This window comes from Mobilicoccus massiliensis, assembly GCF_000826525.2.
In the GTDB taxonomy this organism is placed as follows: domain Bacteria; phylum Actinomycetota; class Actinomycetes; order Actinomycetales; family Dermatophilaceae; genus Mobilicoccus; species Mobilicoccus massiliensis.
Genome location: NZ_LN651331.1, coordinates 57,672 through 115,342 on the forward strand (window position 1 = coordinate 57,672; position 57,671 = coordinate 115,342).

Consider the following 57,671-nt stretch of genomic DNA (forward strand, 5'->3'; position numbering starts at 1 on the left):
ATGGTGTGAGGTGCGTCACACTGCGGGGCTGCCCTTCCAGATCAGGGCTCTCTTTGGTATGGGAGAAAGCGTTACGCCCTGGGCGGGGATGCCCCGCCCGACCTGGGCGATTCTCCCAGACAGAAGCGTTACACGCTGCGCATAACAAGGGTCGATTGTTCCAGTCACGGAACGTCGGCCCTCTTTCTTTTGAAGCACACGATTCAGTAGTGAAGATGAGAGGGGTGAAGAGCCAATGAACGAAGACGACCTGCCTCAGCTTATGAGCACCAAAGAAGCGGCACGCTTTCTCGATGTGGAGGAAGTAACTATGCGCGCATGGCGTGCGCGAAGACGTGGGCCGACGTTCCACCGCATCGGTGGACGGTACGTGTACATGGCTAGCGATGTGCTGGCATGGGCACGAGCCAATGACCGCTAACAGCAGCTAGCAGCAACAGATGCCTATGCGGGCATCACCTAACTTAGGAAGGGATATTGATTATGTGGATTGACGAAAGCAAGAAGACTCACGGCACCTCGTCTGAGGGCGACATTCCAGAGGCGATGCAGTGGCCGCGTGACAAACATGGCCGCTACGTGAGCGTGAGCGAGCGTCCTCGAAAGAGTGCACCGGAGCCGTATCAGGCACCCGTGCTGCGTGAAGCTGACGCACCTCCGGCGCTCGTGAACCGCGTCACGGCTCGCATGCCCGACGTGCTCTCGAAACCGCTGAGCTAGGCGCGGGCGCACGAGGGGCGGACATGCCCCTTCTCGCTAGCGCTAGTCGCGGTTTGCAGCGTCTCGGGAGCGTCCTGGTGTTCTAGTGCCCCAAGGCGCCTAGGGCGCAGAGACGGCGACTAGCGGTTGCTCTGAGGGAACGCCAGAGGGCCGGTCGTCGTGCGCGATCGATTGTCGGCGGGGGTCTTACCGTGGATTACAGACGACGCGATGGTACCGGCAAGGGGAAGTGATGCTTACTTGACGAGCACCTAGAAACACGGCAGCACACCAAAGGCCATGTCTCCATCGTGGGGCATGGCCTTTGTCATGTTAGGACATTTTAAGAGAGAGGATTGCACATGAGGACGATTGATCTAGATAAGCAAGAGCCGGTGCCAGGACTTGAACTGGTGGACCCCCTGCCCCAATGGCACATCGACATGATCAGGCAGACCATCGGCCAAGCTGCGCCCTCGCATGTGAACGGGGCCGAGCCGGAATGGCGATGCGGCGGGCTGAGGGACAAGTTCAACCTCATGCGCCTCTGCGATGCCTACCCAAGCATCAAGCGAAGGGTGGAGGCATGCCGGGCCAAGGAACGCCGTGTCTTGGGGAAGGCCGCATGACCGAGCACGAGAGCTATCGAGACGACCTAGACGTGACGCTCTCCATTGACGACAAGCTCGCAATGCAGCTCGACGGCGCGACCAGGGATGAAGTGCTGCGAGAGCTTGCCATGACAAGTTTCGAGCAAGTCGATATCGAAACAAGAGCGACCCTCTCGATCCTGCTAGGACTCGACGGCATCGAGCATGCAGCAGACGTGGCGGACCGGCTGGGTGTGAGCACGGTTGCTCTGCTCGACGCCATTGCACGAGCCGGGCTGAAGAACGCCATTCGACTTAGCAGGAATGGGCGGACGCTCAACATCCACCTAGCACGATGACAAGCGCGCATGAGCGAGACCACGAGGATGTAGGTATCCGACGTGGATCACATGATGGAGATAGGCAAGATGACTGGAAAGGAGATGGGAAAGTGATGGGCAAGGATGAAGCACTTAACGCCATGCTCGATAGCGGATCAGGGACGACCACGACCATCCGTGACCTAATGGAGCACCTCAAGGGGTGCGGTGTTGACGATGTGATGTACAGGTGCTCAAAGTGTGGAAGCATCGTTAAGGCTGAACGGTTTGCACGTTTGAGCGGCGGCAAGATCAAGACCTCGTGCAAGAGCTGCGACAATGAGCGTCGTGCAGCACAGCGGCGTGCAGCGCAGCGGCGTGCGGGCAGCGAAGCGAGCACTCAAGGTGAGTCGTGGTCGGATCGGGTCGAACGGCATCATGCAGCACTGAAGCGGCGTGGTGGAGTGCCGCGATCGGCGGAGATGGATGCACCGACTGGGCAGGCACTTGGTTGGTACATGGACGTAGCCAAGCTCGCGCCGCCGACCGGAAGAGACGTTGCTCGTCAGCTAGCGAGACTCTGCGGTGAAGATTCGGTGGTTACTATCTCTGAGCGTTCACTTGCTGACGCTGTTGGCCTGACCGACAGTGAAGGGCGTGCTAGGTCGTATGTCGAATCTGGCATTAAGGCACTCGTTAAGGCTGAGTGGCTGGAGGTGGAACATGGCGAGGGTGGGCAACCGAACGTCTACCGACTCATGCCAGGGCCTCTCGACGTGCCGATGAACGATGTCCTGATCGAGCACGACATGGCGACTTGGCAGCCCTTGGCTAGTGATGATCACAGCATCGGTGAGCCCGCCAACGACCCGGGATTGGGCCCCGCTGGGTCGCATCCGTGGGCCCACACAGAGGCCGACGAGTGGGCACTTTCGGCCGGTCTACCGGCCCGGTGCTCATGTCACAGCTAAAACGGGGTCTGACCTGCGAGGATGCTTGCCACGAGGGGGTATGGGACAAGTTGTGGCCAAAATAAGGGGCCCGCCCCCTGGGTCTGGCCAGACCTGCTTGGCAGGTCGTCGGCGACCCGTCACCGGCCCTTCGCTAACGGCGTCAGCGTTCTGGTCCTACCGGACCCCGAACGGTCACGCCATGACACTTAACGTTCTCTCATCTATCTACACATCACATCAGTGTCTACAGTCTGCTAGCTCGCAAGCTCGCTAGCTAAGACTCATCACACTAGTCGATGTAAGTCATAAGAAGACCCCCCCTAAAAAGGGGGTCTTCCCAACGGCAAGGTTAAGAGAGCTAAGGTCACTAATGTTCTCTAGTTCTCTTATAGTCTAAATAAGAGCCACTTAAGTCATTCAACGTTAGTAACAGTCGTGTCAACGTCAAGTGTCCCTCAAGACTGCTAGCGCAGTCTCTCGAAGGACGGTCACGTTAGATGACTTGAGTATAAGAACGGCAAAGGCAAGATAACTGGGGTCTAGTCATAGTTCTCATGATTCTGCCATTGCTCTTTAAGTCACTTGCAACAGTCGTGTCAACGTCACCTGTTCCTCAAGACTGCAAGCAGTCTTTCGTAGAACCGTCACGTTAGATGACAGAGGTTTAAACTCCAACGGCAAGATCAAGAGACTAACGTTAGCAACAGTCGTGTCAACGTCAAGTGTTCCTCAAGACTGCAAGCAGTCTTTCGTAGAACCGTCACGTTAGATGACAGAGGTTTAAACTCCAACGGCAAGATCAAGAGATGTTCTTCATCATTATTATTCTGCCATTGAAGGAGACCCCCGTTTAGGGGGGGGTCTCCATTGCCCAAGTCTTTAAGGACTAGATGAGCTAAACGATGGAAAAGATCAGAGGACACTAGACCTCTTAGTTGTCCGCCATTGACCTAACGATCAGTCGTGTCGATGTGCAGAGTCCAAAGACTTGCTAGCGCAAGTCCTTAACGGACTGTCACATCATCTATCTGCCATTGAACCACCGATCATCACTTTGCCATTGAGCAGATGCTCAACGAGAAGAGTCACAGCACATAGCTATTAACCTTCTCAGGCTACCAATCGAAGTACCTTTAAGAGCTAACGCAGCTCTGACCGTCACTCGACGGCACTGGCACCACCGCCCGTGCCGGGTGCTCCCGGTTCAAGGATGTCCACTGTCAACACGGTCCGGCTCAGAGGGGCATGCTCGCGTGGGGCGCTCGCTCTGGTGTTCCCTCAGAGCAACCGCTAGTCGCCTTTCACGCGCCTTGGGCGCCTTGGGGTAGGTGAGGTGCCCAAGGCCGCGAACGGCGCTAAATGCCCCACCAGCGGTAGCTCCTAGAGGCATGTCCCGTGATCGTGAGGGCAGGGTGATCCGGGCCCAGGGCGAGATATGCCCCTAGAAGCCTCTGTAGCGGACGGAGGACGCTCCGTAAGCGTCTGTGAGCGACGCACAGCCCGTCCTGGTGTCTACGGACCCTGGAGCGCTGAACGGCCCGCAGAACGGCTCTCAGGGGCTTGCAGAGCGTCCTTGCCCGGCATCACGTCGAGCATCCGGCACCGACCCAGCCGACGAGGCTCATCCGCTCTCGTGGCCAGGAAGGGCCCTGAGAGCGTCTGTGAGCCACGCAGAGCCCGTCCTGGTGCCTACGGACCCCTGACGCATGAACGTCGCTCAGAACGGCTGACAGGGCGCCTTGGGCGCCTTGGGGTAGGTGAGGTGCCCAAGGCCGTGAACGGCGCTAAGTGCCCCACCAGCGCTAGCTCCTAGAGGCATGTCCAACGACGGCGCTCGCCCTGGTGTCCCCTCAGAGCTACTGCTAGTCGCCGCCTCTGCGTCCGTGAGGCCTTGGGGGACCAGGACACCAGGACGCCACGAGGGGCGCATAGACAGCGACTAGCAGATGGTCAGAGAGGCATGTCCCGTGTCCGTCCCCTCTGCGTCGCCTGCTCTGCCCTCTGAGCCTGACGCATGGCGTCTCAGCGGCACGCCCGGCCCTCGTCGCCCGTGCGGGCGCGTCCTGCTCTGAGCTAGCGGGGGTCGCCGTTCACGCGCGCTGGGCACCTTGGGGCACCCCAAGGCACCGGGGAGCCGCGAACGGGCCTAAATGCCCAACCAGCGCTAGCTCCTAGAGGCATGTCCGACGACGGCGCGCGGTCTCGTGCGGGCGCGCCGCGAGGTTGTCGGTAGGTGTTCTTAAGGTCCGCTCGGCACTGCAACACGCAATAAGGGTCGAGTCCCGACCCGCAATCAAATAAGGAGGAATAACAATGACCAACATCATCACCCACTCGTGCGGCTCTCGCTGGACCGACAAAAGGACCGCCCATTGTGCCGCATGTCATCGGACGTTCGGCGGAACACGTGCATTCGAGATGCACCGTAAGAACCTCACCTGCGCGGACCCCCGCACGATGAAGGGCTTAGCCAAGACATCTGACCCTGTGACGGGAGAGCATGTGTGGCGACGTGCCTCACCGATGCTCTGAGCTACCGCTAGTCGCCTTTCACGCGCCCTGGGCGCCTGAAGGCACCAGGACACCAGGACACCCACAAGACGCCGCACACCGCGACTAGCGGCAGCGGGAAGCGGCATGTCTGACGGCCCTGGGGGATGCCCTCCCGCCGAATGCTCCCGCTCCCCTGCCCCGAGGTGCCCCGAGGTTGTCGGTAGGTGTTCCTAGGGTCCGTTCGGCACTGCACCTCGTGGCTCTCGACGGTCAGCCGCGATCACACATGCCACACAAGCTCGTGCTCAACACGGAGCACGTAAACGAAACGCGCCAATAACGGCGCACGAGAGAAAGGAAGACAGATATGTCTGGTAACACGAAGAGCAAGTCCACCAATGTGGTTGAGATGAAAGGAAGAAGCAACATGACTGAAGACAAGATGATGACCGACTGGATCAAGGCCTATGACGAAGCCATTGACAAGCACAATGACTTGACCATGCAGCACGGAGATGCAGAGCTTGCAGTCAATGCGATCGAGGATGCTTGGGAACGTGGCGAGGATGCTAGCAGTGCGGAAGACTACGCAATCGCCCAAGCGGACGTTAAGCGGCTCTCGTCTCTGCTGAGTGCAGCAAAGAATGACCTTGCGAACATCGAACGTGCTCGACCCAGCGACCTTCGCTTGGCAATGGCACTTAGTGAAGTGGTCAGCAACATCTTCGGTGAGACCGTCAAGGTTGCCCGCACCGATGATGGGAACGGGCTCACTCTCGTGCCCAGCGGGCAGATCGAGGTTAACAGTGGCGTGCTCAGTGGGAAGGTGCTGTTGTTTCGCGATGCAGTGAAGCTTTCCCTCGGCCTCGACACCGAAGCGCTGGACAGCGCATTGCGAGCTGAAGGTGTGTTCGCCGAGATTCGTTCACTGAAGCGCGGAAGCCGTGAGGGTGTGCAGCTCGATGTTCATTCGTACGCACCCGAAGGGTTGCCCACGGTTGCCGATCAGCCGGATCGAGACCTGCTGCATGCGCTCGCCGAGTCCGCACTCAAGGACGCCGAAGCTGCACTGCTCGCACGGGACGTCCCAGTGGCCCTCGCTCGTGATGACCGAGGACGCGTGCTGTTTGACTTCACAGCACGACACAACGTGGACGTGCATAACGGTGATGAGGTGCGGACGACGGTTGCAACGTTCGTTCCCAAGCTCATGGGCGGCTACACCGACGGTGGTGAGATTCGACGCTACACGGAGGCGATCGGGCATCACGCAGCGGCATTCCTAATGCAGGATAAGGGGCGTGCCATTCCGAACCTTGGTGTAATCACGGCCGCGCATGGCCGTGGCTTCACCGTGCAGGCGTTCACCAAAACGGCGGATGAACGATGAGCACTGCATTTGAGATTGTAGATCTTCCCCCGAAGGGGAAAGCTGGGCGCAGGCCTAGCGCGGCTAAGCCTAGCGTCATTGCGGAAGGGATGAAATGGTGTAATAAATGCCAGCGGACGTTGCCCGTTAGTGATTTCAGCAAGGACCGAGGCAAAGGAGATGGGCTGTATTTCTGTTGCCGGGAATGTGACCGGCGATCGAGTGCAGCCTGGTATCAGGCCAACAAGGAGCGCAGGTCGAAGTACATGGCTGAATGGCGTGCGGCCAATCCTGGGTACGCGGCCGAATGGTATGCAGCTAATCGTGAGTACCTGGCTGAATGGTATGCAGCCAATCGCGAGCACAGAGCTGAATGGCATGCCGAATATCACAAGGCAAACCCCCACCTACGTACGGCAGGGCTCTACCGACGGCGCGGCGGAACGTCTGAGCATGTGATCACCCTACGTGACCTTAACAGGCTGCGATACTTCCGGCAGAACAACCAGTGCGCTCTGTGCAGCGAGCCGTTCACGGATGCACCAAAGAGTGTTCACCTGGACCACATCATCCCGATTGCACGCAATGGCAGCCATTCGATCGGTAACGTCCAGTGGTTGTGCTCATGGTGTAACAAGTCCAAGAGCAACCTTCTGCCCGTCGAGTATCGCATGAAGCTTCTGAAAGAAGGGAAGGATAAATGATCCTCAACAACGGCGGCATCATGCCGTCCCGCTATGCAAGGCCGATGCCTTGGCTCGCCAGCGAAGATGGCGTTCCCAACGGCACGCCAATGACGCTTGGCTACACACACGGCTCAGGCGGCCTATTCGAATGTCCCGAGTGCCACCGCACGGAGTGGGCACCTATCGATGCCACCGTGCAATGCCACAACCACGACGACGACAAGGAGAACTAACGATGACACGGAAGACGGACGCGGCGGCAGTGAAGCGCAAGCTTTGGGTGAACCTGCGAAACAACCAGCGGGTGCCCGCTTGGCTGCGGCTCATGTCGCTTGCCATCCTCAAGTGCAACGAGGATGGAGTAGCCGCATTCAATTCGGATGAGATCAGAGAGTCATTCGGACTTGTTGGAGAGAATGCAGACCAGAGAATCCTCGATACCCTCATCGCGTACGGCTACGCCATGCCCGGCTCGACGCCCACGAGGGTTACGTTGAACCATGACAACGTCGCTGTGTGGAAAGCGCCCCACGATTCCAGCACCAACAGCGACAGCGACGAGGCACGAGAGGATGATGCTGCATGAGCACCGTCGCGGTCATGGACCCAAGCATCATCAAGTACCTGCTCAACGTCGGCGGACTGCCACTACCGATGAAGCTTGCCCTCGTGGCAGCTAAGAGCGGCGGCACCTTTAAGGGTGACGTTGAAGAGCTTCGGCAGGAAGTCGGCCCCTACAAGGGTGTAGCACCCTGGCGAGAAGATACGCTCGCCAAGAACGTTCGCATTGCCAGCGAACAGGGATTCCTCACTGAGGACTCCACGCTCAGCAGCTTCACCATCACCCGTGGCCTGATCGAGTTTATTGAGCTAGATGACGCCATCGAAGCTGTCAGCGGCGAGGAGAGCAACGATGACTAACCAATGGCAGGTTGCACGAGACGAGGCGCGCTGGGTCGAACGGGAGGCACGACGGCTCGCACATGAGGCCGACGAGCGCGACGCTGCCAAGGACGATGCGCTGGACGACAAGCCATTGCCCAGCGGGCGCCATGAAGCCTATAAACCCCCACAGATGAGGCTCAAAGGCAAGCACCCTAGCGACTACAGCTACACGCGCCCGAAGGGGTACTTTTTCTAATGGGTGGCTATGGCAAACAGAAGACTGTTACATGCCTGGTCTGCCAGCGGGTCACTTACCCGCACCGGACGGGCGTTACAGGTTCGTTCTGCTCAGTGGAACATCGAGAGCAGCACCTAAGCAAACATCGCATGCCTTCATGGCAAAGAGAACGATTCTAGGGCTGGGAAACAATGGAAGACGAGCATAGGGGCAATCAGGCTGTACCTTATGAGTTGGTCGAGCTGCCACAGGTAGGGCTGCGCAAGGGCGACTCTCGGATATGTTGTCGAGAGGGATGCACTAAGCCACGACGGCCAGCGAAAGCACAGGGGCGTCCGCCGACGACTTGTGAGGAACATGTGCCAAAGAAGCGAGGGGGTGTGCCTGGAACGTGTAGGATCGACGGCTGCACAACTAGGTTCCAATGGGGCAAGGATCGCCTCTGTCAGAAGCATTGGCGAGAGGCTAACGGACTGGCCGACGGACGGCGCAAGTACAAGCCGGGGCATGTGTTCGACAATGGCTCGACCCTCATTGAGTACACCGGCAGGAAGAACGGCGGGACGAATGGTCTCTTTCTCTGCACGTGTGGTGTGAAGTATGAAGGTCGCATTAGCTATGTGGCCAATGGGCTTATCAGCTCATGCGGTGAGCGACACAGGCACCCACACCCTCTCGTCATGGATCAAGGGTTTAGCTACTCGACACAGCATCGGGTCAAGCTCATCAGCGAGAAGGGCAGAGCAGGAGAGCACCGTTGTGCATTCTGCGATAATCCTGCACTCGATTGGGCATACCTTGGCAGTGGTGGCATTGCTGGGAGAGTAGCTGTGAGCGACCACGAGAAAGGGATGCTGTACTCAGAGAGTGCCCATGATTACGTGCCGCTGTGCAGAGCATGCCACGTGAGGCTAGATCGGAAGTGGACCCCGACGTCTGGCGAGCCGGTGCATGCAGGACGTGCGATTCTCGCGTTGCTGATCAGTGGTGACGACACGGAACCACGGAATGAAGCAACGCCGGTCAAGGTGCAAAAAAGGTGGGAGAGACCAGACGAGGAGACCGTGAGGCGACTGTTGCATGAAGGTCTGTGCATCGTGTGTGAACAGCCATTGCCTGACGATGCACACCACAGACGTGATGTGCATGAAGGCAAGTGCACAACCCTGCGGAATCGGTACAACCTTCGGAATGGGACGCGGGCTTATCGACAGCGTAAGAAGGGTATGAAGTCCGATTAAGCAGCACAGGCACCCCCTGTTAGGTCATGCGATATGGCTTAGCGGGGGGTGCTTTTTTTGTGCCCATTGGGGTGCCCTAGAGAGAAGCATATGTCATTACATGGGCTTACCAAGGGTGCGCGCGACCAGAGCTGCAATCACCCTCCGATAGGGGAGATGCAGCGAACGGGGCCCTACCCCCGGGGTGCGGGGGTCATTGGGCATGAGAAAGGGCATTCATCTTTTGACTGAAAGAACATCGCTTGCAATGCACTTGCTCATGTCACCTCGTCATCACATCGCAACGCAATGCATCACAGAATCTTTGTGGACTCGCACATCAATGCCTAACACTCACGAGATGTGACGAGAGATGTTGAGCGAGACGAGATAACGAGCGAGACGAGACGTGCAATGCAACGTGCGAGCAGGGCTGAGCTGTGCGCTGTGAGCTGTGCGCTGTGAGCTGTGCGACCACACGTCGAGCTGTGCGACGAGGGGCTGAGCGTCCCTTACGCGAGGGGCTGAGCGTCCGCCACGGAGCGTCATCCGTCCGCCAACGCGAGGGACTGAGCGTCCCTACGGAGCGTCATCCGTCCGCTAACGCCACGAGCCGCGCTGTGAGCCACGCTGAGCGACGATCGGGCCGAGAGGGGCCCTATGGCACGCAGGGGGGCGGCTCGTGCCTCACGTGGACGACGAGGGGGCAGGCGAGCCGTGAGCGACGATGGGGCACGAGGCAAGGGGACTAGCTCACGCCCACGAGGGACGCGCTGAGAGCGTCTGTGCCGGACGCTCAGGGGCGTGAGGGGGCGTCCGGTCCACGTGGTGGCTGAGAGGCGGCAGGGAGACGAGGGATCGAGCGGGGGCGAGCTGAGCCGGTCGATCGGCCCTCATGGTTCTGTGGGTGGCTGCGCATGTCTGCAGCGGACGGAGGACGCTCCGTGCAAAGGAGGGGCACCCTCGTGCCAGACGTGACGTAGCTCGATGGGTGCAGCAGGGCGCCCTCTTGCGGATGCCATCTCAGGGTTCTACCGTATGGGACGTGGATTGGTGAGCATGGACTTGCCGATCGTGCAGCCGCCGGCCAGCGCCGCACCGACGCCCATGAGCGCGCCGCCGACGACCGAGCGCACGGCGATCTGTGCCGAGGGGACACGGACGCGGAACTCACCGCTCGCCTTGGCGGCGATGAACGAGCCCACGAGGATGCCGACGACGAGCATGACGCCCCAGTCGAGGAACTTGCCGTCGCCGCTGACGAGGTAGTTCGTGAGGTTCGAGCTGGGGGTGGTGATGCCGAGGCCGTCGTTGCGGCCCGTGGCGGTCGAGAGCGGCCAGGCGGCGATCGCGATGGCGCCGATGACGAGCGCGGTCGCGAACGGGTGCCACGACTTCTCCAGCAGCACGTGCGCGACTCCACGCCGCTGCGGCGGCAGGGCGGCGACGACACGCTTGGGCTTGCTCAGGTGGTGCCACGCAGCGGCGGCGACGGCGGCGCACAGCACGGCGACGAGGATCCACGGGCTCACGCCGAGGGTGGAGTACACGTTGCGCACGGGCACGGTCTGGTCACGCATCCACGTGTTGAACGGCTCGAGCACGCCCGTCTTCATGAACGCCGAGAACAGCGCGTAGGTGAGCAGCGCGAGCCAGCTGCCGACGAGGCCCTCGCCGGCGCGGTAGTACGTGCCGGTGGCGCAACCACCCGCCATGACGATCGCGAAGCCGAAGACGAACCCGCCGACGACCACCGCGAGCAGGGGCAGATCGGCCGACTTCGGTGTGATCAGGCCGGCAGAGGTCATCGCGAAGATCCCGATGCTCTGCACGGCGATGACGATGAGGAACGCGGTGAGCCACTTGGTGTTGCGGGTGACGAAGACGTCCCGGAACGCGCCGGTGACGCAGAAGCGCCCGCGCTGGAGGACGAAGCCGAGCACGGCACCGAGAAGCAGTCCGGTGATGATCATGCGGGGGAACTCCTGGGAGAAAAGGGAGGAAAAGGACACCGCAGGCCGAGTGCCGTAGCGAGGCATCGAGGTGCGGCGGGGGTGGTGCGTGGAGCGCCGTCAGCGACCTCGTGTCACACGCGGCGACATCGCGGCCGGGGAAGCCTTCACCGACACAGATCGGCGCGCAGGCGCATGAGATCGACGTGGCGACGCCGCACGAGCAGAGGTGCTCGGAACGAGGGCGTCATCACGGAACTCCTCCGGTCGGCGGGCGGGCATCCCCATGATGCGTCACAGACCCCTAACGCCGCAACATGGCTTCCATAATGCGGGCTTATGCGGATTCGAGCGGGTGTCCGTCGCTCATCGCAGCCGTGCGCGTCCCGGCACTGCCCGCGATCAGCTCACGCCGCCCTTGTCGCCCGCGGGAATCGACTCCCCGCTCTCCTGACCCTCGTCCTCGGTGGCTCCGGCCGGGATCTCGCCGCTCTCGGTCTGGGTGGTACTGCGGTCGTCGGGGGAGTCCTGCTGCAACTGGTCCATGATCGCTACGATCGCGCGCCGGTCGGCTTCGGACGGCTGCCCCCACCAAGGCTCATAACCGTAGAGATCGCCCAGGGTCGCGGTGCTGCCGGCGGACCTGAGCATCTCGACGTCCTCCCCGCTGATGAGGGCGGGGTGAGGCAGGCCCGCGGCCTCGGCGACCTTGACGAGATCGCGGCGCAGGGTCGTGATGTAGCCGGTGACGCGCTCGGCCTTGCCCTCCGGGTCGAGGCTGCGCACGAGCCAGGGGTTCTGAGTGGCGACTCCGGTCGGGCAGTGGCCGGTGTGGCACTTCTGCGTCTGCAGGCACCCGACGGCGAGCATGGCCTCGCGGGCGACGTTGATCATGTCGGCGCCGAGGGCGAACGCGAACATCGCGTTGTCGGGCAGCCCGAGGCGGCCGGAGGCGATGAAGACGATGCGGTCACTCACACCCGCCTGCGCGAACGCCCGGTAGACGCGCGGGAACCCGACGCGCAGCGGCAGAGAGACGCTGTCGCTGAACACGAGTGGTGCGGCCCCGGTACCGCCCTCACCCCCGTCGATGGTGATGAAGTCGACGCCGCGGGAGCCGTCCTTCATGGCGTCGGCGAGGGAGTACCAGAACGACTCGTCACCGACGGCCGACTTGATGCCGACCGGCAGCCCGGTGGCGTCGGCGACCCGCTCGACGAAGTCGAGCATCGTGTCGATGTCGTGGAACGCGGTGTGGCGGGAGGGGCTGATGCAGTCCTTGCCCATGGGGATGCCGCGGATCTCGGAGATCTCCTCGGTCACCTTGGCCGCGGGCAACACCCCGCCGAGGCCAGGCTTGGCTCCCTGGCTCAGCTTGATCTCGATGGCCCGCACCGGAGCGCCCTCGACGACGCGGACGAGCTTGTCGAGGTCGAAATCGCCGTTCTCGTCGCGGCAGCCGAAATAGCTCGTGCCGATCTGGAAGACGAGGTCGCCGCCCTGACGGTGGTGCATCGACAGGCCACCCTCACCGGTGTTGTGCAGGCAGCCCGCGGCCGCGGCGCCCGCGTTGAGCGCGTGGATCGCGTTGTTCGAGAGGCTGCCGTAGCTCATCGCCGAGATGTTGACGATCGAGTTCGGCCGGAACGCCTTGCGCCTGCCGCGGGCCGCGCCCATGACCTTGGCGCACGGCACCTGCGCATCGCTGCGATGGCTGTGCGCGGTGGCCGTCGACGGCTCGTTCCCGGTGAACGTGCGGTGCTTGATGATGAGGTAGCCCTCGGTGTGGTCGAGGTCGTTGTCGGTGCCGAACCCGAAGTAGGTGTTGACGCCCTTGGCCGCGCTGTAGATGTATCGGCGCTCGTCGCGACTGAACGGGCGTTCCTCGTCGTTGCCGGCGACGATGTACTGGCGCAGTTCCGGACCGATCTCCTCGACGAAGTAGCGGCCGTGCCCGATGACCGGGAACGCGCGAAGCAGCGAGTGCTTCTTCTGGAAGACGTCGTGGACGGCCAGGCCGGCGACAGCGGCGGCGGGCAGGGCGAGGGCGGCACGCAGACGGCTCATGGCCCGAGTCTGCCGCCCCGAGGCGTCACCGGCCACCGATGTGCGCCGTCCAATTCGTCCGCCTGCGTGAGGCGCGCTTCGCGGGGTGCGGCAGGATGGCGGTACAGGCCGCGCGGCGAACGCTTCGGGGTCGCGACGACCCCAACCGTTCGGCTCGCGCACAGCCCACCACGAGGAGAGGAAGCGATCCCATGAAGATCACCGACAACGGCCCGCAGCCCAACGCCTTCGACATCGAGACCGCCACGAAGGAGAACGAGAACTACCGCACGACGGCGTGGACGGGCAAGTACCTGCAGGTCACGCTCATGTCGATCCCCGTCGGCTCCTCCATCGGTCTCGAGGTGCACCCCGAGACCGACCAGTTCCTGCGCCTCGACGCCGGCACCGGCAAGTGCGTCATGGGCGACAGCGAGGACGACCTGAGCTTCGAGCAGGAGGTCTCCGACGGCTGGTCCATCCAGGTGCCGGCCGGCAAGTGGCACGACGTCATCAACACCGGCTCGGAGCCGATGCAGGTGTACGCGGTCTACGCGCCGTCGCACCACGCGCAGGGCATCGTGCAGGCCACGGCCGAGGACGCCGAGCGCGACGAGGAGTCGGGCAAGGACGTCCCGCCGGAGTGGACCGTGCAGCCGGGCAGCGGCAAGGCCGACGGGCACGCCTGAGACACCTGGCCGTCCGCGACACGGCGCCGGCGCGCGACCTCGGTCGCACGCCGGCGCTGCGCTGTCGTGGAAGGCCCGTCAGCTCTCGCGGTGGTCGCGGTAGTAGCGGATGAGGCCCTGGGTGGAGGGGTCCTGCTGGGCGAGGGCCTCCTCGTCACCGGCGACGGCGGGGGTGACCTCCTTGGCGAGCTGCTTGCCGAGCTCGACGCCCCACTGGTCGAAGGAGTCGATGCCCCAGACGACACCCTGCACGAAGGTGATGTGCTCGTACAGCGCGATGAGCTGACCGAGCACCGAGGGCGTGAGCGCCGGGGCCATGATCGACGTCGTCGGCTTGTTGCCCTCGAACACCCGCGCGGGGACCACCGATTCGTCGGTGCCCTCGGCGCGCACCTCGTCGGCGGTCTTGCCGAACGCGAGCGCGGCGGTCTGCGCGAAGAAGTTGGCGAGGAACAACTCGTGGACGTCGGCGTCGCCGTCCTTCAACGGGTGGGCGGGGTTGGCCATCGCGATGAAGTCGGCGGGAATGATCCGGGTGCCCTGGTGGATGAGCTGGTAGAACGCGTGCTGCCCGTTGGTGCCCGGCTCGCCCCAGAACACCTCGCCGGTGAGGCACGTGACGGGAGATCCGTCCCAGCGCACCGACTTGCCGTTGGACTCCATCGTGAGCTGCTGGAGGTAGGCCGGGAACCGGTGCAGGTACTGCGCGTACGGCAGCACGGCGTGGGTCTCGGCCTCGAGGAAGTCGACGTTCCACACGTTGAGCAGACCCATGAGCGCGGGCACGTTGCGGGCGAGTTCGGTGGTGCGAAAGTGCTCGTCGATCGCGTGGAATCCCGAGAGCATCTCGGTGAAGCGCTCCGGGCCGATCGCGACCGCGAGCACCGTGCCGATGGCGGAGTCGACGGAGTAACGGCCACCGACCCAGTCCCAGAACCCGAACGCGTTGTCGGGGTCGATGCCGAACTCGGCGACCTTGTCGAGCGCGGTGGAGACCGCGACGAAGTGCTTGGCCACGGCGGACGCATGGTCGTCCGCGCCCGAGATCGCGCCGGAGGCCTCGAGGGTGTCGAGCAGCCACGCCTTGGCCATGCGGGCGTTGGTCAGAGTCTCCAGCGTGGTGAAGGTCTTGCTCGCGACGATGACCAGGGTCGTCTCGGGGTCGAGGTCCTTGGTGGTCTCCGCGACGTCGGTGGGGTCGATGTTGCTGATGAACCGGCACGTCAGGCCCTCCATGACGTACGGCTGCAGTGCCTCGTAGACCATCACCGGCCCGAGGTCGGAGCCGCCGATGCCGATGTTGACGACGGTCTCGATGCGCTTGCCGGTGATGCCCGTCCACTCACCCGAGCGCACCTTGTCGGCGAACGCGTAGACCTTGTCGAGCACCTCGTGGACGTCGGAGTCGACGTGCTGCCCGTCGACGACGAGCTCGGGGGTCGCGCCCTTGGGCCGGCGCAATGCGGTGTGCAGCACCGAGCGGTTCTCGGTGACGTTGATGCGCTCCCCGGCGAACATCGCGTCCCGGCGCTCGGTGAGCCCGACCTCCTCGGCGAGGGCGACGAGCGCCTCGATGACATCGTGCGTGACGAGGTTCTTGGAGAGGTCGACGAACAGGTCACCGGCCTGGAACGACATGCGTTCGGCGCGTTGCGGGTCCTCGGCGAACCAACGCCGCAGGTCGGGATCCATCCACGCCTCGAGCTCGGAGAGCCTGGCCCAGGCGGCGGTCTCGGTCGGGTCGATCGGGGTACTCATGGATTCGCAGTTCCCTTCGCTCGCGTACGCGCCGGTGTCGACGGGCGCCTCGACGCCCAGCCTAGTGACGCCGCCCGGCCGCGCGACCGGGTCCGCGGCGGGCATCCGCAGCGGCCGCGGCGAGTGCCTGCCGGCGTCTCCGGCTCGAGCCGGCCGACACGTCGACGGCCCGCTCGCAGGTCACCGGCACAATGGGAGGGACGACGAAGGGGGCCCACATGATGCCGAAGAGCCGCGGGGCACGACACGGGCTCATCGCCGAGATCCTCGCTCGCTCGGCGGTGCGCTCGCAGGGGCAGCTGCTCGACCTGCTCGCCGCCGAGGGCGTGGAGATCACCCAGGCCACGCTGTCGCGCGACCTCGGCGAGCTCGGCGCGACCAAGGTGCGGCACGGGCGGGCCCTCGTCTACGCGCTACCGGGGCTCGGCGGGGACCCGACGCCGCGCCCCGCGCCCGACTCCGCGTTCGTCCGGGAGCGGATCCGCAAGGTGTGCGGCGACCTGCTCGTCTCGGCCGTGCCGGCCGCCAACCAGGTCGTGCTGCGCACCCCGCCCGGCGCGGCCCAATACCTCGCCTCCGCACTCGACACGACTCCGGGCCTGGACATCCTCGGCACGATCGCCGGCGACGACACGGTCCTGCTCGTCATGTCCGACGAGCAGGCCGCCCGCGCCATGGTCGACCGTCTCGCCGCCCTCGCCGGCCCGGCGACCGATTGATCGCGACCGGCACCGCCTGATCCCGGTCGACGCGCCCGGCGCCGATGCGAGTCACACACCGGCCGCCCCGATCGACGCCGGACGGGTCGTAGCCCGAGGGCTCAGATGTCGTCCCGCTCGATGGGGCAGCTCATGCACCGGGGTCCGCCGCGGCCGCGGCCGAGCTCGCCACCGGAGATCGTGTGCACCTCGACGCCGTTCTCCTCCAGGTAGGCGTTCGTGACCGTGTTGCGCTCGTAGGCGATGACCACCCCCGGACGCACCGCGAGGACGTTGCAGCCGTCGTCCCACTGCTCGCGCTCGGCGTTGCCCAGCGGCTGCGGTGCGGTCAGCGTGCGGATCTCGTCGACCTCGAGCGCGTCCGCGATGACGCGGTGCATGTCCTCGGGGGCGTGCTCGGTGACGCGGAAGCCGTGCTCGGCGTCGTCGGGCTCGAGGGTGTAGCTGCGCAGCATGCCGAGGCCGGCGTACTTGGTGAAGGAGTGATCGTCGACCATCGACATCACGGTGTCGAGGTGCATGACCGCCCGGTACTTGGGCATCTGCAGCCCGACGACCCGGCGGGCGGCTCCGCGCTTGAACAACTGCTGGGCGAGACGCTCGACGGCCTGCGGGGTGGTGCGTTCGCTCATGCCGACGAGTACGGCGCCGTGGCCGATGACGTGCACGTCACCGCCCTCCATCGTCGCCAGACCGGTGCCGAGACCGCCGCCCCAGTACTCGAACGGCGTATCGGTCTTCGACAGCTCCGGGTGGTAGCGGTAGATCGCCTCGTAGTTCATCGACTCCCGCATGCGGGCCACCATGCGCATCGAGTTGACCGAGACCCCGCCGTACACCCAGCACGAGGTGTCGCGCGTGAAGAGGTGGTTCGGCAGTGGCGCGAGCAGGTAGTCGCTGCCGGCGTGCGTCTTGAGCACCATCGACTGCGGGTCCGTGTCGACGCGCCGGAGCGCCTCCTCCTTGCTCAGGCCACCGATGAGCACTCCGGAGAGCTCCGCGCTCGACATGCCGTCGAGGATCGACATCAGGGGGTCGATCGCCGCCGGGCCGAACACCTGGGAGTCGAGCAGGCTCGTGAGCAGGTACTCACGAGCGCCCGGCACGTCCATCGTCTCGGTGAGGAGCCGCTCGAGGTAGAGCACCTCGACGCCGAGGCCGCGGAGGAGGTCGGCGAACTCGTCGTGCTCCTCCTGGGCGCGCGGCACCCACGGCAGCTCGTCGAAGAGCAGCGCGTCCTTGTTGGACGGCGTGAGCCGCGCGAGCTCGATCCCCGGGCGATGGAGGATGACCCGTCGGAGCTGCCCGACCTCCGATCCGACGTACGCCTTGCTCATGTGAGGCACCCTTCTCTCGACCGTCACCGGGCGAGGGCGTGGAGCGGGCGTGGAGTGTCGTTCTCGCGTGTTCTCGCGCGCCACCCGGCGTGTGCCACGCGGGGGAAGAGCGTCCCGTCCACCCGCGTGTTCACCCGGGACGCTAGACCTCGCGCAGCCGGCTCGTGGGGCGTTCGACGAGGTCAGCGCGGGTAGGGCGAGTGATCATGCGGTCCGAACCCAGGACCCGCTGTGCACTGTCGATGGTTATGCAGAGTGCGGCATGGCTTTCACGGTGACGTCGGTCACGTCGCCCCTCCGGCGTCCCGGTGACGCGGTGGACGCCGCGGCGATCGCCGGCGTCGGTAGGGTCGGATGGCGGTCGCCGATCGCGGCCGCGCCGTCGACGCCGAGGAGTTCCGTCGTGCCCAGCCGCCGCGAGGTCGCCCGCCTCGTCGATCACACGCTCCTCACGCCCGAGGCCACCCACCGGCAGGTCGCCGACGTGGCCGCGGAGGCGGGTGAGCTCGGCGCCTTCGCCGTCTGTGTCTCGCCGTCGAGGCTGCCGGTCGAGGCGCCCGCGGGCGTGCGCGTCGCCGCCGTGTGCGGGTTTCCCACCGGCGCCCACGCTCCCGAGATCAAGGCCGCCGAGGCGGCGCGAGCCGTGAGCGACGACGCCGACGAGATCGACATGGTCGTCGACCTCGGGCTCGTGCGAGAGGGCCGGTTCGCGGAGGTCGAGCGGGAGATCCGCGCGGTCCGCGACGTGTGCCCGCCGGCGGGGGAGCGCCCGGTGCTGCTCAAGGTCATCATCGAATCGGCCGCGCTCACCGACGCGGAGATCGTCGCCTGCTGTGAGGCGGCCGAGCGAGCGGGCGCCGACTTCGTCAAGACCTCCACCGGGTTCCACCCCGCGGGCGGTGCGAGCGTCCACGCCGTCGCCCTCATGCGCCGCACGGTCGGCGACCGGCTCGGAGTCAAGGCCTCCGGCGGCATCCGTACCGCCGAGGCCGCGCTCGCGATGATCGACGCCGGCGCGACCCGCCTCGGGCTGTCCGGCACCCGCGCCGTGCTCGACGGACTGCCGGACGACGACGCGTCCTGACGGTCGGACTCAGCGGTGCCTCCGCAGCCGTAGGGCACCAGCCTCAGACCGGCCGGATCGCGATCGGGATACGTCGGGGGCCGAAGTCGCCGGGCTCGGGCTCGAAACGCCCGGCGATGACCGTGGCGGATTCGGGGCAGTGCCCGACTCCGTCCGCGTCGACGACGATGCGGTGATCGAGCAGCCGATAGCGGTCGCGCTCGACGACGGTGGCGCCGCAGCCGGGGCAGCGGGTGGCCTCGCCGTCGCGGTTGACGACGTTGCCCGTGTAGACGTAGCGCTCTCCGGCTGCGTGGGCGATGTCGCGGGCGCGGGTCAGGGTCGACAGGGGCGTCGCAGGCACGTCGGGCATCCGGTGGTCGGGGTGGAAGGCCGAGAAGTGATGCGGCACATCCGGGCCCAGCTCACGAACCACCCACTCGCACATCGCGGTGAGCTCCTCGTCGGAGTCGTTGCTGCCCGGGATGAGCAGAGTCGTCAGCTCCACCCACACGTCGGTCTCGTGCACGAGGTGGGTGAGGGTGTCGAGCACCGGTTGCAGGCGCGCTCCCGTGAGCTGCCGGTAGAAGGAGTCGCTGAAACCCTTGAGGTCGACGTTCGCGGCATCCATGTGCGAGAAGAAGTCGGTGCGCGCCTCGCCCTGGACGTAACCCGCGGTCACGGCGACGGAGGCGATACCCCGGGCCCGGCACGCGTCGGCGACGTCCATGCCGTACTCGGCGAAGATCACCGGGTCGTTGTACGTGAGCGCGACGCTGCGACACCCCCACTCCTGCGCGGCCACGGCGATCGCGTCGGGGCTCGCCTCGGCCGCGAGGGAGTCCATCTGCCGCGAGGTGCTGATCTCGTGGTTCTGGCAGAACTTGCATCCGAGGTTGCAACCGGCGGTGCCGAAGGAGAGCACGCTGGTGCCGGGGAGAAAGTGCGAGAGGGGCTTCTTCTCGATGGGGTCGATGCAGAATCCCGACGAGCGGCCGTAGGTGGTGAGCACCAACTCGTCGCCCGCTCGTGCCCGCACGAAGCAGAACCCGCGCTGGCCCTCCCGGAGGCGGCACTCGCGAGGGCACAGGTCGCACTGCACCCGGCCGTCACCGGTCGTGTGCCAGTAGTGCGCCGGCTGCCCGGTCGGGGTGGGGAGTCCGGCCGCGGCGCCGATGAGGTCGGGGGAGAGGTTCGTCATGGGATTCCTCCCGTTATCCGGGTGATCAGCTGTCAGGTGCTCGACGCCGCGAGGTCGTCGAGGTGGTCAGTGCTGCCGATCGGGGGAGTCGACGAGGTCTACGTCGCCTCCCGGGGTGAGCTCGTGCCACGCGGTGACGGTGTACGTCGACAGGTGCACGTCGTCCCCCCAGTATCCGCGCGGCAGGCGGGCCTTGACCACGAGGTGGTCGAGGAAGTCGCGGGGGTCGGGCACCTGCTCCCACACCTGCGGAAGGAACGTGCCGCGGTGGCGTCCGGCGGTGAGCACGACCCCGTCGACGTGTGGCCGCAGCGCGCACAGCGCTTCGTCGAGGGTGGCGACCTCGAGCGGTCGCGGGGTCGAGAGCACCGACACCTCGATGCTCGTGCTCGTGAGCTCGTCCCCGGTCATCGCAGGGAATCGCGGATCGCGCACGGCGGCCGAGACGGCGTTCCCGCGCACATCCTCGGCGAGCGATCGGTAGGCCTCCAATGTACCGATACAACCGCGCAGTCGCCCCTGTGCGGTCAGCGTGACGAACGACGCGCCGTCGTCGCGCAGCCACACCGCGTCGAGGTCTGCTCGGGGCCCGCCCTGCGTACTGGCCGGTCCGCCGGAATCCACCCCGAGGTAGGCGCCGAGTTCGGTGCGCGCGAGGTCGACGAGGATGCGCCCCGCATCGGGCGGGAACCCGGCAGGGAGGTGTGCCGTTGCTCGTCCGCTCATCCGGGCTCCTCGAACGTCACCGAGGTGTACCCGACGACCCGGCTCTTGTCTCCGGCCGTGTCACCGGAGTTGCAGGCCTCGATGAGCCGAGGGCGGCGACCGCGACGCCGGGCCTGCAGCAGCATGCCGTTGGTCGGGTGGGCACCGCAGGCGCGTTCGGTGGGGATCGTGTCGTCGTGGTCGAGAATCTGCTCGATCGTCTCCGCGTCGACGCGGCGGGCCTCGTCGTACGGGAGGTAGTGCGAGAGATCGGTGCTGTCGACGACGAGGGTGTCGTCGCCGCCCTCGAGCACGTCGAGGACGTCGGCGACCTGCTGCGGCGTCGTCGCTCCCACCGCGAGGGGCAGCAGCGTGAAGTCGCCGAGCACCTGCTGGAGGAACGGCACGTGCACCTCGAGGGAGTGCTCCTGGGCGTGTGCCGCCACGCTGTCGATCACCTGCGGCAGGGCGGCACGGACGTCGTCGGGAACCGGCTCGACGGGCACCTCACCCAGGGGCGTACGGAACGCTCGACAGCCCGGATGCGCGAGCCCCCGAATCGGCACCCGGTGCACCGGGCCGAGCAGGACGACCCGCTCGACGCGCTTGGTCACCGCGGAATCCGCGACGCGCAGGTACCCGGCTGCGGCCGTGGGCCCGGAGTACACGTATCCCGCGTGGGGGGCGAGCAACACCTTGAGCCGCTCGGGCACCTCCTCGTGGCGGTCGATCGGCACCCGGTCGGCGGCGGCGACGATCATCTCGTCGATCGTGCCCGCGAGCTCGACGGGATCGGCCGGATAGAACAGACCCGCGACGGCGGGTTCACGCACGTCGATACCCATGTCTCCATCGTGGGGTCCGTCTCGACCCGGCGCCAGACGAGCGCTCGAACAGGCGTTTCCACCCGCCCCGCCCGCTCGAACAGGCGTTTTCACCGCAGGAGGCCGGGTGGAAGGGCCTGTTTGAGCGAGGGGGAGGAGACGGGATGCCGCTGACACAGGCGTTTTCACCCGCCTCGGTCGCTCGAACAGGCGGTTTCACCGCAGGAGGCCGGGTGGAAGTGCCTGTCTGAGCGAGGGGGAGGAGACGGGATGCCGCTGACACAGGCGTTTTCACGCGCCTCGGCCGCTCAGACAGGCGCTTTCGCCGCACGAGGTCGGGTTGAAGGGCCTGTTTGAGCGAGGGGGAGGAGGCGGGATGCCGCTGACACAGGCGTTTTCACCCGCCCCGCTCGCTCGAACAGGCGTTTCCACCGCACGAGGCCGGTTGGAAGCGCCTGTCTGAGCGTGGTGATTCCCCCGGGTTCGGGTGGAACCGCCTGTTTGAGCGAGGGGGAGGGGACGGGATGCCGCTGACACAGGCGTTTTCACCCGCCCCGCCCGCTCGAACAGGCATTTTCACCGCACGAGGCCGGTTGGAAGCGCCTGTCTGAGCGTGGTGATTCCCCCGGGTCGGGTGGAAGCGCCTGTCTGAGCGGGGAGGGCGGAGACGGGATGCCGCCGATACAGGTGCTTTCACCCGCTTCGGCCGCTCGAACAGGCGTTTTCACCGCACGGCGCCGGGTGGAAGCGCCTGTTTGAGCGTCTTCAGCCCGTGAAGCCGGTTGGAAGTGCCTGTTTGAGCGTCGTGAAGCCGGGTGGAAGGGCCTGTTCGAGCGTGGTCATGTCCCCGGGTCGGGTGGAAGGGCCTGTTCGAGGGTCGTCATTCCGCCTGGTGGGGCTGGCGGGGGCGGCCGCTGTCGGGGTCGACGGCGGAATCGTCCTCGGCCACGGCGTCGCCGACGATGTTGGTCGCCGACTGGGGCCACGCGAAGTAGCGGAACGCGGTGTTGACCATGGCCTGGAGGCGGTTGCGGCCGCCGAGCAGGGTGGCGAGGTGCACGCCCACCCACAGCGCCCAGGCGGCGAATCCGGTGACCGTGCGTCCGTTGGGGAACTGGACGACGGCGGCGTTGCGGCCGATCGTCGCCATCGTGCCCTTGTCGTCGTACGCGAACGGCGTGGTCTCCTCGCCGCGGTCGGCGGCGATGATCTGCTTGCCGACGTGCGTGCCCATCTGCATCGCCGGCTGCGCGAGCTGCGGCAGCGGACTGTCGGGCTCGACGGCGCAGTCGCCGATCGCCCACATGTCGCGGTGGCCCTTGACCCGCAGGTCGGGCTCCACCTCGATGCGGCCGCCCTTGCCCTGCGGCACGCCCCATTCGGAGACTTCGGGGTGGGCGCCGACGCCGGAGGCCCAGATGACGAGATCGACGCCGAGGGTCGAGCCGTCGGAGAGGTCGACGGAGTCGGGTCGCACCTCCTTGACCGCCGTGCCGAGGCGCACGTCGACGCCGCGCTTGCGGAGTTCGTGCAGCGTGTAGCGCTGCAGCCTGGGCTCGAAGGGGGCCAGCAGCGTGTCGGCCATCTCGGCGAGGATGACGCGCAGGCTGTCCTGGCTGAGCTCGGGGTAGACGACGGGGATCGCCTCGGACTTCATCTCCGCCAGCGTGCCCGCCATCTCGACGCCCGTGGCGCCGCCGCCGACGACGAGCACCGTGAAGTGCTGGCCGTGGTTGGGCTCCGTGGTCATCTGCTCGAGACCGGAGAACAGCAGGTCGCGAACCTGCAGGGCCTCGGCTCGGGAGTAGATCGTGCGCGCGTTCTCGTGGGCGCCGGGGATGTTGAAGAAGTTCGGTCCGGCGCCCTGGGCGAGCACGAGGGTGTCGTACTCGATGGGAGCGCCGCGGTTGGTGAGGACGCGCTTGTTCTCGGCGTCGATCCCGGTGACGGTGGCGCGGCGGAACTTCGTCCTGCCCTTCGAGCGGGAGACGAAGCGGCGCAGTGGGAAGGCGATGTCTCCGGGGTTGAGGCCGCCGGTCGCGACCTGGTACAGCAACGGCTGGAACGTCGTGTAGGGGTGCCGGTCGACGAGCGTGACGTCGTATCCGGCCTTGGCGAGCTCGTGGTACGCGTGCTGGCCGCCGAAGCCCGCTCCGACGATGACGACTCGCTGGCCCATGGATCCTCCTACGGGGTGGGAAAGGGCCGACGTGATGCCGGCTCGTTGCACGCAACCCTAGGCGTGCGTGCGAGATCCGCCACTTGTCGCGGGCACGCCGGCCCCGTGCGCGGGCCCGACCGGAGAGCCGGTAGGCTGCCTCGCGTTCGACGTCCTTTAACCACCGTCCTGTGAGGCGGGGAAGGAGGTCAGGCGCGGTGACGCGACCCGACTCAGCACACACCCCATCGACGAACGAGAAGGGGGCAGAGTCGCTTTCCACCGGCGCCCCCGCCTCCGCATCCTCCGACCGGCCCGAGACGAGCACCCGCGTCGTGCTCGGCGCCGACGAGATCGCTCGTGCGTTGCGACGCATGGCCCACGAGGTGCTCGAGGGCAACAAGGGCGGCGACGACCTCGTCGTCCTCGGCATCCCGACCCGCGGAGTCCCGCTGGCCCGGCGCCTGGCCGCGCTCATGAGCGAGGTCGAGGGCCGCGACATCCCCGTCGGCACCCTCGACGTCACGCTCTACCGCGACGACCTGCGTCGCAATCCCACCCGGCGCATGGAGCCCACGACGATCCCGGCCGAGGGCATCGACGACAAGGTCGTCGTGCTCGCCGACGACGTGCTCTACTCCGGCCGCACGATCCGCGCCGCTCTCGACGCACTCGGCGACATCGGTCGCCCGCGCGCGGTGCGCCTCGCCGTGCTCGTCGACCGCGGACACCGCGACCTGCCCATCCGTGCCGATCACGTGGGCAAGAACCTCCCGACCTCGAGCCGTGAGCGGGTCGATGTGCACCTCGAGGAATACGACGGCCGCGACCAGGTGACGATCTCCGGAGGCGACCGCTGATGAAGCTCGACCACTTCCTCACCGTCGACGGGCTCTCCCGCGACCAGATCACCACGCTGCTCGACACCGCGGTCGAGATGGAGGCCGTCGGGCAGCGCGAGGTCAAGAAGATCCCGGCGCTGCGCGGCGTGACGATCGTCAACGCGTTCTTCGAGGACTCCACGCGCACCAAGATGAGCTTCGACCTCGCGGCCAAGCGACTCTCGGCCGACACGATGGCGTTCTCGGGCAAAGGATCGTCGACCTCCAAGGGCGAGTCGTTGCGCGACACCGTGCTGACGATCGCCGCGATGGGCGTCGACGGGTTCGTCATCCGCCACAAGGGCTCCGGCGCCCCGCAGCGGGCGATGGACTGGACGGGCCTGCCCGTCGTCAACGCCGGCGACGGCATGCACGGCCACCCCACCCAGGCCCTGCTCGACGCCTACTCGATGCGCAAGGCGCTCGGTGACCTCGAGGGCAGGCACGTCGCGATCGTCGGTGACCTCTTCCACTCCCGGGTCGTGCGCAGCAACCTCACGTGCCTGCGCACCCTGGGTGCCAAGATGACGCTCGTCGCGCCGCCGACGCTGCTGCCGCAGGGCATCCGCGACTGGCCGAACGTCGACGAGGGCGTCGAGATCACGACCCATCTCGACGACGTCGTCCCGACCGTCGACTCGCTGATGATGCTGCGGGTCCAGCGCGAGCGCATGAGCGGTGGGTTCTTTCCGAGCGAGAACGAGTACACCGAGGGCTGGGGGCTCACGCGCGAGCGTTTGAAGCGCCTTCCCGAGCACGCGGTCATCTGTCACCCCGGCCCGATGAACCGCGGCCTCGAGATCGCCCCGGAGGCGGCCGACCACGCCCGCAGTCTCATCCTCGACCAGGTCAACGCCGGGGTGAGCACGCGCATGGCGGTGCTGTTCCACCTCTTCAGCGGCGGGTCCGACGAGACGCGCGCCCCGGCCGCTCCGGCCGCCACCACAGCCCCCACCACCACGAGCGAGCGCGAGGAGACGAAATGAGCCACGAGACGACCGACGCGCTGCTCATCACCGGGGCCGGCATCCTCGGCGAGGGGCGGCAGGACATCCTCGTCGAGAACGGCGTGATCTCGCAGGTCGGCCAGGGCCTGAACGCCCCCGAGGGCGCTCGCACGATCGACGCCTCGTCCCTCGTGGCGCTGCCCGGGTTCGTCGACCCGCACACGCACCTGCGTGAGCCGGGCCGCGAGGACACCGAGACCATCGCCTCCGGCGCCCGCGCCGCGGCGGCGGGCGGCTACACCGCGGTCATGGCGATGGCCAACACGACCCCGGTCACCGACACGGCGATCGCGGCCGAGTGGGTCTACGACAAGGGGCAGCAGGCGCCGCACGTCGACGTCTTCCCCATCGGCGCGGTGACCAAGGGCCTGCGCGGCGAGGAACTCGCCGAACTCGGACTCATGCACCGCAGCCGCGCGCACGTGCGCATGTTCAGCGACGACGGCAAGTGCGTCCACGACCCGCTCATCATGCGGCGGGCGCTGGAGTACGTCATCGACTTCGGCGGGGTCGTCGCCCAGCACGCGCAGGACCCGCGCCTCGCCCCGCACATGTCCTGCTGCGACGAGGGCCCGTACTCCGGGCGACTGGGCCTGCCGGCGTGGCCCGCGGTGGCCGAGGAGTCGATCGTCGCCCGCGACATCATGCTCGCGAAGACGGCCGGTTCGCGCCTGCACGTCTGCCACGTCTCGACGGCCGGCTCGGTCGAGCTCATCCGCTGGGGCAAGAGCATCGGCGTCGACGTCACCGCCGAGGTGACCCCGCACCACCTCGCACTCACGGTCGCCGAGCTCGAGGGCTACGACAGCGTGTACAAGGTCAACCCGCCGCTGCGTTCGGAGGCCGACGTCGAGGCCCTTCGCGCCGGTCTCGCCGACGGCACGATCGACGTCGTCGGCACCGACCACGCCCCGCACGGTCTGGCCGACAAGCAGCACGACTTCGAGATCGCGACGTTCGGCATGCTCGGCCTGGAGACCGCGCTGTCGGTCGTCTCGACCCACCTCGTCGCCACCGGCCGCATGACCTGGGCCGACGTGGCCCAGGCGATGTCGGTGCGCCCGGCCCGGCTCGCGGGTCTCGAGGGCCACGGACGTCCGATCGCGGCGGGGGAGCCGGCGAACATCGCGCTCGTCGACCCGACGGCCACGGTCGTCGTCGACCGCGACGAGAGCGAATCGCTCTCGCGGAACAACCCCTGGCACGGCCGAGAGCTCACGGGCCGGGTCGTCACGACGATCCTGCGCGGAGTTCCGACCTACGTCGACGGGGCCGTCGCCGACCTCGAGCCGGTCGGGGCGCGAGTCCCGTGACCCTCCTCTCCCGCACCCCGGCCGTCCTCGTGCTCGAGGACGGCCGGACGTTCCGCGGCGACGCGTACGGGGCCCTGGGCGAGACCGTCGGCGAGGCCGTCTTCTCCACGGGCATGAGCGGTTACCAGGAGACGCTCACCGACCCGAGCTTCCACCGTCAGGTCGTCGTCATGACCGCGCCGCACATCGGCAACACCGGGGTCAACGACGAGGACACCGAGTCCGCCCGCATCTGGGTGAGCGGGTACGTCGTGCGCGACCCTGCGCTGCGGCCCTCGAACTGGCGCAGCCGGCGCACGCTCGAGGACGACCTGCGTGAACAGGGCGTCGTCGGCATCAGCGGCATCGACACCCGCGCCCTCACCCGCCACCTGCGCGAGGCCGGCGCGATGCGGGTCGGGATCTTCTCGGGCCGCGAGCTCTCCGACGACATCGACGGCCTGGTCGCGCACGTCCGCAAGACCCCGGCGATGACCGGCTCGGCCCTCGCCGCCGAGGTGAGCACGCCCGAGGCCTACGTCGTGCCCGCCGAGGGGGAGAAGCGGTTCACCGTGGCCGCGATCGACCTCGGCATCAAGGCCAACACCCCCCGCCTGCTCGCCCACCGCGGCGTCGAGGTGCACGTGCTGCCCCAGACGACGCCGTTCGACGAGATCCGCTCGCTCGGCGTCGACGGCGTGTTCTTCTCCAACGGTCCCGGCGACCCCGCGACCGCAGAGACCGAGGCCGCGCTGCTGCGAGAGGTGCTCGACGCGCGAATCCCGTTCTTCGGCATCTGCTTCGGCAACCAGATCCTCGGCCGGGCTCTCGGGCTCGGCACCTACAAGCTCAAGTACGGGCACCGCGGCATCAACCAGCCGGTGCTCGACCGGGCCACCGGCCGGGTCGAGATCACCGCGCAGAACCACGGGTTCGCCGTGGCATGGCCCAACGAGGAGCTCACGCCGATCGACACGGAGTTCGGGCGCGCCGAAGTGAGCCACATCTGCCTCAACGACAACGTCGTCGAGGGGCTGCGTCTGCTCGACCGCCCGGCGTTCTCGGTGCAGTACCACCCCGAGGCCGCCGCCGGCCCCCACGACAGCGAGTACCTGTTCGACCGGTTCGTCGACCTCATGGCGGACGCCGGCGACGCGACCAGCGAGGACACCTGATGCCCAAGCGCACCGACATCGAGTCCGTCCTCGTCATCGGCTCCGGGCCCATCGTCATCGGCCAGGCCGCCGAGTTCGACTACTCCGGCACCCAGGCCTGCCGTGTGCTGCGCAGCGAGGGCCTGCGGGTCATCCTCGTCAACAGCAACCCGGCGACGATCATGACCGACCCCGAGATCGCCGACGCGACCTACGTCGAACCCATCGAGCCGGGAATCCTCGAGCAGATCATCGCCAAGGAACGTCCCGACGCCGTCCTCGCGACCCTCGGCGGGCAGACCGCGCTCAACGCCGCGATCGCCCTCCACGACAACGGCGTGCTCGAGAAGTACGGCTGTCCGCTCATCGGCGCCAACGTCGAGGCGATCCAGCTCGGCGAGGACCGCGAGGCGTTCAAGGGCGTCGTCGAACGCTGCGGCGCCGAATCGGCCCGCAGCCGCATCTGTCACACGATGGATGAGGTGTGGGCGGCGGCCGAGCAGCTCGGCTACCCCATGGTCGTGCGGCCGAGCTTCACGATGGGCGGCCTCGGCTCCGGGTTCGCGCACACCCCCGAGGACCTCGAACGCTACGCCGGCGCCGGGCTGCACGACTCGCCGACCAACTCCGTGCTGCTCGAGGAATCGATCCTCGGGTGGAAGGAGTACGAGCTCGAGGTCATGCGTGACCACGCCGACAACGTCGTCATCGTGTGCTCGATCGAGAACCTCGATCCGATGGGCGTGCACACCGGCGACTCGATCACGGTCGCGCCCGCCCTCACCCTCACCGACCGCGAGTACCAGAGACTGCGCGACATCGCGATCGCCGTCATCCGAGAGGTGGGCGTCGACACCGGGGGCTGCAACATCCAGTTCGCGATCGACCCCACGAACGGACGGGTCATCGTCATCGAGATGAACCCCCGGGTCTCCCGCAGCTCGGCGCTCGCGTCCAAGGCCACCGGCTACCCGATCGCCAAGATCGCCGCGAAGATGGCGATCGGCTACACCCTGGACGAGGTGCGCAACGACATCACCGAGTTCACCCCGGCCTCGTTCGAGCCGGCCCTCGACTACGTCGTCGTCAAGGTGCCGCGGTTCGCGTTCGAGAAGTTCCCCGCGGCGGACCCGACGTTGACGACGACGATGAAGTCGGTCGGCGAGGCGATGGCCATCGGCCGCAACTTCACCGAGGCGTTGCAGAAGGCCCTGCGCTCGACCGAGCAGAAGGGCGGCTCGTTCCACTGGCGCCGCGGCGAGCGGCCCGGCCGCGAACAGGCGCGGGCGCTGCTCGAGCAGGCCGTCACCCCGACCGACGGGCGCCTCCTGCTCGTGCAGCAGGCGCTCTGGGGCGGCTGCAGCGTCGAGGAGGTGCACGACGCGACCGGCATCGACCCGTGGTTCCTCGACCAGATCCACTTGCTCGACGAGGTCGCCGAGCACGTGGCCCAGGTCGTCGGCAGCACTCGCACCCTCAGCCCCGAGGTGCTCACCCTCGCCAAACGCCACGGGTTCTCCGACCGTCAGATCGCCGAGATCGCCGGCATGCACGAGACGGTCGTCCGCGGCGTGCGGCACGCCCTCGGCATCCGCCCGGTCTACAAGACCGTCGACACGTGTGCCGCGGAGTTCGCCGCCCGCACCCCGTACCACTACTCCTCCTACGACGAGGAGAACGAGGTCGCGCCGCGCGAGCGACCGGCGGTGATCATCCTCGGCAGCGGCCCGAACCGCATCGGGCAGGGCGTGGAGTTCGACTACTCGTGCGTGCACGCGAGTTTCGCGTTGCGCGGCGCCGGGTTCGACACCGTGATGGTCAACTGCAACCCCGAGACGGTCTCGACCGACTACGACACGAGCTCGCGGCTCTACTTCGAGCCCCTCACGCTCGAGGACGTGCTCGAGGTCGTCCACGTCGAGCAACAGGCCGGCCCGGTCGCCGGCGTCATCGTGCAGCTCGGCGGGCAGACCCCGCTCGGTCTCGCCGCGGCCCTCAAGGACGCCGGGGTGCCGATCGTCGGCACGAGCCCGGAGGCCATCGATCGTGCCGAGGACCGGGGTGCCTTCGGGCGCATCCTCGTCGAGGCCGAGCTCCCCGCACCGCGCCACGGCATCGCCTACGCGCCGGAGGAGGCCGTCGAGATCGCCCGCGGCATCGGCTACCCGGTGCTCGTGCGCCCGAGTTACGTGCTCGGCGGGCGGGGCATGGAGATCGTCTACGACGACGCGACGCTGCGGCGGTACATCGAGAACGCGACCGCCCTCGCGCACGGTGACACCCGCCACCCGGTGCTCATCGACCGGTTCCTCGACGACGCCGTCGAGATCGACGTCGACGTGCTCTACGACGGCCACGACATGTACCTCGGCGGCATCATGGAGCACATCGAGGAGGCCGGCATCCACTCCGGCGACTCCGCCTGCGTGCTGCCGCCGGTCACCCTGGGCCCCGGCGAACTCGAGCGGGTGCGGGAATCGTCACGGCGTCTCGCCGAGGGCATCGGCGTCCACGGCCTGATGAACGTCCAGTTCGCGCTCACCGGCGACGTGCTCTACGTGCTCGAGGCCAACCCGCGTGCCTCCCGCACCGTGCCGTTCGTCGCCAAGGCGACCGGGGTGCCCATCGCCAAGGCCGCGGCCCGGATCATGCTCGGCGCGACCATCGCCGAGCTGCGGGCCGAAGGGCTCCTGCCCGCCGAGGGCGACGGGGGCCGACTGCCGCTGGAGGCACCGGTCTCGGTCAAGGAGGCGATCCTGCCGTTCAAGCGGTTCCGCACCGCCGACGGCAGCGTGGTCGACTCGGTGCTGGGCCCCGAGATGCGCTCCACCGGCGAGGTCATGGGCATCGACCACGACTACGGGGCCGCGTTCGCCAAGACGCAGCTCGGCTCGTTGTGGGGTCTGCCCACGAGCGGGCGGATCTTCGTCTCGATGGCCAACCGCGACAAGCGCGCGATGGTGTTCCCGGTCAAGCGACTGGCCGAGCTCGGCTTCGAGATCCTCGCGACGCGCGGCACGGCAGAGGTGTTGCACCGCAACGGAATCTCCTCGACGATCGTGCGCAAGCACGCCGAAGGGCCCGGTCCCGACGGCGAGCCCACGATCGTCGCCCAGATCCTCGCCGGCGACGTCGACATGGTCGTCAACACCCCCGGGACGGGCGACGCGCGACGCGACGGCTACACGATCCGCACCGCGACGACGAGCATGGACCGGCCGATCATCACGACGGTCCAGCAGCTCGGGGCGGCCGTGCACGGCATCGAGGCGTTGCTCGCCGGCGCCGTGTCGGTGGCATCGCTGCAGGAACACGCGCAACGGCTGCGACACGCCGCGGCCACGCAGGAGGAGACGTCATGACCGACCCTGGCACGAGCACGAGCACGAGCACGAGCACGAGCACGAGCACGAGCAGCGACGCCGCCCGCGAACGCGGGGAGAGCGGGGTCCGCCAGGTGGAGGCGCGGGTCGTCGCGACCCGCCGTGAGGGCGCCTACCAGTACATGACGTTCGCCGCTCCCGGCGTTCCCGCCCTCGCCCGGCCGGGGCAGTTCGTCGCGCTCACCGTCGGGGGCGAGACGTCGTCGCTGCTCCTGCGCCGCAGCTTCTCGATCCACGCCGCGAGTCCCGCGAGCGAGGAGGGCGAGGAGGACATCCTCGACCTCGTCATCGCCCCTCATGCACCGGGCACGCAGTGGCTGACGACTCGCGAGATCGGTGACGTCGTCGACCTCGTCGGCCCTCTGGGTCGGCCGTTCCCCATCCCGCGCGAGCGGGTGGCGTGCGTCCTCGTCGGCGGTGGGTACGGCAGCGCGGCGTTGTTCACGCTGGCCATGGCCTTGCGCGACCGCGGCTGCCACGTCGAGCTCGTGCTCGGGGCGGCGACCGAGGACAAACTGTTCGGCGCCTACAAGGCCGACCGGTACGCCGACGCGGTGACGATCACGACCGACGACGGCTCCGCCGGCACCAAGGGTTGGGTGAGCGACGTACTGCCCGAGGTGATCTCGCGCTCGCAGGCCTCCGTGGTGTACGCGTGCGGACCGATGGCGATGCTCGAGTCGGTCGCCCGGGTGGCCGCCGAGGCCGGTGCCGTGAGTCAGCTCGCCGTCGAGGAGGCCATGGCCTGCGGTGTCGGCGTGTGCATGACGTGTGTCCTGCCGGTCGTCGGCAACGACGGCGTCACCCGCATGGTGCGCTCGTGCGTCGAGGGGCCGGTGTTCCGCGGCGACCGACTGCGGTGGGATGCGATCGGAGGAGGCCGTTGCGTGGTGCCCGACGACGCGCTCGGCGCTCCCACGCCGGCCGTGCCCTCGACCCCGGTCGACGGGGGAGTGGAGCTCGACCGCCGGGCCGAGGACCACGACGATCTGGTGTCGGTGCCGACGGGGCTGCCCGACGGCCCGCCGGAGTCGGTCGTGCCCGATCCCCACGCCGCCGGCACCCCCGCAGAGACGGCCGTCGACGAACCGGCCGCCGACGACGGTGATCGGGCGCCGGATGCGCCCCGGAGCGCGGGCGCGACGCAGACCGCGACGAGCACGGAGGACCAGCGCTGATGTTCGAGTGGCTCAAGGGTGAGAAGAAGACCGAGAACGAGGCCGCGGCGGCTCCGGCCCGAGCGGCCGGCAGCACCGCGACGCCGCGTCCCGTTCGTCAGGGCACACCCGGCCGCGGGGAGGAGCCCGGCCGCTCGCGGGATCAGGACCTCGCCGCGGCCCGTGGTGCCGTCGACCTGAGCGTCGACCTCGTGCCTGGCCTCGGTGCCCCGTTGGCGAACCCCGTGATGACCGCGTCGGGATGCGCGGCGAACGGGCGCGAGCTCGACCGGTTCTTCGACGTCTCGACGCTCGGGGCGTTCGTCACGAAGACCGTCATGGCGAACCCGCGCTCCGGCCGCGGCACCCCGCGGATGGCCGAGACCGCGAGCGGCATGCTCAACTCGATCGGGCTGCAGGGCCCCGGCATCGAGGCGTTCTGCGCCCAGGACCTGCCGTGGCTCGCCGAGCGCGGTGTTCGCGTGCTCGTCTCGATCGCCGGCAACGACGCGGAGGAGTTCGCCCACGTCGCCGCGGTGCTGCGCGACTGCGACGCGGCGGCCGCCGTCGCGGGTGTGGAGATCAACATCTCCTGCCCCAACGTCGCCAACCGGGGCCTCGTGTTCAGCTGCGACCCGGCCTCCTCGGCGCAGGTCGTGTCGGCCGTCGCCGCGGAACTGCCCGCGCACTGGCCGACGTTCGCCAAGCTCACGGCCGACGTCACCGACATCGTGGGCATCGCCGGTGCCGCGCTCGACGCGGGCGCCACCGGCCTCACCGCGATCAACACGCTGCTCGGCATCCGCATCGACACCACCCGCATGCGCCCGCACCTCGGCGGCATCACCGGAGGACTCTCCGGCCCGGCGATTCGCCCGGTGGCGGTACGCGCGGTGTGGCAACTGCGGGCCGCGATGCTCGCAGGAGCCCTACCGGTCGCGCCGATCATCGGCGTCGGTGGCATCGCGACGGGGGAGGACGCTCTGGAGTTCCTCGCCGCCGGCGCGAGCGCCGTGCAGGTGGGAACCGTGACCTTCCACGACCCGCAGGCCCCGGCTCGCGTGCGCGACGAGCTCGCCCTCGCCCTCCACCGTCGCGGTCTCGCCTCGGTGCGCGAGGTCGTCGGCGCCGCCCACGGCTGACGACGGCGATCGGACAGCGGCCCACGAGAGGAGCCTTCATGACCCCCCTTACCCCCTTCGGTTCGCGCCTGCGCGCGGCGATGGACACTCACGGCCCGCTGTGTGCGGGGATCGATCCGCACGCCGCCCTCCTGTCCTCGTGGGGCCTGAACGACGACATCGACGGTCTGGCGAGGTTCGCCGCGACCTGCGTCGACGCGTTCGCCGGAACGGTCGCCTGCGTCAAACCGCAGTCGGCGTTCTTCGAGCGCTTCGGGTCGGCGGGCGTCGCGGTGCTCGAGCGGACGCTGAGCGACCTGCGCGAGGCCGGCACCCTGACGATCCTCGACGTCAAGCGAGGTGACATCGGGTCGACGATGGGCGGATACGCCCAGGCCTACCTCGGCCCCGACTCGCCGTTGCGCGCCGACGCGATCACCGTGAGCCCCTACCTCGGCTACGGCTCGCTGCGCCCCGCACTCGACCTCGCCGCTCAGGAGGGGCGCGGGGTGTTCGTCCTCGCCCTCACCTCCAACCCCGAGGGCGCGAGCGTTCAGCACGCGCGTGGCGGCGCCGGCGACGAGTCGGTGGCCGGCTCCGTCGTCGCGGGGGTCACGGCCGACAACGCCGAGGCGGCCGCGCAGGGACGTCTGGGCAGCGTTGGGATGGTCGTCGGGGCGACGATCGGCTCGGCGGTCTCGGATCTCGGCCTCGACCTCGCCGCGGCGAACGCGCCGCTGCTCGCGCCGGGAGTCGGCGCCCAGGGGGCCACGGCGGCCGACCTGCGCACGGTCTTCGGCCCCGCCCTGGGCAACGTCCTCGCCTCGAGCAGCCGGGACGTGCTCTCCGCCGGTCCCGGAGCGGGGGAGCTGCGCGAGCGGGCCCGCCGGGTCGCCGCCGACGTGCGTGCCATGCTGGGCGCGTGACGCCCGACGACCACGCCATGACCTCCTCCGGCGCCTCGACGTCCCCCGAGCCGCCCGTCGGCAAGTCCGCCGACGAAGCCGCCACCGCACTGCCGGCCGAGCTCCTGGAGATCCGGCGCAGCATCGACAACATCGACGCCGCGCTGATCCACCTGCTCGCCGAACGGTTCAGCCACACCCAGCGGGTCGGGCGCCTCAAGGCGCGTCACGGGTTGCCGCCGGCCGACCCGGCGCGCGAGGCGGTGCAGATCGAGCGGCTGCGCTCGCTGGCCGCCGGAGCGCGTCTCGACCCCGACTTCGCCGAGAAGTTCCTCGGGTTCCTCGTCGAGGAGGTCATCCGACACCACCGGGACATCGCCCGCAAGGAGGGCCGTGAGGACGGCGCCGCCGCAACGGGACCCGGGGGAGCCGGTCCTCGCGCGGGGTCGGACGAGTCGTTCCCGGCCGATCCGGCGGCGCCCGATGCGTCCGGGCGTGGTCAGTCGCCGAACTGGACGATCGACTGACTCTGGACAAGCCCCTCGAATCGGGATTTCGGCAGGTGATCGAGTGGTTTCGTTGCACAGGGCCGCTAGATTTGGCTAGGTTCGACCTGACTGGGCTCAGACCTGCGTATGACCTGGACCTGACACACCAGCCGTCCGTTCGACTACTTTTTCGCGCCGAGGAGACAACGTGGCACTTCCCCAGCTGACACCCGAGCAGCGCGCCGAGGCTCTCGAGAAGGCTGCCGTGGCTCGTCGCCAGCGGGCTTCGATCAAGAACGCCCTCAAGACCGGCGAGACGAGCCTCAAGAAGGTCATCGCCGACGGCAAGAAGGACGACGTCATCGGCAAGATGAAGGTCTCCTCGCTGCTCGAGTCCATGCCCGGCGTCGGGCGGGTGCGCGCCCGTCAGATCATGGACGAGGTCGGCATCTCCGAGACGCGGCGCGTGCGTGGCCTCGGCGCCAACCAGATCGCGGCGTTGCTGGAGCGCTTCGGCACCGAGTGATCGCCCAGCCCGCCCCCTCACCGCGTCGCCTCGTCGTCCTCGCCGGTCCCACGGCGGTCGGCAAGGGCGCGGTGAGTTCGTACATCCGCGAACACCACCCCGAGGTGTGGCTGTCGGTCTCCGCGACCACCCGCCCGCCTCGCCCCGGTGAGATCGACGGCCGTCACTACCGGTTCCTCGACGCCGACACCTTCTCCGACATGGTCCGGGCCGGCGAGTTCCTCGAATATGCGGTCGTGCACGGCCGCAACTGGTACGGCACGCCGCGACGGGCCGTGGAGGAGAAGCTCGCCGAGGGCGCTCCGGTGCTCCTCGAGATCGACCTCGCGGGAGCGAGGCAGGTGCGCCGCTCGATGCCCGACGCGCTGTTCGTCTTTCTCGCGCCGCCGAGTTGGGACGAACTCGTGCGCCGCCTGGAGGGCCGCGGCACCGAGGACGCCGACGAGCGGGCCCGCCGGCTCGCCACCGCCAAGGTCGAACTCGCGGCGGCCGACGAGTTCGACATCGTCGTCGTCAACGACGAGGTTCGGCGTGCGGCCGGTGAACTCGTATCATTGATGGACGTCGCGGCCGATCCCGGCCCGCGAGGCGCGGGAACGAGTGTCCCGGACGCCCCGGCGGGCGACGGCCCGCCCGATCACACCGAACGACCACACGAAACGAGACTGCGCACGTGACTGCCACCGCTCCGGCTCCCGAGGGGATCACCAACCCCCCGATCGACGACCTCCTCGAGATCGCCGACTCCAAGTACGCCCTCGTCATCTACGCCGCCAAGCGCGCGCGCCAGATCAACGCGTACTACAGCCAGCTCTCCGAGGGCCTGCTCGAGTACGTCGGGCCCCTCGTCGAGACCGAGATCCACGAGAAGCCGCTGTCGGTGGCCCTGCGTGAGATCAACGACGGCCTGCTCACCTCCACCCCCACCGAGGGCTGAGGTCCACACCGGTGACCACGACGCCCTCGCCGGAGCCGGGTCGTTCGCACGAGCCGTCGTCGGTGCGACCCACCACCGGCGGGCGTCGGGTCGTGCTCGGCGTCGGCGGGGGTATCGCCGCATACAAGGCGTGTCTGTTGTTGCGCCTGTTCGCCGAGGCCGGTGACCACGTCACCGTCGTGCCCACCGCGGCCGCACTGCGCTTCGTCGGTGCTCCGACGTGGGAGGCGCTCTCGGGCCGGCCGGTCTCCGACGGCGTGTGGGACCGCGTCGAGCAGGTGCCGCACGTGCGCCTCGGCAAGGAGGCCGATCTCGTCGTCGTCGCCCCCGCCACGGCCGACCTGATGGCTCGGGCCGCGCACGGCCTCGCCGACGACCTGCTCACCAACGTGCTGCTCACCGCGCGCTGCCCGGTGGTGTTCGCGCCCGCGATGCACACCGAGATGTGGGAGCACCCGGCCACGCGAGCCAACGTCGACCTCCTGCGCGAGCGGGGCGTCCACGTCATCGATCCCGCCTCCGGGCGCCTCACCGGCGCCGACACCGGCCCGGGCCGGTTGCCCGAACCCGAGGACATCCACGCGGAGTGCCTGCGCATCCTCGCGGCCGCACCGAAGGAGCCGACGGGGTCCGGCGGAGCGGAGACCTCGCACGCCCTCGCCGACGAACCCGGCGCCGGCCCCCTCACCGACCTCGGCGGAGCCTCGAACCTGCGCGGCCGCCGGATCGTCGTCAGCGCGGGCGGCACCAGGGAGCCGCTCGACCCGGTGCGCTACCTCGGCAACCGCAGCTCGGGCAAGCAGGGGTACGCCCTCGCCACCGCGGCTGCCGCCCGAGGCGCCCGCGTCACGCTCGTCACCAGCGCGTCACTGCCCGACCCCGAGGGGGTCGAGATCGTGCGCATCGAGACCGCACGCGAACTGCAGGAGGCGATGCGCGACGCCGCCCGCGACGCCGACGTCGTCGTCATGGCCGCCGCCGTCGCCGACTTCCGGCCCGCCGTCTACGCCGAATCGAAGATCAAGAAGACCCAGGGCGCGCCGGGGGAGGACGAACCCGACGACGCGCCGGTCATCGAACTCGTGCGCAACCCCGACATCCTCGCCGGGCTCGTCCGCGACCGCGACGCCCTTGCCGCCGAGACGGGCGGAGCACGCCGACGACCCCTCATCGTCGGTTTCGCCGCCGAGACCGGAGACGACACCGGCGACGTCCTTCACCACGCCCGCGCCAAACTCGCCCGCAAGGGCTGCGACCTTCTCGTCGCCAACGAGGTCGGCGTCGGCGTCACCTTCGGCCGCGACGACACCACCGTCCACGTCCTCGGACCCGGCGGCGTCGTCCTCGCCGAAGCCGGACCCACCAGCAAGGCCGAGGCCTCCGCCGTCGTCTGGGACGCCGTCGAAGAGGCCCTGCGCGGGTGATCCCGCGCGTTTGTAGACTCGACCACCGGCGTGCCGCGCCACCAGGCCGGCCGCGTCGTCACCACCAGTGAGGAGCCCCCACCCGTGTCCCGACTGTTCACCTCCGAATCCGTCACCGAGGGTCACCCGGACAAGATCTGCGACCAGATCTCCGACGCCATCCTCGACGCGATGCTGACCCAGGACCCCCACGCCCGCGTGGCGGTCGAGACGATGGTCACCACCGGCCTCGTCCACGTCGCCGGAGAGGTCGCGACCAGCGGATACGTCGACATCCCGAGCCTCGTGCGCAAGACCATCATCGGCATCGGCTACGACAGCTCCATCAAGGGCTTCGACGGCAAGACCTGCGGCGTCGAGATCTCCATCGGTGAACAGAGCCGTGACATCGCCCAAGGCGTCGACACCGCCTACGAGAACCGCACCGGCGGCGTCGACCCCCTCGACAAGCAGGGCGCCGGCGACCAGGGCCTCATGTTCGGATACGCCACCGACGAGACCCCCGAGCTCATGCCCCTGCCCATCTTCCTCGCGCACCGCCTCGCCGAGCGCCTCACCGCCGTGCGCAAGTCCGGCCAGATGGCCTACCTGCGCCCCGACGGCAAGACCCAGGTCACCATCGGCTACGACGGCGACAAGGCCGTCTCCCTCGACACCGTCGTCCTCTCCACCCAGCACGCCGAGGACGTCTCCCTCGAGGCCCTCCTCCAGCCCGACGTCGAGAAGCTCATCGTCAAGCCCGTCCTCGCCGAACTCGCCGACTCCGGCGTCGACCTCGCCCTCGACGACTACCGACTCCTCGTCAACCCCACCGGCAAGTTCGTCGTCGGCGGCCCCATGGGCGACGCCGGACTCACCGGCCGCAAGATCATCGTCGACACCTACGGCGGCATGGCCCGCCACGGCGGCGGCGCCTTCTCCGGCAAGGACCCCTCCAAGGTCGACCGCTCCGCCGCCTACGCCACCCGCTGGGTCGCCAAGAACGTCGTCGCCGCGGGCCTCGCCAAGCGCTGCGAGGTCCAGACCGCCTACGCCATCGGCAAAGCCCAGCCCGTCGGCCTCTACGTCGAATGCTTCGGCACCGAGAACCACCCCCTCGACGCCATCCAGAAGGCCATCACCGACGTCTTCGACCTGCGCCCCGCCGCCATCATCGACGAACTCGACCTCCTCCGCCCCATCTACCAGCCCACCGCCGCCTACGGCCACTTCGGCCGCCGCACCGCCGACGGCATCAGCAACCCCTTCACTTGGGAAAAGACCAACCGAGTCGAGGAGTTGCAGCGGGCGATCGGGGGCTGATACCCCCCTCGCTTCGCGCGGTTTGCGGCCGTCGCTTACGCCCGGCGCTTCGCGCTGGGGCGGAAGCGACGGCCGCTCGGACGCGGCTTCGCCGCGGCGCTTTCTTGGTTCCGTCGATTCAAGAGCTCGCTTCGCTCGCTCGAATCGACGGCGAGAACACGAATCCCCTGTTTCCGGCTTCTCGGGAGCGGGGGATTCGTGTTCTCGCGGTTGGTCGCTGTGGGTCTGTCGGGTTGCTCCTGCGCCGAGGCAACCGTCGCCGGCTCGTGTCCGCGCTTTGCGCGCGTGTGCCGAGACAGACGTTTTGCTCCTTGTGGTCCGTACTTCGCGCGTACGTCGAGACCTTTTTCTTACACACGACGGCGGAAGTGGCGGGTGTCTCGGCGTCTCGCGCGGCGCGCACTGTGCACGGGGTCGGTGTCTCGGCGTCGTGCTCAGGCCGTGGCGCCTGGCTCCAAGCGGCTCCCGGCCGGGAGATCCGCGCCTCCACCGACCGTGCTCTCTCGCCCGACCAGCGTGATGTCGTCCTCCGTCGGGAGGCGCCGGCCCGTCTCCACACCGACGCGGGCACCCGGCTCGATCGTCACCAGGTGATCGACGATCGCCGTCCCCACGAACGCGCCGCGCCCGATCGTCACATCCTCGAACACCACCGAGTCCACGACCTCCGCCCCCTCCTCGACGACCACACCCGGGCCGAGGACACTGCGCACCACCCGCCCGGACACGTCGCAACCAGGAGAGACGACGCCGTCGACGATCTGTCCGCTCTCTCGCACGATCGCCCCCGGACGGGTGAGGTTGACACCGACGATCGGCCACCGCCGATCATCGAACACGTCCATGCGGCCCGCCACGAGATCGCGGTGGGCCCGCAGATACGACGCCGGTCGCCCGAGATCACGCCAGTACCCCTCCAACGGGTGCGAGACGACCCGGCCGTGCTCGATGAGATACGGCAGCAACTTGTCGCCGAAATCACCGAGCCCGGTGTCACCCGCCTCCGAACTCTCGTCATCCGCGTGCAGGATGCCGAGGGTGCGCTGCAACACGTCGGGGTCGTAGACGAACACCTCCGTCGCGACGATCGACGACCTCGGACTCGACGGCTTGTACTCCACCCCCGTCACGACAGCGCCGGGCTCGGCCGGGTCGCCCGCGATGTCGAGGACCGCATGATGCACGGCCTCCGTCTTCGACAGGTCGTAGGTGAGCAGCGTGCAGTCGGCACCGGAGTCCAGGTGGGTGCGCACGAGATCGTTGTAGTCGAACGCGTACACGTGATCGGACGACAACACGAGGACGGCATCGGGATCCGCCGCCCTGATCTCGTGCCGGGACCGACGCAGCAGGTCGGCGTTGCCCTGAGAGAAACCCGAACGCTCCGGACCGCGGCCCTCCTCCGGGCCCAGCACGAACAGCCCGCCCCGCGTGCGATCGAGATCCCACGGCCGACCGTTGCCGACGGCCCGCTCCAGCATCGACGCGTGGTACTGGGCGCACACGATGACGTCGTCGATCCGACTGTGCCGCAGGTTGGACAGCGGAATGTCGATGAGCCGGTGCGTGCCCGCGAACGGAAGCACCGGCTTGGGACGCTCACGGGTGAGCACGTCCATGCGGCTGCCCTTGCCGCCGGCGAGCACGAGGGCGAGCACATGAGGAGCACGCATGCGGACTTTTCTACCGCCCAACCCCCTGCGGCGCACGGCGGACCCGCGACGAGGCGCCTGCGAAGGGTTGTCGGGGGCGCGGGGTAGACATGAGTCATGACCGACGACGTGAGCAGCGCCCGCGCCGTCCAGCGCCATGCGCAGGACGCGCTGCTCGCCGTGCCCGCCATCTTCACCGGGCCCACCCCGCCGATCGAGGCGACCGGAACACCGGCTGAACTCTCGCCTGCCGAGATGGAGCCCGCCCCGGCGTCGGTGGGCGCAGCGTCCGACCGGCCTGCCGGGGACGACGTGCGAGGTGATCCGGGCGATGGAACCGGCGGCGCGGGGAACCCCCGTCTGGTCGCGGGCTCGTCGGCGGCGGGAGAGGCGCTCGTGACGGACGAGGTCTCACCCGCTCCCGAGAGCGGAGAGACACCGAAGCTACCCGTGGCGCTCGTCGCCGTTCAGGTGCCACTGCCGCACCTGGACCGTGGATTCGAGTACCGGGTTCCCCCCGACCTCGACGAGGACGCGGTGCCGGGGTCGCGGGTCAAGGTCCGGTTTTCGGGGCGCGACGTCGACGGGTTCATCCTCGAACGCCGACCGCGGGCCGAGCACTCGGGCACGCTGTCGCCGTTGCGCCGTGTGGTGAGCCACGAGCCCGTGCTCACCCCCGAGGTCGCCACACTGGCCAGGGCGGTCGCCGACGCGCACGCCGGCTCCCTCGCCGACGTCCTGCGACTCGCGGTGCCACCACGCCACGCCCAGGCCGAGAAGGCCCTCACCGCGCGACCCCCGGCCGCCCCCGCGGGCGAGCCGGCCGTCGAACCCGCACCGTGGCAGCGTTACCCGGCCGGGCCGAGCTTTCTGCGTCGTATCGGTGCCGGTGAAGGTCCGTGGGCGGCGTGGTCGGCTCTGCCCACCACCGACCCGGCCCTCGACTGGCCGGCGGCCATCGCCGCCGCGGCCGCCGCCACGCTCCTCTCGGGACGCGGCGCGCTCGTCGTCGTTCCCGATCACCGTGACGTCGCGCGCGTCGACGCAGCCCTCACCGAGGCGCTCGGCAAGGGTCGGCACGTGCGGCTCACGGCCGACCAGGGGCCCCAGGCGCGCTACACGGCGTGGCTGTCGGTGCTCCGCGGTCATGTGCGCTGCGTCGTCGGCACTCGTGCGGCCGCCTACGCGCCGGTGCACGACCTGGGGCTCGTCGCCTGGTGGGACGACGGCGACGACCTGCACGCCGAACCCCGCGCGCCCTACGCGCACATGCGCGACGTGCTGCGTCTACGGGCACAGCAGACGGGGGCGGCGCTGCTCGTGGGCGGGTTCGCCAGGTCGGTCGCGGTCGAGCAGTGGGTCGCACAGGGGATGGTCCGAGAGATCGTCTCGGACGTCTCGGCGCGGCGAACACTGGCCCGGGTCCACGTCGTGGGCGAGGGCCACGACGAGGAACGCGACGGCCCCGGTGCTCGCGCCCACCTGCCCTCGGCGGCGTGGCGCGCCGCGCACGCCGCCTTGAACTCCGGCCCGGTGCTCGTCCAGGTGCCGCGGCGGGGATACCTGCCCGCGTTGTCGTGCCAGACCTGCCGGGCTCCGGCCCGCTGCCCGCACTGTCACGGGCCGCTCGCGCTGCCCGGCCCCGACGCCGCGCCGTCGTGCCGTTGGTGTGGCCGCACGCCCACCGATTACACGTGCCCGCAGTGCGGGTCACACCGGCTGCGCAGCAGCGTCGTCGGGGCGCACCGCACCGCCGAGGAACTCGGTCGCGCGTTCCCCGGCACACCCGTGCGCACCTCCGGCGCTCCCGAGGTCATCGACGTCGTCGACGGTCGGCCGGCGCTCGTCATCGCGACTCCGGGGGCCGAACCCTACGCCGAGGGCGGCTACGCGGCCACACTGCTGCTCGACGCGTGGGCGAGCATCGACCGGCCGGCCCTCGACGCGGGGGAGGAGGCGCTGCGACGCTGGCTCACCGCGGCCGCCCTCACCCGCGACGCGGCCGACGGGGGCGTCGTCGTGCTCGCCGGAGCCCCGCTGCACCATCCCCTGCCCGTGGTCGAGGCCCTCGTGCGGTGGGCACCGGAGTGGTTCGCACGCCGTGAGCTCGCCGAACGCGCCGAGCTCACGCTGCCCCCGGCGGTCTGGATGGCACGGGTCACCGGCAGCCTGCCCGCGGTCCGCGGCTTCGGCGACGACATGGTGGCGGCGATGCGTGACCACGGCGAGACGCCGGTCGAGCGGCTCGGGCCGATCCCCGTCGGCGAGGAGGCACACCTGCTGCTGCGCGTGTCGTGGGACCGAGCGGCCGAGGCCATCGCGGCGCTCGGCGCGGTGCGGCGCACCCGCAGCGCCCGCAAGGACAGGGAGGCCGCGTCGGTCCGGCTGGGGGTGGCCGACGTGACGTGAATAGACTGATCGCCCGGCCCGGATCAGGGCGGGGACGCTCGCGGGGCCGGCTGCTCCGGCCGATCCCGGGCCGACGGTCTCGAGACCGCCGTGCGAACCATCCGGCGCGTGAGCACTCGGGCGGCCACCGGTTTCACGGCGTGCGATCGCGGCTCTCCGAGGCCGCGAGGGCACGCCGCCGCGGGGCCGACGCCGCCCGTGCGCTCCTGCTCGCGCCCCGCCCGCAGTACCGACTGTTCTCACCCGCCGCTCGTCCCTACGGAGGCACGCTCGTGACGATCCTCGACATCCGCCGCATCGGAGACCCGGTGTTGCGCACCCGGGCGAGCGAGGTGGTCGACTTCGACGCCGAACTGCGCGGGCTGGTCGCCGACCTCACGGCCACGATGCTCGACGCTCCGGGGGTGGGCCTCGCGGCACCTCAGATCGGGATCGGTCTGCGCGTGTTCACCTACCACGTCGACGGCGTGCTCGGTCACGTCGTCAACCCCGTCCTCGCCCTCGACGGCGAGCTCGAGGAGACCGACGAGGGGTGTCTGTCGATCCCCGGTCTCACCGCCCTCGCGCCGCGCGCGCCGCGGGCCGTCGCACGCGGCTTCGACCAGCACGGCGAACCGGTGCGCATCGAGGGCAGCACGTTGCTCGCCCAGTGCTTCCAGCACGAGACCGACCACCTCGACGGGGTGCTGTTCATCGACCGGCTCGACAGCGACGAGCGCCGGCGGGCGTTGAAGATCATCCGCTCGGCCGAATGGGCGGGCGAGACCGTCGTCAAGAGCAGCCCGCACGACGAGCGGCCGCGAGGGGGGAGCCGCTGATGCGTCTCGTGTTCGCCGGTACTCCCGAGGTGGCGCTGCCCTCCCTGGAGACACTTCTCGACTCTCGGCACGACGTCGCGGCGGTCGTCACACGCCCCGATGCGCGGGCCGGCCGAGGACGCGGCCTGCGCCCCAGCCCGGTCAAGCAGCGAGCCCTCGAGGCGGGCATCGAGGTGCTCACGCCGACCACGGTCCGCGATCCGGAGTTCCTCGACCGCCTCTCCGCCATCGCGCCCGACGCGGCGCCGGTCGTCGCGTACGGCAACCTCGTACCGCGCGCCGCACTCGACATCCCGAGACACGGGTGGATCAACCTCCACTTCTCGCTGCTGCCCGCCTGGCGTGGCGCCGCGCCCGTGCAGCACGCGCTCATCGCCGGCGACACGCGCACGGGTGCGAGCACGTTCGTCCTCGAGGAGGGCCTCGACACCGGCCCGGTCATCGACACGCTCGCGGTCGACGTCGGCGACGACGAGACGGCCGGCGAGCTGCTCGACCGGCTCGCGACCTCGGGTGCTCAGGTGCTCCTCCGCTCGCTCGACGCTCTCGAGGACGGCACCGCGCGACCCACCCCCCAGACGGGCACACCGACCCTGGCCCCCAAGCTCACCCGCGACGACGCGCGGATCGACTGGCGGGCCGACTCCGGCCGCGTCCGCAACCTCGTGCGCGGATGCACCCCGGCCCCCGGGGCGTGGACGACGCTGCACGGTGCCCCCGTCAAGATCCTCCGGATCGACCCCGTTCCGGGGGCAGTTCAGGGCGTCGTGGACGACGGGCTGCAGCCGGGGCGGATCCGGGCCGGGCGATCCTCCGTGCACGTCGAAACCGGTGACGGCGCGGTCGAACTCGTGCAGGTCCAGCCGCAGGGCAAGAAGGCGATGGCGGCGGCCGACTGGGCGCGAGGAGCCCGCGTCGACGGCCAGAGGTTCGATGAGGAGACCGACGATGAGTGACGCCGAACGCCCCGAGCCACGGCCCGAATCCCGCGACGAACCCGGCCGAGGTCAAGGCGGGGGTGACGCTCAGGGACCCGGCCGGGGTGAGATGCACCACCGCGGGGGTGAACGCCATGACGACGCGGGGAGCCGCCGCGAAGACGGCGCCCGCGATGACAACGTCCGTCACGACGACGACGCCCGTCGCGATGACGATCCTCGCCGCCACGATGCTCGCCGCGACGACTCCGGCGAGGTCGGCCGGCGTGACGCGGGACGGGGGCGTCGTCATGACGCTCCCCGCAGGGGACGAGAAGGCACCGGACGTGGTCCGGGCGCCGACGACCGTGGCGGCAGGCCGCGGCCGGAACGCCGGGGCGAGCGGGAGGGGACCGGCCGCATCCGTCACGGGGGGCAGGCCCGGCGCAGCGAGCCGGGGCGACGCTCGGCACAGCGCCCCTCCGAGCGGGGGCGGCACGGCGATCCGGCGCGGCGGCTCGCCTACGACACTCTGCGAGCCGTGGCCGATGGGGCTTACGCCAATCTCGATCTGCCCCAACGACTGCGCGGCGCTCGACTCGACGCTCGTGACGCCGCGTTCGCCACCGAGCTCGTCTACGGCGTGACCCGCCTGCGCGGACGCTACGACGCGATCATCGCGCAGTGCGCCGGACGCCCCCTGGAGCGGATCGATCCGCCCGTGCTCGACGTACTCCGCCTGGGGGCCCACCAGTTGCTCGGCATGCGGGTACCCGCCCACGCGGCCGTCGACGCGACGGTCGGCCTCGCCCGGGGCACGGTCGGCGCGGGAGCCTCCGCGTTCACCAACGCCGTGCTCCGACGGATCAGCGAGAAGTCCCTCGACGAGTGGCTCGCGATCGTCGCCCCCACCGCGCCACCGCCGGCCGACACGACCTCGTCACCGACCGATACGGCCTCGTCACCGACCGGCACGACGTGGACGCCGACCGACACATCACCGGTTGCGGCCGGGACGACGTCCTCGGTCGCGGAGGTCGCGTCCTCGACGAATCTCGACCCGGCCGGGGCACCCGAATCGCCGACGACCCCGGACGCGAGCGCGGCACCGCCCGGCCCACTGAATCTCGACGACGTGGCCGTCGCCTACAGCCATCCGGTGTGGATCGTCCGAGCCCTGCGCCAGGCTCTGCTGGCCGACGGGGTGAGCACGACCGACTCGGTGGACGCCGACCTGCTCGAACTTCTCGAGGCCGACAACACCCCGGCCGACGTCACCCTCGTCGCCCGGCCGGGCCTGGCCGAACTCGACGAATTGCTCGACGCCGGTGCACGACCGGGCGCGCTCTCGCCCGTCGGCGCGATCCTCAAGAGCGGCGGTGACCCGGGTCGACTCCCCGCCGTCCGCGAGGGCCGGGCCGCGGTGCAGGACGAGGGCTCGCAGCTCCTCGTGCTCGCGCTGGTCGCGGCCTACGACGCGAGCATCGCCGCCGCCACGACAACGCCCAGCACCGCACCTCCCGCCGAGGCGGCACGCTGGCTCGATCTGTGCGCCGGCCCGGGCGGCAAGGCCGCGTTGCTCGCAGCCCTCGCGATTCCTCGCGGGGCGACGTTGTTCTGCAACGAGATCGGCGAGCACCGAGCCGACCTCGTCGAATCCGCCGTCGGAGCCGCGATGGACGCCGGCGCCGAGGTGTTCGTCGGCGTGGGCGACGGCCGCACGATCGGCGCCGAGGAGCCGGCCTCGTTCGATCTCGTGCTGCTCGACGCGCCATGCACCGGGCTCGGCGCGCTGCGTCGTCGTCCGGACGCCCGCTGGCGGCGCACACCTGCCGACGTCGCCGATCTCATCGCCCTCCAGGAGGAGTTGCTCGCCTCCGGGCTCGACGCCCTACGGCCGGGTGGCGTGCTCGGCTACGCCACGTGCAGCCCGCACGACGCGGAGACCCGTCAGGTCGTCGAACGGGTGCTCCGGGATCGTGACGACGTCCAACTGCTCGACGCGAATGCCTTCCTCCGGGACGTGGTGATCGACGCCACACGACTGCCTCAACGCGCCGAGAACCGGCCTTTTGCGCAACTCTGGCCCCACGTGCACGCTACTGACGCAATGTTTCTCGCGTTGATTCGGCGCAACGCCGAGTGACTTGGTCGACCGGTCAAATAACCCTGCCTCCTGCCGATAGGTGGTCAGCGCGGTAGATCCGCCGACACTCCGTCGACCGCGCCCACGAGGTGCGGGTCCGGTACACGAGGCGGAGAGAATCAATGCGACTACTGCGAACCCGAGACGAGGCACTGGCCTCCGGCGGAATGTCGAAGGACGACGAGCTGGCCCACTACGTCGAGGCCCTGGAACTGGTGGCCGACCGCACCTCCCAGGCGGGGTCGGTCGACGAGGTGCTGCAGACGGCGATGGACATCGTGCGGGACGCGTTCCACATGCAGTACGCCTCCTGCTGGTGGATCCAGCCCGGCTCGACGGTTCTCACGTTCCGCTCGGAGTCCGGCCAGGTCGGTCCGAAGTTTCGTCGGGTGACGCAGGAGGCGTCGTTCGCGCGCGGTGTCGGTCTCGCCGGTCGCGCCTGGTCGGGCGGCAAGCTCATCTTCGCCGACGACCTGGCGCAGGTCACCGACTGCGTCCGCGCCCCCGTCGCCTCGCGCAGTGGGGTGCTGTCGGCGGTCGCCATGCCGCTCATCCAGGAGGGTGAGGTCGTCGGCACCATGGACTTCATGGCCGACCCCGAGCACACTCCCGGCCCCGTACGCCTCACGGTGCTGTCGGCCGTGGGCAAGCTCGTCTCCCAGGCGATCGAGCGCGTGCTGCAGGCCGATCGGCGCAAGGAGACCGACAAGGACATGGCGGCCATCAACGAGGTCGTCAAGCGCGTCAACGATGCGCGCAGCGAGGAGGAGGCCGTTCGCATCGCCCTCGACACGATCCGGGCCGAGTTCGGCTGGGAGTACGGCTCCTACTGGCTCATCGACGAGAACGAACGCGTGCTGCGCAACTCGATGGAGTCGGGCAGCGCCGGCGAGGAGTTCCGCGAGGTCACCCGCGCGGCGTCGTTCGCCGAGGGCGTCGGCCTCGCCGGCCGCACCTGGTCGAGCCGGGATCTCGTCTTCGAGCCCGACATCGGCGTCGTCACCGACTGCGTGCGCGCCCCCGCCGCCCAGCGCGCGGGCGTCAAGTCCGGTGTCTCGATGCCCATCGTCGTCGCCGGGCAGATCGTCGGCACCATCGACTTCTTCTCCACACGCGAGCTCGTCCTCACCAAGGACCGCGAGAACGCCCTGCGCAACACGGCGCTCGTGCTCTCCAGCGCGGTCGACCGCAACCGCGCGACCGCCCGCACCCGGAACGCCGGTGAGGAGCTCATGAGCTCGATCACCGAGGTCGAGAAGAACGTGCTCGACGCCACGGCCGTCGCCAACGACGCCCAGCGCCTCACCCAGGACGCGAGTGTCATCGTCGGCCGCCTCAACACGAGCAGCGTCGAGATCGGCAACGTCGTCAAGGTCATCACGAGCATCGCCGAGCAGACCAACCTCCTCGCGCTCAACGCGACCATCGAGGCCGCCCGCGCCGGCGACGCCGGTAAAGGATTCGCCGTCGTCGCCAACGAGGTCAAGGACCTCGCCCGCGAGACCGCGAAGGCCACCGAGGAGGTCGACGAGAAGGTCTCGGCCATCCAGACCGACGCCGGCTCCGTCGTCTCGGCCCTGCAGCAGGTCGCCGAGACCGTCGAGCGCATCAACGATGCGCAGAACATCATCTCCGGCGTGCTCACCGAGCAGAACGCCGTGACGCGCAGCGTGCTCGAGTCGAGCTGACCCGTCTTCGGCAGCCGCCGTCACCGGCCGGCCCCGTCGTGTGTACTTCCCACACGCAGGGCGGCCGGTGGCGGCGGCTGTCGGCGTGTCACCGGTGTGCCGGTGTCGCTCGTGAGGTCGGAGCGCTCGTGTGCCAAGGCGCCGTGTGCCCAACGCACCCGTGTGCCCCACGCGCTCGACTGCCCGAGAGCGCTCGTGTGCCTGCATGCCCGCCCGCATGCCTGCATGCCTGCATGACCGCATGCCTGCATGACCGCAGGCCCGCGTGCCCGCGTGCCCGCATGACCGCATGACCGCACGCCGGCGATACCCTCGGTTCGTGCAGATCTCTCCCAGCATCCTGGCCGCCGACTTCGCCAACCTCGAGTCCGAGCTCGACGCCATCTCGACCGCCGATTGGGCGCACGTGGACGTCATGGACAACCACTTCGTGCCCAACCTCACGCTCGGGCTGCCGGTGGTGGAGTCGCTGCTCGCGGTGAGCCCGGTGCCGATCGACTGCCATCTCATGATCGAGGACCCCGACCGTTGGGCGCCGCCGTATGCGGAGGCGGGGGCGAAGTCGGTGACGTTCCACGTCGAGGCCGCCGCGGACCCGCGCACGCTCGCCCGCGAGATCCGCGCTCAGGGCGCTCGCGCGAGCATGGCGCTCAAGCCGGCGACGCCGTGGGAGCCCTACGAGGAGTTGCTTCCGGAGCTCGACATGGTGCTCGTCATGACCGTCGAGCCCGGGTTCGGCGGCCAGACGTTCATGGCCGACATGATGCCCAAGGTCGCCGCGGTGCGAGAGTCCGTCCGGCGACACGGCGGCGAGGTCTGGATCCAGGTCGACGGCGGCGTCTCCGCCTCGACCATCGAGCAGTGCGCCGACGCCGGGGCCGACGTCTTCGTGGCCGGATCGGCCGTCTTCAACGCCGAGGGCGCGGCGAACAACATCGAGCAGCTGCGTCGGCTCGTCACCGGCCACGGCCACTGACGCGCCTCGCCACGGACGCGCCTCCGCCACGGAAGCGCCTCCGCTTCGGAGACGCCTCCGCCTGGGACGCGCGTCAGCGGGTGGCGACGAGCCGTTCGATCTCGGTCGACATCTCGCGCGCCTGCGTCGAGACGTCCTCCACGGCGGCGCGCCCGTCGGCGGACGCCTTGCCCTGGCCCTCGACGGTCGTCGCGATCGAGCGCTGTGAGGTGACGACCTCGTCCATGACCTCGTTGATGCCCTCGATGGCGGAGGCGACGTCGCCGACGTCGCCGTGCACGGTCTCGAGGACCTGACGGATCTGTTCGGTCGCCTTCGTCGTCTCCCCGGCGAGGTCCTTGACCTCACCGGCGACGACGGCGAATCCCTTGCCCGCCTCTCCGGCGCGGGCGGCCTCGATGGTCGCGTTGAGCGCGAGGAGGTTCGTCTGCTCGGCGACGCCCTCGATGGCGGAGGCGATGGAGTCGATGTCCTGGATCGTGCGACGCATCCGGTCGATGACGTCGGTGACGGTGTTCGCGCGCTCCCGCGCGGCGTCCACGGTCGTGCTCGCGGACTCGGAGGCGCCGACGATGTCGCTGGTCGAGCGGGCGAGGCCGTCGAAGATGCCGAGGGCGTGCTCGAGATCCTGGCGCAGCCGCGCGTCGATCTCGTGGAGACGCTCGACGCTCGTCTCGGCCGCGCGGGCGCGCTCCTCGCGCTCCTGCAGTCGGCGGTCCGACTCGTCGGCCTGGCGTCGCCGCTCGGCGGCGAGCTGCTCCTGGGCCGCCATCTGCTCGGCGAGGACGAGTTCGTTGCGCTCCTGCTCGGCACGGCGGGCGTCCTGGGCGTCGGCGGTGAACTTCCAGCCGTAGGCGAGGGCCGCGGCCTCGGCGAGGAGGAACACGGCGTGGAGCAGGGCGTAGGGCAGCGGGTTCTGCTGCGCGGCCGCGTCGGAGAAGACCATCGTCGGGCTGAGCAGGCTCATCACGATGTGGTGCACCGCGACGAAGAGCACGGCAACGATGAACGGCATCCACATCTGGTACAGCGCGACGGCGGCGAAGACGACGTAGAACCAGATGTGCAGGTGCGTCGACCCGCCACCGACGTGCAGCAGCATCGAGCACGCGATGAGCATGGCGACGCCCATGAGCGTGGCGCGCACGGGCTGCGAGCCGACTCGCGTCGAGGCGATCCCCAGCACGGCGATGACGAGCAGCAGCACCCAGAGCACGGCGTGGCCGAGGTGGCCCGACAATGCCGCGACGAGCAGGATGATCGGCAACTGCAGGTACAGCAGCGCGGTGATGACGCGGTGACGTTGGGAGAACTCCCGCTCGGTCAGCTGCTGGCCGCGCGGGAGGACCCCCAGCAGGCCGGGTGTGGCGGGCGCGGGCGCGGGCACGGGATCGGATGGCACGCCCACCTTTCGGCCGGCCCCGGGCCATCTGAGCGTCGCGTGTGCAAACGAGGCCGGGGTGAGCGGGCCCGCGGGTCCTGCCAGCGCACGCACCGCGGCCCGGAGCGCGGTGGGGGCGCGTGGCATACTTGCGGCACGTGCTCCGGGGTCGGTGTAATTCCGAGCCGGCGGTGACAGTCCGCGACCCGCGTCGGTGACGCTCCCGTTCGGGAGGGGACCGGCCGGTTGACCTGGTGGAACTCCAGGACCGACGGTGAAAGTCCGGATGGGAGGCGCACGTCGCGCGGGTGTTCGCGCGTGGCAGGGCTGCCGTCGGCGTCCCGTCTCGCCCGCACCCTGTCGTGGCCTCCCCGTACTCCGTCCCCGGAGGAGCTCGGGTAGGAGGCCGGATGGACGACGCACGTGCCGCGCGGGAGTCGGCGACGCGTGACGAGGCGTTCATGCGTCGTGCTCTCGAGTTGGCCGCGCAGGGTCCGCTCGCCGACCCGAATCCCTGTGTCGGGGCCGTCGTGCTCGACGCTGCCGGCGAGGTCGCCGGCGTCGGGTTCCACCGTGGCGCGGGAACCCCGCACGCCGAGGCCGTCGGCCTGGAGCAGGCGGGCGAGCGTGCCCGCGGCGGTACGTGCTACGTCACCCTCGAACCCTGCGACCACGTGGGCCGCACTCCGGCGTGTTCGGCCGCTCTGATCCATGCAGGGGTCGCGCGCGTCGTCGTCGCGGGTTCCGACCCCAACCCCGTCGCGAGCGGAGGACTGGTCCGGTTGCGTGCGGCCGGCGTCGAGACCCGCACCGGCCTGCTCGACGCCGAGGCCGAGGCCCTCAACCGCGAATGGCTGCACACGATGCGCACCGGGCGCCCCTTCGTCACGTGGAAGGTCGCCTCGACCCTCGACGGGCGCACCGCCGCCGCAGACGGCACGAGCCGGTGGATCACCGGCGAGGCCGCTCGGCACGACGTGCACGAGTTGCGCTCTCGCGTCGGCGCCGTCCTCGTCGGCACCGGGACCGCCTTCGCCGACGACCCGGCCCTCACGGTGCGGGACTCCGACGGCCGCACGACGGGTGCGCAACCGTTGCGGGTCGTCATGGGGGAGCGGTGCGAGGAACTGCCGAGAACCGCTCGTCTGCGCGACGGCTCCGCCCCGACCCTGTTCCTGCCCACCCGAGACCCGGACGCCGCGCTCGCCGAGCTGCGTACCCACGGCGTGCGGCACGTCCTCCTCGAAGGAGGGGCGACGCTCGCGGCGGCGTTCCTGCGCTCGGGCGTCGTGGACGAGATCGTCGCCTACCTCGCCCCCGCGCTGCTCGGCGCCGGGCCGGCGGCAGTCGGCGATCTCGGCATCACGACGATCGCCGAGACAACCCGGCTGCGCATCACCGACGTCCGGCTCGTCGGCGACGACGTCCGCCTCGTCGCCGCACCTCTGCCGCGCCCTGCCGGCGACCGGGCGTACCACGACCCGCGGGAGACCGCGACGAGCGGCGCGCTATCGCATCCCGGACACCCCGAAGGAAGGTCCTGACATGTTCACCGGAATCGTCGAGGAGCTCGGCCGGGTGGCCGCGATCGAGCACGGCGCCGACTCGGCCGTCCTGCGGATCGAGGGCCCCCTGGTCGTCACCGACGCCGAGCACGGGGCCTCGATCGCCGTCAACGGGGTGTGCCTCACGGTCGTCGAACACGACGCTGAGGCCTTCTCCGTCGACGTCATGGCCGAGACCCTGCGTCGCAGCAGTCTCGGTGCGCTGGAGGTCGGATCTCCGGTCAACCTCGAGCGCGCGATGGCCGCGGACGGCAGGTTCGGTGGCCACCTCGTTCAGGGTCACGTCGACGGGACGACGACGTTGCGGGCCCGTGCGCCGGGGGATCGGTGGGAGGTCCTCGAGTTCGACCTGCCGCCCGCACTCGCCCGGTACGTCGTCGAGAAGGGCTCGATCACGATCGACGGGGTGTCGCTCACCGTCGCCTCGGTGGGAGAGGGCACGTTCACCGTGAGCCTCATCCCGACGACGCTGGAGCGCACGATCCTCGGCACGCTCGCCGTCGGCGACGTCGTCAACCTCGAGGTCGACGTCCTCGCCAAGTACGTCGAGCGTCTGTTCGCCGATGCCGCCACCCGCCCGGTCACACCGTCGGCCGACAAAGTCTCGCGCGAGGAGCCCCGGGCATGACCGACCAGCTCCTGCGCCTGTTCGACGCGTCGATCGACGTGGCCGGCTACCCGCTGTACTGGCGGGAGATCGTCGGCAACCTCTTCGGGTTCGCCTCGGCCATCGGAGGCCTGCGGCGGCGGGTATGGGCCTGGCCGGTCGGGATCGTCGGCAACGCCCTGCTGTTCACGGTCTTCATCGGGGCGGCCTTCGCGCTGCCCGACGGCCGGCATCCGTTGTACGGGCAGGCCTTCCGGCAGGTGTTCTTCATCATCACGAGCGTCTACGGCTGGTGGCGGTGGGACCGGAGCCGGCGCGGGCGTGCCCCCGACGCCCCGGCCATCACCCCGCGCTGGGCCACTGCGAGCGAGCGCACCCGCTACCTGCTCATCGCCGCGGTCGGGATCCTCCTCTCCCAGTGGGCCTTCGCCGAGATCGGCGCCGGGTGGCCCGCCCCACGCTGGTACCACTGGGCCGACGCGTGGATCTTCGTCGGCTCGATCCTCGCCACGTACGCGATGGCGCGGGGCTGGACGGACTTCTGGCTGGCGTGGATCGCGGTCGACCTGGTGGGAGTTCCGTTGTTGTGGGTATCGCACTACTACCCCTCGGCGGTGCTGTACGCCGTCTACGGGGCCCTCGTCGTGTACGGGTTCGTCGTGTGGAAGCGCGCGGCGGCGCAGGAGAGCAGGACCGCGGCGCGAACCGTGGTCGATCGCAAGGGAGCAGACGCATGACCGTGACCGAGAAGCCGTTCGACGCCGCCGGTGGGTTCGCGAGCATCGAGGAGGCGCTCGAGGCGTTGCGCGCCGGCCGCCCCGTGCTCGTCCTCGACGACGAGGGCCGCGAGAACGAAGGGGACGTCATCGTCGCCGCCGCCACGCTGACCGACGCGTGGATGGCGTGGTTGATCCGGCACAGCTCCGGCTACGTGTGCGCGCCGATGCCCGAGGAGTACGCCGACCGGCTCGACCTGCCGCCCATGGTGGCGCAGAACGAGGACCGCCTGCGCACGGCGTACACCGTGACCTGCGACGCGGCCGTCGGCGTGACGACCGGTATCAGCGCCGCCGACCGGGCGAGCACGGTGCGGATCCTCGGCGATCCGGCCAGCGGCCCCGGCGATCTCGTCCGCCCAGGCCACGTCGTGCCCCTGCGCGCCCGTGCCGGCGGGGTGCTCACCCGGCCCGGTCACACCGAGGCGACCGTCGACCTCTGCCGCCTCGCCGGGCTGCCACCGGTGGGCGCCATCGCCGAGCTGGTCCACGACGACGGCACGATGATGCGCGCGCCCGCCGTGCTCGCTCTCGGCGCGCGAACCGGGCTGCCGGTCATCACCATCGAGCAGCTCGCCGCCCACCGCGCCCGCCACGACCGGGTGGTGCGCACGGCGACGACGCGCCTGCCCACCGACGACGGCGTGTTCTCGATGCTCGGGTATCGCGACCTGGTGACCGGGGACGAGCACGTCGCGCTCGTCAGCCCGCGCGGCCTGCGTGTCGACGGGCAGCCCGACGGCCGGGTGCTCGCCCGGGTGCACTCGGAGTGCCTCACCGGCGACGCGTTCGGCTCGCGGCGTTGCGACTGCGGCCCACAGCTTCGGGCCGCTCGACGCATCGTCGCCGACGAGGGCGGGGTGATCGTCTACCTGCGTGGGCACGAGGGACGCGGGGTCGGGCTCCTCGCCAAGCTGTCGGCCTACGAGTTGCAGGACGCGGGTGCCGACACGGTCGAGGCCCAGACCCGGCTCGGCCTGCCGATCGACGCGCGGGAGTACGGCGCCGCGGCCGCGATCCTCGCCGACCTCGGCGTCGAACGGCTCCAGCTCCTCACGAACAACCCGGCGAAGGCCGAGGGACTCGCCGACCTCGGGCTCGCCGACGTGACGACCAGGCGTCTGCACACCGACGTCCACGCCGACAACGTGCGCTACCTGCGCACCAAGGCCGACCGGATGCGCCACCTCTTCGCGGCCGACGACCTCGTCGACGGCGGTGTACCGCAGGCGCCGCTCGTGCCGGACACGCCCTCCGATCTCACCTCCGGCGTGACGGCCACCCCCACGGTTTCCTCGATTCCCACCATCCCCACGATTCCACCCGAAGGACGGAACGCATGAGCGGCGCAGGATCCCCCTCCATCGAGGTCGACGGCAGCGGCCTGCAGGTCGCGATCGTCGCCTCCTCCTGGCACACGCAGGTCATGGACGGCCTCATCGCCGGCGCGCAGCAGGCGCTGGACGAGGCCGGCTGCGACGACGTCGAGGTCGTGCGCGTACCGGGCAGCTTCGAACTGCCGGTCGTCGTGCGCGCCCTCACCGAGGACCACGACGCGGTGATCGCCCTCGGCGTCGTCATCCGCGGGGGCACGCCGCACTTCGACTACGTGTGCCAGGCCGCGACCATGGGCCTCACCCAGGTCGCCGTCGAGACCGGCACGCCGGTCGGGTTCGGGGTGCTCACGTGCGATGACGAGCAGCAGGCCCTCGACCGGGCGGGTCTGCCCGGCAGCAAAGAGTCCAAGGGGCACGAGGCGGCCACGGCGGCGATCGCGACGGCCCGTATCCTCGGACGCCACCACCGCTCGTGAGCGAAGGGGTGAACTGCCCCGGCACGAGCAGCTCCGCACTTTCGCCATGCGAACGCGTGCCGGGGCCGCCCACGACGCCCGATAGTCTCGGCTCGTGAAGACCTTCGAGCAGTTGTACGCCGAGATCCTCGACAAGGCCGCCACTCGTCCGGCCGACTCCCGCACCGTCACCGAACTCGACGCCGGCGTGCATTTCATCGGCAAGAAGGTCGTCGAGGAGGCCGCCGAGGTCTGGATGGCCGCCGAGCACGAGGGCGAGAGCCGTTCGGCCGAGGAGATCAGCCAACTGCTCTACCACACGCTCGTGCTCATGGTCGCCCAGGGCATCTCGCTCGAGGACGTCTACCGCCACCTGTGACTCGCCCCGCCGCGCGCCCAGTGATGCCGCCGGCACCTGCCTCACCGTCTCGCCACGTCCCAGGAGATCCCACCAGCCATGCTGCGCGTCGCCGTCCCGAACAAGGGTTCGCTCGCCGAGTCCGCCGCCACGATGCTCAAGGAGGCGGGCTACTCCGTTCGTCGTGACTCCAAGGAGCTCGTGCTCGTCGACTCCGACAACGACATCGAGTTCTTCTACCTGCGTCCTCGCGACATCGCCGTCTACGTCGGTGCGGGCACTCTCGACGCCGGTGTGACCGGCCGCGATCTGTTGCTCGACTCCCGCGTCGTCGCCCACGAGGTGCTCCCGCTGGGCTTCGCGCGTTCGACGTTCCGCTTCGCCGGCCGGCCGGGTGTGGCCGAGTCGGCCGCCGACCTGCAGGGCAAGCGCGTCGCCACGTCCTACGCCGGGCTCGTGCGCGACCACCTCGCCGAGCGTGGCGTCGAGGCCGAGGTCGTGCGGCTCGACGGGGCCGTCGAGACCTCGATCACCCTCGGCGTCGCCGACGTCATCGCCGACGTCGTCGAGACCGGCACGACCCTGCGCAACCAGGGCCTCGTCACCTTCGGTGAGCCCATCCTCCACAGCGAGGGCGTGCTCATCGCCCGCCCCGACCCCGAACAGTCCGACCGGCTCGAAGTACTCAAACGTCGGCTCTCCGGCGTCATCACGGCGGGCACGTACGTGATGATGGACTACGACATCCGCGTCGAACTCGTCGACCGGGCCACGAAGATCACCCCGGGCATCGAGTCGCCGACCGTCTCGCCGCTGCACGACGCCCAGTACGCCGCCGTGCGGGCCATGGTGCCGCGCAAGGGGATGAACCGGGTCATGGACGAGTTGTACGGCCTCGGGGCCCGCGGCATCCTCGTCACCGATATCGCCGCCTGCCGGCTGTGACGCACCCCCGAGAGGACCAGCCGTGACCACCGCCCCCCGCCGCAACCCGTACGCCCAGATCCGCCCGCGGCGGGGTCGGGTCGTGCCCATCGTCGCGGCGGTGTTCGTGGTGCTCGTCTTCACCGGGTCGGCGGCGCCGCCCCCCGCCGCAACCCGTAC

The 57,671-nt window shown here is 69.1% G+C and carries 50 protein-coding genes and 1 riboswitch; of the genes, 40 read left to right on the forward strand and 10 right to left on the reverse strand.

The features are described 5' to 3' along the window. Positions 1-262 precede the first annotated feature (262 nt). The 10 genes from BN1197_RS18135 to BN1197_RS17150 all read left to right on the forward strand — a co-directional run bounded on the left by BN1197_RS18135 (position 263) and on the right by BN1197_RS17150 (position 8,251). Entirely contained in the window at positions 263-421 is a 159-nt protein-coding gene (locus BN1197_RS18135; RefSeq protein WP_390622726.1) for a helix-turn-helix domain-containing protein, read from the forward strand. 640 nt (positions 422-1,061) lie between these two features. Further along, positions 1,062-1,328, forward strand: coding sequence for a hypothetical protein (locus tag BN1197_RS13205; RefSeq protein ID WP_040160497.1), 267 nt, complete (start codon positions 1,062-1,064; stop codon positions 1,326-1,328). After that, positions 1,325-1,648, forward strand: coding sequence for a hypothetical protein (locus BN1197_RS13210; RefSeq protein WP_040160498.1), 324 nt, complete (start codon positions 1,325-1,327; stop codon positions 1,646-1,648). Before BN1197_RS13205 ends, BN1197_RS13210 begins: the two co-directional genes overlap by 4 nt. 3,227 nt (positions 1,649-4,875) lie before the next feature. Then, the gene (locus BN1197_RS18140) at positions 4,876-5,094 is read left to right on the forward strand and encodes an FDXHR family putative zinc-binding protein (RefSeq protein ID WP_040160502.1); all 219 of its coding nucleotides are present in this window, start codon (positions 4,876-4,878) and stop codon (positions 5,092-5,094) included. Between the two features lie 328 nt (positions 5,095-5,422). Beyond that, positions 5,423-6,445: a hypothetical protein gene (locus tag BN1197_RS17135; protein ID WP_141397296.1), complete on the forward strand. Its 1,023-nt coding sequence runs from the start codon at positions 5,423-5,425 to the stop codon at positions 6,443-6,445. A 245-nt stretch (positions 6,446-6,690) separates the two neighbouring features. Next, the gene (locus tag BN1197_RS17430) at positions 6,691-7,128 is read left to right on the forward strand and encodes an HNH endonuclease (RefSeq protein ID WP_176489764.1); all 438 of its coding nucleotides are present in this window, start codon (positions 6,691-6,693) and stop codon (positions 7,126-7,128) included. After that, entirely contained in the window at positions 7,125-7,343 is a 219-nt protein-coding gene (locus BN1197_RS17140) for a hypothetical protein (protein ID WP_141397297.1), read from the forward strand. The genes BN1197_RS17430 and BN1197_RS17140 overlap by 4 nt, the downstream gene beginning before the upstream one ends. A 2-nt stretch (positions 7,344-7,345) precedes the next feature. Continuing rightward, positions 7,346-7,696, forward strand: a complete 351-nt coding sequence (locus BN1197_RS17145) for a hypothetical protein (RefSeq protein ID WP_141397298.1) — start codon at positions 7,346-7,348, stop codon at positions 7,694-7,696. Beyond that, positions 7,693-8,031 (forward strand): hypothetical protein, encoded by a 339-nt coding sequence (locus BN1197_RS13230; protein WP_040160508.1) that lies wholly within the window; start codon positions 7,693-7,695, stop codon positions 8,029-8,031. The genes BN1197_RS17145 and BN1197_RS13230 overlap by 4 nt, the downstream gene beginning before the upstream one ends. Next, complete coding sequence (locus BN1197_RS17150) at positions 8,024-8,251, forward strand: hypothetical protein (RefSeq protein WP_141397299.1); 228 nt, start codon at positions 8,024-8,026, stop codon at positions 8,249-8,251. The genes BN1197_RS13230 and BN1197_RS17150 overlap by 8 nt, the downstream gene beginning before the upstream one ends. A 2,233-nt stretch (positions 8,252-10,484) precedes the next feature. Here BN1197_RS17150 and BN1197_RS13235 read toward each other — a convergent pair. Together BN1197_RS13235 and BN1197_RS13240 are read right to left on the reverse strand one after the other, a co-directional pair. After that, positions 10,485-11,426 carry a YeeE/YedE family protein gene (locus BN1197_RS13235; RefSeq protein WP_082043894.1) on the reverse strand — a complete coding sequence of 314 codons (942 nt, stop codon included), beginning with the start codon at positions 11,424-11,426 and terminating at the stop codon, positions 10,485-10,487. 381 nt (positions 11,427-11,807) lie between these two features. Beyond that, positions 11,808-13,472 carry an FMN-binding glutamate synthase family protein gene (locus tag BN1197_RS13240; protein WP_040161213.1) on the reverse strand — a complete coding sequence of 555 codons (1,665 nt, stop codon included), beginning with the start codon at positions 13,470-13,472 and terminating at the stop codon, positions 11,808-11,810. A 191-nt stretch (positions 13,473-13,663) separates the two neighbouring features. Here BN1197_RS13240 and BN1197_RS13245 point away from each other — a divergent pair, with 191 nt between their 5' ends. Further along, positions 13,664-14,140, forward strand: a complete 477-nt coding sequence (locus tag BN1197_RS13245) for a cupin domain-containing protein (protein ID WP_040160511.1) — start codon at positions 13,664-13,666, stop codon at positions 14,138-14,140. Positions 14,141-14,218: 78 nt separating this feature from the next. On the opposite strand, the gene pgi is transcribed toward BN1197_RS13245, so the two are convergent. After that, positions 14,219-15,898: a glucose-6-phosphate isomerase gene (pgi, locus tag BN1197_RS13250; RefSeq protein ID WP_040161215.1), complete on the reverse strand. Its 1,680-nt coding sequence runs from the start codon at positions 15,896-15,898 to the stop codon at positions 14,219-14,221. Positions 15,899-16,116: 218 nt separating this feature from the next. Here pgi and BN1197_RS13255 point away from each other — a divergent pair, with 218 nt between their 5' ends. Further along, positions 16,117-16,617, forward strand: coding sequence for an arginine repressor (locus BN1197_RS13255; RefSeq protein ID WP_040160513.1), 501 nt, complete (start codon positions 16,117-16,119; stop codon positions 16,615-16,617). Between the two features lie 101 nt (positions 16,618-16,718). Here BN1197_RS13255 and BN1197_RS13260 read toward each other — a convergent pair whose 3' ends face one another. After that, on the reverse strand, positions 16,719-17,954 hold the full coding sequence (locus tag BN1197_RS13260) for an arginine deiminase (RefSeq protein ID WP_040160515.1): 1,236 nt from the start codon (positions 17,952-17,954) through the stop codon (positions 16,719-16,721). A gap of 403 nt (positions 17,955-18,357) precedes the next feature. Between BN1197_RS13260 and deoC the strand changes: the two genes are divergently transcribed. Next, positions 18,358-19,038, forward strand: coding sequence for a deoxyribose-phosphate aldolase (deoC, locus tag BN1197_RS13265; RefSeq protein WP_040161218.1), 681 nt, complete (start codon positions 18,358-18,360; stop codon positions 19,036-19,038). Positions 19,039-19,081: 43 nt separating this feature from the next. On the opposite strand, the gene amrS is transcribed toward deoC, so the two are convergent. The 4 genes from amrS to BN1197_RS13285 form a co-directional block, all read right to left on the reverse strand. Continuing rightward, positions 19,082-20,218, reverse strand: coding sequence for an AmmeMemoRadiSam system radical SAM enzyme (gene amrS, locus BN1197_RS13270; protein WP_082043895.1), 1,137 nt, complete (start codon positions 20,216-20,218; stop codon positions 19,082-19,084). Between the two features lie 66 nt (positions 20,219-20,284). After that, positions 20,285-20,944, reverse strand: coding sequence for an AmmeMemoRadiSam system protein A (gene amrA, locus BN1197_RS13275; RefSeq protein WP_052466732.1), 660 nt, complete (start codon positions 20,942-20,944; stop codon positions 20,285-20,287). Continuing rightward, on the reverse strand, positions 20,941-21,768 hold the full coding sequence (gene amrB, locus BN1197_RS13280) for an AmmeMemoRadiSam system protein B (protein WP_040161225.1): 828 nt from the start codon (positions 21,766-21,768) through the stop codon (positions 20,941-20,943). Before amrB ends, amrA begins: the two co-directional genes overlap by 4 nt. Before the next feature lie 859 nt (positions 21,769-22,627). Next, positions 22,628-23,926 carry an NAD(P)/FAD-dependent oxidoreductase gene (locus BN1197_RS13285; RefSeq protein ID WP_040160517.1) on the reverse strand — a complete coding sequence of 433 codons (1,299 nt, stop codon included), beginning with the start codon at positions 23,924-23,926 and terminating at the stop codon, positions 22,628-22,630. A gap of 314 nt (positions 23,927-24,240) precedes the next feature. Between BN1197_RS13285 and pyrR the strand changes: the two genes are divergently transcribed. The 14 genes from pyrR to metK all read left to right on the forward strand — a co-directional run bounded on the left by pyrR (position 24,241) and on the right by metK (position 39,482). Further along, a complete protein-coding gene (pyrR, locus tag BN1197_RS13290) occupies positions 24,241-24,765 on the forward strand; it encodes a bifunctional pyr operon transcriptional regulator/uracil phosphoribosyltransferase PyrR (RefSeq protein ID WP_040160519.1) in 525 nt (174 codons plus the stop codon). Beyond that, positions 24,765-25,772 carry an aspartate carbamoyltransferase catalytic subunit gene (locus BN1197_RS13295; RefSeq protein WP_040160521.1) on the forward strand — a complete coding sequence of 336 codons (1,008 nt, stop codon included), beginning with the start codon at positions 24,765-24,767 and terminating at the stop codon, positions 25,770-25,772. The genes pyrR and BN1197_RS13295 overlap by 1 nt, the downstream gene beginning before the upstream one ends. Next, positions 25,769-27,106: a dihydroorotase gene (locus BN1197_RS13300; RefSeq protein ID WP_040160525.1), complete on the forward strand. Its 1,338-nt coding sequence runs from the start codon at positions 25,769-25,771 to the stop codon at positions 27,104-27,106. The genes BN1197_RS13295 and BN1197_RS13300 overlap by 4 nt, the downstream gene beginning before the upstream one ends. Beyond that, the gene (gene carA / locus BN1197_RS13305) at positions 27,103-28,260 is read left to right on the forward strand and encodes a glutamine-hydrolyzing carbamoyl-phosphate synthase small subunit (protein ID WP_040160529.1); all 1,158 of its coding nucleotides are present in this window, start codon (positions 27,103-27,105) and stop codon (positions 28,258-28,260) included. Before BN1197_RS13300 ends, carA begins: the two co-directional genes overlap by 4 nt. Further along, positions 28,260-31,601, forward strand: a complete 3,342-nt coding sequence (gene carB / locus BN1197_RS13310) for a carbamoyl-phosphate synthase large subunit (RefSeq protein ID WP_040160531.1) — start codon at positions 28,260-28,262, stop codon at positions 31,599-31,601. The genes carA and carB overlap by 1 nt, the downstream gene beginning before the upstream one ends. Continuing rightward, positions 31,598-32,800, forward strand: coding sequence for a dihydroorotate dehydrogenase electron transfer subunit (locus BN1197_RS13315; protein ID WP_082043897.1), 1,203 nt, complete (start codon positions 31,598-31,600; stop codon positions 32,798-32,800). The genes carB and BN1197_RS13315 overlap by 4 nt, the downstream gene beginning before the upstream one ends. Continuing rightward, positions 32,800-33,921, forward strand: a complete 1,122-nt coding sequence (locus BN1197_RS13320) for a dihydroorotate dehydrogenase (protein ID WP_082043898.1) — start codon at positions 32,800-32,802, stop codon at positions 33,919-33,921. The genes BN1197_RS13315 and BN1197_RS13320 overlap by 1 nt, the downstream gene beginning before the upstream one ends. 38 nt (positions 33,922-33,959) lie before the next feature. Beyond that, positions 33,960-34,826: an orotidine-5'-phosphate decarboxylase gene (pyrF, locus tag BN1197_RS13325; RefSeq protein ID WP_040160532.1), complete on the forward strand. Its 867-nt coding sequence runs from the start codon at positions 33,960-33,962 to the stop codon at positions 34,824-34,826. Then, the gene (locus BN1197_RS17875) at positions 34,823-35,332 is read left to right on the forward strand and encodes a chorismate mutase (protein ID WP_390622723.1); all 510 of its coding nucleotides are present in this window, start codon (positions 34,823-34,825) and stop codon (positions 35,330-35,332) included. The genes pyrF and BN1197_RS17875 overlap by 4 nt, the downstream gene beginning before the upstream one ends. A 169-nt stretch (positions 35,333-35,501) precedes the next feature. Next, positions 35,502-35,819: an integration host factor, actinobacterial type gene (mihF, locus tag BN1197_RS13335; protein ID WP_040160534.1), complete on the forward strand. Its 318-nt coding sequence runs from the start codon at positions 35,502-35,504 to the stop codon at positions 35,817-35,819. Then, a complete protein-coding gene (gmk, locus tag BN1197_RS13340) occupies positions 35,816-36,496 on the forward strand; it encodes a guanylate kinase (protein WP_082043899.1) in 681 nt (226 codons plus the stop codon). Before mihF ends, gmk begins: the two co-directional genes overlap by 4 nt. Beyond that, positions 36,493-36,756 (forward strand): DNA-directed RNA polymerase subunit omega, encoded by a 264-nt coding sequence (gene rpoZ, locus BN1197_RS13345; protein WP_040160536.1) that lies wholly within the window; start codon positions 36,493-36,495, stop codon positions 36,754-36,756. The genes gmk and rpoZ overlap by 4 nt, the downstream gene beginning before the upstream one ends. 62 nt (positions 36,757-36,818) lie before the next feature. Next, positions 36,819-38,180, forward strand: a complete 1,362-nt coding sequence (locus BN1197_RS13350; RefSeq protein WP_040161235.1) for a bifunctional phosphopantothenoylcysteine decarboxylase/phosphopantothenate synthase — start codon at positions 36,819-36,821, stop codon at positions 38,178-38,180. 84 nt (positions 38,181-38,264) lie between these two features. After that, complete coding sequence (metK, locus tag BN1197_RS13355) at positions 38,265-39,482, forward strand: methionine adenosyltransferase (RefSeq protein WP_040161237.1); 1,218 nt, start codon at positions 38,265-38,267, stop codon at positions 39,480-39,482. A gap of 434 nt (positions 39,483-39,916) precedes the next feature. Here metK and BN1197_RS13360 read toward each other — a convergent pair whose 3' ends face one another. Further along, positions 39,917-41,155, reverse strand: coding sequence for a glucose-1-phosphate adenylyltransferase family protein (locus BN1197_RS13360; RefSeq protein WP_040160538.1), 1,239 nt, complete (start codon positions 41,153-41,155; stop codon positions 39,917-39,919). 96 nt (positions 41,156-41,251) lie between these two features. Here BN1197_RS13360 and BN1197_RS13365 point away from each other — a divergent pair, with 96 nt between their 5' ends. From BN1197_RS13365 to rpe, 6 genes are all read left to right on the forward strand, one after another. Continuing rightward, positions 41,252-43,543 (forward strand): primosomal protein N', encoded by a 2,292-nt coding sequence (locus tag BN1197_RS13365; protein ID WP_245851938.1) that lies wholly within the window; start codon positions 41,252-41,254, stop codon positions 43,541-43,543. 140 nt (positions 43,544-43,683) lie between these two features. Then, on the forward strand, positions 43,684-44,361 hold the full coding sequence (gene def / locus BN1197_RS13370; RefSeq protein WP_315969813.1) for a peptide deformylase: 678 nt from the start codon (positions 43,684-43,686) through the stop codon (positions 44,359-44,361). Then, on the forward strand, positions 44,361-45,317 hold the full coding sequence (gene fmt / locus BN1197_RS13375) for a methionyl-tRNA formyltransferase (RefSeq protein ID WP_040160541.1): 957 nt from the start codon (positions 44,361-44,363) through the stop codon (positions 45,315-45,317). Before def ends, fmt begins: the two co-directional genes overlap by 1 nt. Positions 45,318-45,699: 382 nt before the next feature. Next, entirely contained in the window at positions 45,700-47,424 is a 1,725-nt protein-coding gene (locus BN1197_RS17570) for an RsmB/NOP family class I SAM-dependent RNA methyltransferase (protein ID WP_040161252.1), read from the forward strand. Between the two features lie 122 nt (positions 47,425-47,546). Then, positions 47,547-49,112 carry a GAF domain-containing protein gene (locus BN1197_RS13385; protein WP_040160543.1) on the forward strand — a complete coding sequence of 522 codons (1,566 nt, stop codon included), beginning with the start codon at positions 47,547-47,549 and terminating at the stop codon, positions 49,110-49,112. Positions 49,113-49,431: 319 nt separating this feature from the next. Next, positions 49,432-50,088 carry a ribulose-phosphate 3-epimerase gene (gene rpe / locus BN1197_RS13390; protein ID WP_040161254.1) on the forward strand — a complete coding sequence of 219 codons (657 nt, stop codon included), beginning with the start codon at positions 49,432-49,434 and terminating at the stop codon, positions 50,086-50,088. 73 nt (positions 50,089-50,161) lie between these two features. Here rpe and BN1197_RS17975 read toward each other — a convergent pair whose 3' ends face one another. Beyond that, positions 50,162-51,490 (reverse strand): methyl-accepting chemotaxis protein, encoded by a 1,329-nt coding sequence (locus BN1197_RS17975; RefSeq protein ID WP_176489765.1) that lies wholly within the window; start codon positions 51,488-51,490, stop codon positions 50,162-50,164. A gap of 134 nt (positions 51,491-51,624) precedes the next feature. Continuing rightward, a riboswitch (FMN riboswitch) is annotated at positions 51,625-51,771 on the forward strand. A gap of 108 nt (positions 51,772-51,879) precedes the next feature. Between BN1197_RS17975 and ribD the strand changes: the two genes are divergently transcribed. The 7 genes from ribD to hisG all read left to right on the forward strand — a co-directional run bounded on the left by ribD (position 51,880) and on the right by hisG (position 57,512). After that, positions 51,880-53,013, forward strand: coding sequence for a bifunctional diaminohydroxyphosphoribosylaminopyrimidine deaminase/5-amino-6-(5-phosphoribosylamino)uracil reductase RibD (gene ribD, locus BN1197_RS13400; RefSeq protein ID WP_082043902.1), 1,134 nt, complete (start codon positions 51,880-51,882; stop codon positions 53,011-53,013). A gap of 1 nt (position 53,014) precedes the next feature. Continuing rightward, positions 53,015-53,662: a riboflavin synthase gene (locus tag BN1197_RS13405; RefSeq protein WP_040160548.1), complete on the forward strand. Its 648-nt coding sequence runs from the start codon at positions 53,015-53,017 to the stop codon at positions 53,660-53,662. Next, complete coding sequence (gene pnuC / locus BN1197_RS13410; protein ID WP_040160552.1) at positions 53,659-54,378, forward strand: nicotinamide riboside transporter PnuC; 720 nt, start codon at positions 53,659-53,661, stop codon at positions 54,376-54,378. The genes BN1197_RS13405 and pnuC overlap by 4 nt, the downstream gene beginning before the upstream one ends. Further along, positions 54,375-55,760 (forward strand): 3,4-dihydroxy-2-butanone-4-phosphate synthase, encoded by a 1,386-nt coding sequence (ribB, locus tag BN1197_RS13415; RefSeq protein WP_082043903.1) that lies wholly within the window; start codon positions 54,375-54,377, stop codon positions 55,758-55,760. Before pnuC ends, ribB begins: the two co-directional genes overlap by 4 nt. After that, positions 55,757-56,230, forward strand: coding sequence for a 6,7-dimethyl-8-ribityllumazine synthase (ribH, locus tag BN1197_RS13420; RefSeq protein ID WP_040160553.1), 474 nt, complete (start codon positions 55,757-55,759; stop codon positions 56,228-56,230). The genes ribB and ribH overlap by 4 nt, the downstream gene beginning before the upstream one ends. A gap of 94 nt (positions 56,231-56,324) precedes the next feature. Further along, entirely contained in the window at positions 56,325-56,588 is a 264-nt protein-coding gene (locus BN1197_RS13425) for a phosphoribosyl-ATP diphosphatase (protein WP_040160555.1), read from the forward strand. A 78-nt stretch (positions 56,589-56,666) separates the two neighbouring features. Further along, complete coding sequence (gene hisG / locus BN1197_RS13430; RefSeq protein WP_040160558.1) at positions 56,667-57,512, forward strand: ATP phosphoribosyltransferase; 846 nt, start codon at positions 56,667-56,669, stop codon at positions 57,510-57,512. Positions 57,513-57,671: the final 159 nt, after the last annotated feature.

Excerpts from the sequence above, each read along its gene's own strand:
- BN1197_RS13210 (WP_040160498.1), top strand. The coding sequence starts at position 1,325 with ATGACCGAGCACGAGAGCTATCGAGACGACCTAGACGTGACGCTCTCC.
- ribH (WP_040160553.1), top strand. The coding sequence starts at position 55,757 with ATGAGCGGCGCAGGATCCCCCTCCATCGAGGTCGACGGCAGCGGCCTG.
- BN1197_RS13255 (WP_040160513.1), top strand. The coding sequence starts at position 16,117 with ATGATGCCGAAGAGCCGCGGGGCACGACACGGGCTCATCGCCGAGATC.
- BN1197_RS13320 (WP_082043898.1), top strand. The coding sequence starts at position 32,800 with ATGTTCGAGTGGCTCAAGGGTGAGAAGAAGACCGAGAACGAGGCCGCG.
- pgi (WP_040161215.1), bottom strand. The coding sequence starts at position 15,898 with ATGAGTACCCCGATCGACCCGACCGAGACCGCCGCCTGGGCCAGGCTC.
- ribB (WP_082043903.1), top strand. The coding sequence starts at position 54,375 with ATGACCGTGACCGAGAAGCCGTTCGACGCCGCCGGTGGGTTCGCGAGC.
- carB (WP_040160531.1), top strand. The coding sequence starts at position 28,260 with ATGCCCAAGCGCACCGACATCGAGTCCGTCCTCGTCATCGGCTCCGGG.
- BN1197_RS18135 (WP_390622726.1), top strand. The coding sequence starts at position 263 with ATGAGCACCAAAGAAGCGGCACGCTTTCTCGATGTGGAGGAAGTAACT.
- BN1197_RS17145 (WP_141397298.1), top strand. The coding sequence starts at position 7,346 with ATGACACGGAAGACGGACGCGGCGGCAGTGAAGCGCAAGCTTTGGGTG.
- BN1197_RS17140 (WP_141397297.1), top strand. The coding sequence starts at position 7,125 with ATGATCCTCAACAACGGCGGCATCATGCCGTCCCGCTATGCAAGGCCG.
- BN1197_RS13295 (WP_040160521.1), top strand. The coding sequence starts at position 24,765 with ATGAAGCTCGACCACTTCCTCACCGTCGACGGGCTCTCCCGCGACCAG.
- BN1197_RS17135 (WP_141397296.1), top strand. The coding sequence starts at position 5,423 with ATGTCTGGTAACACGAAGAGCAAGTCCACCAATGTGGTTGAGATGAAA.
- BN1197_RS13240 (WP_040161213.1), bottom strand. The coding sequence starts at position 13,472 with ATGAGCCGTCTGCGTGCCGCCCTCGCCCTGCCCGCCGCCGCTGTCGCC.
- pnuC (WP_040160552.1), top strand. The coding sequence starts at position 53,659 with ATGACCGACCAGCTCCTGCGCCTGTTCGACGCGTCGATCGACGTGGCC.
- amrS (WP_082043895.1), bottom strand. The coding sequence starts at position 20,218 with ATGACGAACCTCTCCCCCGACCTCATCGGCGCCGCGGCCGGACTCCCC.
- BN1197_RS13230 (WP_040160508.1), top strand. The coding sequence starts at position 7,693 with ATGAGCACCGTCGCGGTCATGGACCCAAGCATCATCAAGTACCTGCTC.
- BN1197_RS13315 (WP_082043897.1), top strand. The coding sequence starts at position 31,598 with ATGACCGACCCTGGCACGAGCACGAGCACGAGCACGAGCACGAGCACG.
- ribD (WP_082043902.1), top strand. The coding sequence starts at position 51,880 with ATGGACGACGCACGTGCCGCGCGGGAGTCGGCGACGCGTGACGAGGCG.
- BN1197_RS13235 (WP_082043894.1), bottom strand. The coding sequence starts at position 11,426 with ATGATCATCACCGGACTGCTTCTCGGTGCCGTGCTCGGCTTCGTCCTC.
- BN1197_RS18140 (WP_040160502.1), top strand. The coding sequence starts at position 4,876 with ATGACCAACATCATCACCCACTCGTGCGGCTCTCGCTGGACCGACAAA.
- BN1197_RS13205 (WP_040160497.1), top strand. The coding sequence starts at position 1,062 with ATGAGGACGATTGATCTAGATAAGCAAGAGCCGGTGCCAGGACTTGAA.
- BN1197_RS13285 (WP_040160517.1), bottom strand. The coding sequence starts at position 23,926 with ATGGGCCAGCGAGTCGTCATCGTCGGAGCGGGCTTCGGCGGCCAGCAC.
- BN1197_RS13360 (WP_040160538.1), bottom strand. The coding sequence starts at position 41,155 with ATGCGTGCTCCTCATGTGCTCGCCCTCGTGCTCGCCGGCGGCAAGGGC.
- amrB (WP_040161225.1), bottom strand. The coding sequence starts at position 21,768 with ATGGGTATCGACGTGCGTGAACCCGCCGTCGCGGGTCTGTTCTATCCG.
- pyrF (WP_040160532.1), top strand. The coding sequence starts at position 33,960 with ATGACCCCCCTTACCCCCTTCGGTTCGCGCCTGCGCGCGGCGATGGAC.
- BN1197_RS13385 (WP_040160543.1), top strand. The coding sequence starts at position 47,547 with ATGCGACTACTGCGAACCCGAGACGAGGCACTGGCCTCCGGCGGAATG.
- BN1197_RS13300 (WP_040160525.1), top strand. The coding sequence starts at position 25,769 with ATGAGCCACGAGACGACCGACGCGCTGCTCATCACCGGGGCCGGCATC.
- hisG (WP_040160558.1), top strand. The coding sequence starts at position 56,667 with ATGCTGCGCGTCGCCGTCCCGAACAAGGGTTCGCTCGCCGAGTCCGCC.
- BN1197_RS13405 (WP_040160548.1), top strand. The coding sequence starts at position 53,015 with ATGTTCACCGGAATCGTCGAGGAGCTCGGCCGGGTGGCCGCGATCGAG.
- BN1197_RS13245 (WP_040160511.1), top strand. The coding sequence starts at position 13,664 with ATGAAGATCACCGACAACGGCCCGCAGCCCAACGCCTTCGACATCGAG.
- BN1197_RS13260 (WP_040160515.1), bottom strand. The coding sequence starts at position 17,954 with ATGAGCAAGGCGTACGTCGGATCGGAGGTCGGGCAGCTCCGACGGGTC.
- fmt (WP_040160541.1), top strand. The coding sequence starts at position 44,361 with ATGCGTCTCGTGTTCGCCGGTACTCCCGAGGTGGCGCTGCCCTCCCTG.
- amrA (WP_052466732.1), bottom strand. The coding sequence starts at position 20,944 with ATGAGCGGACGAGCAACGGCACACCTCCCTGCCGGGTTCCCGCCCGAT.
- BN1197_RS17150 (WP_141397299.1), top strand. The coding sequence starts at position 8,024 with ATGACTAACCAATGGCAGGTTGCACGAGACGAGGCGCGCTGGGTCGAA.
- BN1197_RS13365 (WP_245851938.1), top strand. The coding sequence starts at position 41,252 with ATGACCGACGACGTGAGCAGCGCCCGCGCCGTCCAGCGCCATGCGCAG.
- BN1197_RS17430 (WP_176489764.1), top strand. The coding sequence starts at position 6,691 with ATGGCTGAATGGCGTGCGGCCAATCCTGGGTACGCGGCCGAATGGTAT.